This is a genomic window from Rhodanobacter ginsengisoli (genome assembly GCF_042657065.1).
In the GTDB taxonomy this organism is placed as follows: domain Bacteria; phylum Pseudomonadota; class Gammaproteobacteria; order Xanthomonadales; family Rhodanobacteraceae; genus Rhodanobacter; species Rhodanobacter ginsengisoli.
The window spans coordinates 168,848-224,890 of sequence record NZ_JBHSNF010000003.1; the positions used below are offsets into that span (position 1 = coordinate 168,848).

General features: G+C 67.4%; 54 protein-coding genes and 1 tRNA gene (2 of these 55 only partly in view). 42 read left to right on the forward strand and 13 right to left on the reverse strand.

Annotation, left to right across the window (positions count from 1 at the left end; translation table 11 throughout):
• The 12 genes from ACFPPA_RS14225 to ACFPPA_RS14280 all read left to right on the forward strand — a co-directional run.
• On the forward strand, window positions 1-900 hold the 3' portion of the coding sequence (locus ACFPPA_RS14225) for a biotin--[acetyl-CoA-carboxylase] ligase (protein ID WP_377321036.1). Its footprint begins 90 nt before the window's first position; the window shows 900 of its 990 coding nt (coding positions 91-990); its start codon lies off the left edge, out of view; its stop codon occupies window positions 898-900.
• The gene (locus tag ACFPPA_RS14230) at window positions 897-1,658 is read left to right on the forward strand and encodes a type III pantothenate kinase (protein ID WP_377321038.1); all 762 of its coding nucleotides are present in this window, start codon (window positions 897-899) and stop codon (window positions 1,656-1,658) included. Before ACFPPA_RS14225 ends, ACFPPA_RS14230 begins: the two co-directional genes overlap by 4 nt.
• A gap of 33 nt (window positions 1,659-1,691) precedes the next feature.
• Complete coding sequence (locus ACFPPA_RS14235; RefSeq protein ID WP_377321040.1) at window positions 1,692-2,363, forward strand: SPOR domain-containing protein; 672 nt, start codon at window positions 1,692-1,694, stop codon at window positions 2,361-2,363.
• 38 nt (window positions 2,364-2,401) lie between these two features.
• Window positions 2,402-2,477 (forward strand) — tRNA-Thr (locus tag ACFPPA_RS14240).
• A 621-nt stretch (window positions 2,478-3,098) separates the two neighbouring features.
• Window positions 3,099-3,242, forward strand: coding sequence for a hypothetical protein (locus tag ACFPPA_RS14245; protein WP_377321042.1), 144 nt, complete (start codon window positions 3,099-3,101; stop codon window positions 3,240-3,242).
• A gap of 275 nt (window positions 3,243-3,517) precedes the next feature.
• Window positions 3,518-3,769: a hypothetical protein gene (locus ACFPPA_RS14250; RefSeq protein WP_377321044.1), complete on the forward strand. Its 252-nt coding sequence runs from the start codon at window positions 3,518-3,520 to the stop codon at window positions 3,767-3,769.
• A gap of 192 nt (window positions 3,770-3,961) precedes the next feature.
• Window positions 3,962-4,204 carry a hypothetical protein gene (locus tag ACFPPA_RS14255; RefSeq protein ID WP_377321046.1) on the forward strand — a complete coding sequence of 81 codons (243 nt, stop codon included), beginning with the start codon at window positions 3,962-3,964 and terminating at the stop codon, window positions 4,202-4,204.
• 232 nt (window positions 4,205-4,436) lie between these two features.
• Entirely contained in the window at window positions 4,437-4,634 is a 198-nt protein-coding gene (locus ACFPPA_RS14260) for a hypothetical protein (RefSeq protein ID WP_377321048.1), read from the forward strand.
• A 542-nt stretch (window positions 4,635-5,176) separates the two neighbouring features.
• Window positions 5,177-6,094 (forward strand): arginase, encoded by a 918-nt coding sequence (gene rocF, locus ACFPPA_RS14265; protein WP_377321050.1) that lies wholly within the window; start codon window positions 5,177-5,179, stop codon window positions 6,092-6,094.
• A gap of 30 nt (window positions 6,095-6,124) precedes the next feature.
• Complete coding sequence (locus ACFPPA_RS14270) at window positions 6,125-7,489, forward strand: tryptophan--tRNA ligase (protein WP_377321052.1); 1,365 nt, start codon at window positions 6,125-6,127, stop codon at window positions 7,487-7,489.
• A 36-nt stretch (window positions 7,490-7,525) separates the two neighbouring features.
• Window positions 7,526-7,849 carry a hypothetical protein gene (locus ACFPPA_RS14275; RefSeq protein ID WP_377321054.1) on the forward strand — a complete coding sequence of 108 codons (324 nt, stop codon included), beginning with the start codon at window positions 7,526-7,528 and terminating at the stop codon, window positions 7,847-7,849.
• A 403-nt stretch (window positions 7,850-8,252) separates the two neighbouring features.
• Window positions 8,253-9,491, forward strand: coding sequence for an MgtC/SapB family protein (locus tag ACFPPA_RS14280; protein ID WP_377321056.1), 1,239 nt, complete (start codon window positions 8,253-8,255; stop codon window positions 9,489-9,491).
• A gap of 36 nt (window positions 9,492-9,527) precedes the next feature.
• On the opposite strand, the gene ACFPPA_RS14285 is transcribed toward ACFPPA_RS14280, so the two are convergent.
• Window positions 9,528-9,911, reverse strand: a complete 384-nt coding sequence (locus ACFPPA_RS14285; RefSeq protein WP_377321058.1) for a VOC family protein — start codon at window positions 9,909-9,911, stop codon at window positions 9,528-9,530.
• A gap of 58 nt (window positions 9,912-9,969) precedes the next feature.
• Here ACFPPA_RS14285 and ACFPPA_RS14290 point away from each other — a divergent pair, with 58 nt between their 5' ends.
• On the forward strand, window positions 9,970-10,488 hold the full coding sequence (locus ACFPPA_RS14290; protein ID WP_377321060.1) for a M48 metallopeptidase family protein: 519 nt from the start codon (window positions 9,970-9,972) through the stop codon (window positions 10,486-10,488).
• A gap of 2 nt (window positions 10,489-10,490) precedes the next feature.
• Window positions 10,491-11,144, forward strand: a complete 654-nt coding sequence (locus tag ACFPPA_RS14295; RefSeq protein WP_377321062.1) for a DUF6348 family protein — start codon at window positions 10,491-10,493, stop codon at window positions 11,142-11,144.
• Between the two features lie 16 nt (window positions 11,145-11,160).
• Here the strand turns inward: ACFPPA_RS14295 and ACFPPA_RS14300 are convergent, their stop codons facing one another.
• The 4 genes from ACFPPA_RS14300 to pdhA form a co-directional block, all read right to left on the reverse strand.
• Window positions 11,161-12,825 (reverse strand): tetratricopeptide repeat protein, encoded by a 1,665-nt coding sequence (locus ACFPPA_RS14300; protein WP_377321064.1) that lies wholly within the window; start codon window positions 12,823-12,825, stop codon window positions 11,161-11,163.
• Window positions 12,826-13,042: 217 nt separating this feature from the next.
• On the reverse strand, window positions 13,043-14,404 hold the full coding sequence (locus ACFPPA_RS14305; protein ID WP_377321066.1) for a dihydrolipoamide acetyltransferase family protein: 1,362 nt from the start codon (window positions 14,402-14,404) through the stop codon (window positions 13,043-13,045).
• 21 nt (window positions 14,405-14,425) lie between these two features.
• Window positions 14,426-15,406: an alpha-ketoacid dehydrogenase subunit beta gene (locus ACFPPA_RS14310; RefSeq protein ID WP_377321068.1), complete on the reverse strand. Its 981-nt coding sequence runs from the start codon at window positions 15,404-15,406 to the stop codon at window positions 14,426-14,428.
• A 3-nt stretch (window positions 15,407-15,409) separates the two neighbouring features.
• Window positions 15,410-16,495: a pyruvate dehydrogenase (acetyl-transferring) E1 component subunit alpha gene (pdhA, locus tag ACFPPA_RS14315; protein ID WP_377321070.1), complete on the reverse strand. Its 1,086-nt coding sequence runs from the start codon at window positions 16,493-16,495 to the stop codon at window positions 15,410-15,412.
• A gap of 313 nt (window positions 16,496-16,808) precedes the next feature.
• On the opposite strand from pdhA, the gene ACFPPA_RS14320 reads away from it, so the two are divergent.
• Together ACFPPA_RS14320 and ACFPPA_RS14325 are read left to right on the forward strand one after the other, a co-directional pair.
• Window positions 16,809-17,657 (forward strand): tryptophan 2,3-dioxygenase, encoded by an 849-nt coding sequence (locus ACFPPA_RS14320; RefSeq protein WP_377321072.1) that lies wholly within the window; start codon window positions 16,809-16,811, stop codon window positions 17,655-17,657.
• A 113-nt stretch (window positions 17,658-17,770) separates the two neighbouring features.
• Window positions 17,771-19,279 carry a peptide MFS transporter gene (locus tag ACFPPA_RS14325; protein WP_377321074.1) on the forward strand — a complete coding sequence of 503 codons (1,509 nt, stop codon included), beginning with the start codon at window positions 17,771-17,773 and terminating at the stop codon, window positions 19,277-19,279.
• 48 nt (window positions 19,280-19,327) lie between these two features.
• On the opposite strand, the gene ACFPPA_RS14330 is transcribed toward ACFPPA_RS14325, so the two are convergent.
• A complete protein-coding gene (locus ACFPPA_RS14330) occupies window positions 19,328-19,816 on the reverse strand; it encodes a MarR family winged helix-turn-helix transcriptional regulator (protein WP_377321076.1) in 489 nt (162 codons plus the stop codon).
• A gap of 136 nt (window positions 19,817-19,952) precedes the next feature.
• On the opposite strand from ACFPPA_RS14330, the gene hppD reads away from it, so the two are divergent.
• From hppD to ACFPPA_RS14395, 12 genes are all read left to right on the forward strand, one after another.
• The gene (gene hppD / locus ACFPPA_RS14335; protein ID WP_377321712.1) at window positions 19,953-21,023 is read left to right on the forward strand and encodes a 4-hydroxyphenylpyruvate dioxygenase; all 1,071 of its coding nucleotides are present in this window, start codon (window positions 19,953-19,955) and stop codon (window positions 21,021-21,023) included.
• Between the two features lie 12 nt (window positions 21,024-21,035).
• Window positions 21,036-22,343: a homogentisate 1,2-dioxygenase gene (hmgA, locus tag ACFPPA_RS14340; protein ID WP_377321078.1), complete on the forward strand. Its 1,308-nt coding sequence runs from the start codon at window positions 21,036-21,038 to the stop codon at window positions 22,341-22,343.
• Window positions 22,344-22,367: 24 nt separating this feature from the next.
• Complete coding sequence (locus ACFPPA_RS14345; RefSeq protein ID WP_377321080.1) at window positions 22,368-23,354, forward strand: fumarylacetoacetate hydrolase family protein; 987 nt, start codon at window positions 22,368-22,370, stop codon at window positions 23,352-23,354.
• A gap of 142 nt (window positions 23,355-23,496) precedes the next feature.
• Window positions 23,497-24,897, forward strand: coding sequence for an oxygen-independent coproporphyrinogen III oxidase (gene hemN, locus ACFPPA_RS14350; protein WP_377321082.1), 1,401 nt, complete (start codon window positions 23,497-23,499; stop codon window positions 24,895-24,897).
• A 50-nt stretch (window positions 24,898-24,947) separates the two neighbouring features.
• Window positions 24,948-25,709 (forward strand): helix-turn-helix domain-containing protein, encoded by a 762-nt coding sequence (locus ACFPPA_RS19065; RefSeq protein ID WP_417715082.1) that lies wholly within the window; start codon window positions 24,948-24,950, stop codon window positions 25,707-25,709.
• Window positions 25,710-25,749: 40 nt separating this feature from the next.
• Window positions 25,750-26,733, forward strand: coding sequence for an NAD-dependent epimerase/dehydratase family protein (locus tag ACFPPA_RS14365; RefSeq protein WP_377321084.1), 984 nt, complete (start codon window positions 25,750-25,752; stop codon window positions 26,731-26,733).
• Between the two features lie 101 nt (window positions 26,734-26,834).
• Window positions 26,835-28,082 carry an NnrS family protein gene (locus tag ACFPPA_RS14370; protein ID WP_377321086.1) on the forward strand — a complete coding sequence of 416 codons (1,248 nt, stop codon included), beginning with the start codon at window positions 26,835-26,837 and terminating at the stop codon, window positions 28,080-28,082.
• Between the two features lie 137 nt (window positions 28,083-28,219).
• Complete coding sequence (gene nirK, locus ACFPPA_RS14375; RefSeq protein WP_377321088.1) at window positions 28,220-29,677, forward strand: copper-containing nitrite reductase; 1,458 nt, start codon at window positions 28,220-28,222, stop codon at window positions 29,675-29,677.
• Window positions 29,678-29,740: 63 nt separating this feature from the next.
• The gene (locus ACFPPA_RS14380) at window positions 29,741-30,520 is read left to right on the forward strand and encodes a formylglycine-generating enzyme family protein (protein WP_377321090.1); all 780 of its coding nucleotides are present in this window, start codon (window positions 29,741-29,743) and stop codon (window positions 30,518-30,520) included.
• Window positions 30,517-31,107, forward strand: a complete 591-nt coding sequence (locus tag ACFPPA_RS14385; RefSeq protein ID WP_377321092.1) for an SCO family protein — start codon at window positions 30,517-30,519, stop codon at window positions 31,105-31,107. The genes ACFPPA_RS14380 and ACFPPA_RS14385 overlap by 4 nt, the downstream gene beginning before the upstream one ends.
• Before the next feature lie 188 nt (window positions 31,108-31,295).
• On the forward strand, window positions 31,296-32,054 hold the full coding sequence (locus ACFPPA_RS14390; RefSeq protein WP_377321094.1) for a cyclic nucleotide-binding domain-containing protein: 759 nt from the start codon (window positions 31,296-31,298) through the stop codon (window positions 32,052-32,054).
• A gap of 115 nt (window positions 32,055-32,169) precedes the next feature.
• Window positions 32,170-34,488, forward strand: coding sequence for a nitric-oxide reductase large subunit (locus ACFPPA_RS14395; RefSeq protein ID WP_377321096.1), 2,319 nt, complete (start codon window positions 32,170-32,172; stop codon window positions 34,486-34,488).
• A gap of 147 nt (window positions 34,489-34,635) precedes the next feature.
• Here the strand turns inward: ACFPPA_RS14395 and ACFPPA_RS14400 are convergent, their stop codons facing one another.
• The 4 genes from ACFPPA_RS14400 to ACFPPA_RS14410 all read right to left on the reverse strand — a co-directional run bounded on the left by ACFPPA_RS14400 (window position 34,636) and on the right by ACFPPA_RS14410 (window position 37,245).
• Window positions 34,636-35,130, reverse strand: a complete 495-nt coding sequence (locus tag ACFPPA_RS14400; RefSeq protein ID WP_377321098.1) for an Ohr family peroxiredoxin — start codon at window positions 35,128-35,130, stop codon at window positions 34,636-34,638.
• 43 nt (window positions 35,131-35,173) lie between these two features.
• The gene (locus tag ACFPPA_RS19070) at window positions 35,174-35,287 is read right to left on the reverse strand and encodes a thioredoxin domain-containing protein (protein ID WP_465269305.1); all 114 of its coding nucleotides are present in this window, start codon (window positions 35,285-35,287) and stop codon (window positions 35,174-35,176) included.
• Window positions 35,284-36,060 carry an SDR family oxidoreductase gene (locus tag ACFPPA_RS14405; RefSeq protein ID WP_377321100.1) on the reverse strand — a complete coding sequence of 259 codons (777 nt, stop codon included), beginning with the start codon at window positions 36,058-36,060 and terminating at the stop codon, window positions 35,284-35,286. The genes ACFPPA_RS19070 and ACFPPA_RS14405 overlap by 4 nt, the downstream gene beginning before the upstream one ends.
• A 126-nt stretch (window positions 36,061-36,186) precedes the next feature.
• A complete protein-coding gene (locus ACFPPA_RS14410) occupies window positions 36,187-37,245 on the reverse strand; it encodes a LysR family transcriptional regulator (protein ID WP_377321102.1) in 1,059 nt (352 codons plus the stop codon).
• Between the two features lie 272 nt (window positions 37,246-37,517).
• On the opposite strand from ACFPPA_RS14410, the gene ACFPPA_RS14415 reads away from it, so the two are divergent.
• The 13 genes from ACFPPA_RS14415 (at window position 37,518) to trhA (ending at window position 51,695) form a co-directional block, all read left to right on the forward strand.
• Window positions 37,518-37,997: a carboxymuconolactone decarboxylase family protein gene (locus tag ACFPPA_RS14415; protein ID WP_377321104.1), complete on the forward strand. Its 480-nt coding sequence runs from the start codon at window positions 37,518-37,520 to the stop codon at window positions 37,995-37,997.
• Between the two features lie 84 nt (window positions 37,998-38,081).
• Window positions 38,082-38,507, forward strand: a complete 426-nt coding sequence (locus ACFPPA_RS14420) for a cupin domain-containing protein (RefSeq protein WP_377321106.1) — start codon at window positions 38,082-38,084, stop codon at window positions 38,505-38,507.
• A gap of 131 nt (window positions 38,508-38,638) precedes the next feature.
• Window positions 38,639-39,538, forward strand: a complete 900-nt coding sequence (locus tag ACFPPA_RS14425; protein ID WP_377321108.1) for an RNA polymerase sigma-70 factor — start codon at window positions 38,639-38,641, stop codon at window positions 39,536-39,538.
• 258 nt (window positions 39,539-39,796) lie between these two features.
• Window positions 39,797-41,644, forward strand: coding sequence for a chloride channel protein (locus tag ACFPPA_RS14430; RefSeq protein WP_377321110.1), 1,848 nt, complete (start codon window positions 39,797-39,799; stop codon window positions 41,642-41,644).
• Window positions 41,645-42,744: 1,100 nt separating this feature from the next.
• A complete protein-coding gene (locus ACFPPA_RS14435; protein WP_377321112.1) occupies window positions 42,745-43,989 on the forward strand; it encodes an alginate export family protein in 1,245 nt (414 codons plus the stop codon).
• Window positions 43,990-44,086: 97 nt separating this feature from the next.
• Complete coding sequence (locus ACFPPA_RS14440; RefSeq protein WP_377321114.1) at window positions 44,087-44,359, forward strand: DUF2249 domain-containing protein; 273 nt, start codon at window positions 44,087-44,089, stop codon at window positions 44,357-44,359.
• Window positions 44,356-45,612: a hypothetical protein gene (locus ACFPPA_RS14445; protein WP_377321116.1), complete on the forward strand. Its 1,257-nt coding sequence runs from the start codon at window positions 44,356-44,358 to the stop codon at window positions 45,610-45,612. The genes ACFPPA_RS14440 and ACFPPA_RS14445 overlap by 4 nt, the downstream gene beginning before the upstream one ends.
• A gap of 72 nt (window positions 45,613-45,684) precedes the next feature.
• Entirely contained in the window at window positions 45,685-46,545 is an 861-nt protein-coding gene (gene ubiT / locus ACFPPA_RS14450; protein WP_377321118.1) for a ubiquinone anaerobic biosynthesis accessory factor UbiT, read from the forward strand.
• 45 nt (window positions 46,546-46,590) lie between these two features.
• Window positions 46,591-47,616 (forward strand): quinolinate synthase NadA, encoded by a 1,026-nt coding sequence (gene nadA / locus ACFPPA_RS14455; RefSeq protein WP_377321120.1) that lies wholly within the window; start codon window positions 46,591-46,593, stop codon window positions 47,614-47,616.
• A gap of 17 nt (window positions 47,617-47,633) precedes the next feature.
• A complete protein-coding gene (locus ACFPPA_RS14460; RefSeq protein WP_377321122.1) occupies window positions 47,634-49,055 on the forward strand; it encodes an L-aspartate oxidase in 1,422 nt (473 codons plus the stop codon).
• A 145-nt stretch (window positions 49,056-49,200) separates the two neighbouring features.
• Window positions 49,201-49,716, forward strand: a complete 516-nt coding sequence (gene fabA, locus ACFPPA_RS14465; protein ID WP_377321124.1) for a 3-hydroxyacyl-[acyl-carrier-protein] dehydratase FabA — start codon at window positions 49,201-49,203, stop codon at window positions 49,714-49,716.
• Window positions 49,716-50,924 carry a beta-ketoacyl-ACP synthase I gene (gene fabB, locus ACFPPA_RS14470; RefSeq protein WP_377321126.1) on the forward strand — a complete coding sequence of 403 codons (1,209 nt, stop codon included), beginning with the start codon at window positions 49,716-49,718 and terminating at the stop codon, window positions 50,922-50,924. Before fabA ends, fabB begins: the two co-directional genes overlap by 1 nt.
• A 114-nt stretch (window positions 50,925-51,038) precedes the next feature.
• Window positions 51,039-51,695: a PAQR family membrane homeostasis protein TrhA gene (gene trhA, locus ACFPPA_RS14475; RefSeq protein WP_377321128.1), complete on the forward strand. Its 657-nt coding sequence runs from the start codon at window positions 51,039-51,041 to the stop codon at window positions 51,693-51,695.
• A 33-nt stretch (window positions 51,696-51,728) separates the two neighbouring features.
• Here trhA and ACFPPA_RS14480 read toward each other — a convergent pair whose 3' ends face one another.
• Both ACFPPA_RS14480 and ubiU read right to left on the reverse strand, forming a co-directional pair.
• The gene (locus ACFPPA_RS14480; RefSeq protein ID WP_377321130.1) at window positions 51,729-52,622 is read right to left on the reverse strand and encodes a U32 family peptidase; all 894 of its coding nucleotides are present in this window, start codon (window positions 52,620-52,622) and stop codon (window positions 51,729-51,731) included.
• 4 nt (window positions 52,623-52,626) lie between these two features.
• The gene (ubiU, locus tag ACFPPA_RS14485; protein ID WP_377321132.1) at window positions 52,627-53,625 is read right to left on the reverse strand and encodes a ubiquinone anaerobic biosynthesis protein UbiU; all 999 of its coding nucleotides are present in this window, start codon (window positions 53,623-53,625) and stop codon (window positions 52,627-52,629) included.
• Between the two features lie 152 nt (window positions 53,626-53,777).
• Between ubiU and ACFPPA_RS14490 the strand changes: the two genes are divergently transcribed.
• Complete coding sequence (locus tag ACFPPA_RS14490) at window positions 53,778-54,263, forward strand: DnrO protein (protein WP_377321134.1); 486 nt, start codon at window positions 53,778-53,780, stop codon at window positions 54,261-54,263.
• Window positions 54,264-54,323: 60 nt separating this feature from the next.
• Here ACFPPA_RS14490 and ACFPPA_RS14495 read toward each other — a convergent pair whose 3' ends face one another.
• Window positions 54,324-56,043, reverse strand: the 3' portion of a protein-coding gene (locus ACFPPA_RS14495; RefSeq protein WP_377321716.1) for a TonB-dependent copper receptor. It continues 344 nt past the right edge of the window; the window shows 1,720 of its 2,064 coding nt (coding positions 345-2,064); its start codon lies beyond the right edge, outside the window; its stop codon occupies window positions 54,324-54,326.

Here is a 56,043-nt window from a genome sequence, read left to right on the forward strand (position 1 = left end):
GCGATCTGGAAACAGATCGAGATCCTGCGCGCGCGCGGTGTACCGATCGAGGCAAACGGCTCGGTCGGGTATCGGCTGCCGTGGCCGGTGCAGATGCTCGATGCCGAATTGATCCGTGCCGCCTTGCCGTCGGTGCCGGCCCATGCCCTGGGCGCGCTGGAGGTACACGGCGAGCTGGATTCCACTTCCAGCGAATTGCAGCGCCGCGGCAGCTCGGCCAGGGATTTCAGCGTGGTGCTGGCCGAAACCCAGACCGCCGGGCGCGGTCGGCGCGGCCGCGAGTGGTTGTCGCCGCCGGGGCTGAATTTGTACCTGTCCTGCCTCAAGCGCTTCGACTCCGGCTTTGCCGCGCTCAGCGGATTGTCGCTGGCGATCGGGGTGATCGTGTTGCGCACGCTGGAGTCCCTGGGCATCGCCGGGGCCGGGCTGAAATGGCCGAACGACGTACTGGCCATCGCGAGCCGGCCGTCGGGCGGCAAGCTGGCCGGCGTCCTGGTCGAACTCAGCGGCGAGTATCAGGGGCCGTGCGCGGCGATCGTCGGAATCGGTCTCAACTTGCGACTGACACCGGCGCTGCGCGAACAGGCCGGGCAGCCGACGTGCGACCTGGCCACGCTGGCCGGCGGCACGCCACCGGATCGCAACCGCGTCGCGGCGGCGTTGATCGCGGCGCTGGTCGAGGGCCTCGGGCAATTCGAGCGCGGCGGATTCAGTGGTTTCGTGGCGGACTATGCGCGGCACGACCTGCTGCGCGACCAGCCGCTGCAGCTGAGCGGCCCGCTCGGCACATTCGAGGGCACGGGTGCCGGCGTGGATGATCGTGGCGCGCTGCAGGTCCGCCTGGCCGATGGCAGCCTGCGCCGGATCGACAGTGCCGACGTCACGGTGCGTCGCACATGAGGCTGCTGCTCGACCTGGGCAACACGCGGCTGAAATGGGCGCTGCAGGAGCAGCCGTCCGGATGGCTGGCGCGCGGCGCCACGGAATGGCACGAGGACATGATCGCGGCGCTGGAAACGGCCTGGACAGGTCTGCCCCGCACGGTCGCGGTGGTGGCCGCCTCGGTGGTCGACGCCGGACGCGAGGCACAGGTGGCGACGGCGACGGAGCGGCTGTTCGCCGGTGCGCCGACCTGGGTGCGGACGCCGGCCAGTGCCTGCGGCGTGCGCAACGCCTATGCCGAACCGCAACGTCTGGGAGTGGACCGTTTTCTGGCGATGGTGGCTGCCTATGCCGATGGTCACGCTCCCTGCGTGCTGGCCGGTGCGGGCACGGCGCTCACGCTTGACGCCCTGGCGGCTGACGGCCGTCACCTGGGCGGACTGATCGCTCCCGGCGTGCAGCTGATGCAGCAATCGCTGCTGGACGCGACTGCGCGGGTACGACCGGAACGGCCGGGGCGGATCCTGGAACTCGCCGACAATACCGCCGATGCGATGACGTCCGGTTGCTGGCATGCCGCTGCCGCCCTGATCGAGCGTTTTGCCGCGCGCATGGCACCACGTCTCGGTGGCACACAGACGCTGATCCTGGACGGCGGCGATGCGGAGCGCCTGATGCCGATCCTGGAACTGCCCGTGCAACTGGGTCAGGACGGCGTGCTGCGCGGCCTGGCGTTGTGGGCCGACGCGCAGATGGCGTCCTCGCCGTCCGTCTAGAATGGTGGCCACTGGCTGGTTGTTGGGGGTTCGATGTTTCTGCGATTGCTGTTCGTCCTGTTGAGTGCGCTCAATATCGCGGTGGGTGCCTGGCTGCTGCTGGGCCAGCCGTATGCGCACGGTGGCAGTCCCAGCGATCCGGGCGTGGCGGAACTGCGCCTGCTGTCGGAGTTGCCGGAATCCAGCTCGGTCGCCGCGGCGTCGAGCGTGCCGGCGAGTCCGGCAAAGGACGGTTCGCAGCCCGGCGTCAGCTACAGCTGTCTCACCCTGGGGCCGTTCGCCACGCCGCAGGACTTGCGCAATGCCCGCCAGGCCCTCACCGCGCAGGTCGCGCGCATGCGTTCGCGCCAGGAGCAGGCCAGCCAGACCAGTGGCTGGTGGGTGTATCTGCCGGCCGCCGGCAGTCGGGCCCAGGCATTGGAGCAGGCCAGGCAGCTCGACGAACGCCATATCGACGACTATTTCGTGGTCAGTTCAGGCGATCAGTCGAACACCATTTCGCTGGGCCTGTTCAAGGATCCGGCGAATGCGCGCAAGCGGCGCGACGAGGTCGTCGCCGCCGGCTTTCCCGCCCGCATGATCGAACGCAGCGAAAGCGTGCCGGAATACTGGCTGGATCTGGTGGTCGCCGACAGCGCCCGCTTCGACTGGCGCAGCCTCGTCAACGCCAGCGGCGTCGGCTCCCACAGCGCCAGCTGCTTTTGAGCACGCACGGCGGCTGGCCTGCTAGAATCCACCGCCTCGCCGGCATAGCTCAGTTGGTAGAGCAACTGATTTGTAATCAGTAGGTCCCGGGTTCGACTCCTGGTGCCGGCACCAGAAATCAAAGGCTTGCAGCAATGCAGGCCTTTTTCTTTAGGTTGCTGGGGAAACGCATGCTTCAATTTCCCAAATCCTCCGCTGGTCTGGTGATCCACCGGCGGTCGGCATATGCCAGGTCTATGGCGCCGAGCCCGCACCGTCGATTTCACGTGGCGTTACGCGAGTGGCGCAGCAGTCCCCAGCGATCAGGCGCGCTCACCTGATGATTGACCGCGTGTGTCGGAAGATTCAGGCGCTCCGACATCAGTCTCGGGATGACGCGCCCATCGTCGGCCACTACAGAATGACGTTCTGCCAGGAGCCCCGGCACACGCCAGCACGATGCGACGGAATCCGGTCGATCGGTGCGGCTTATCCCCGCGAGCAGGCAACACTCCGGCAATGGCCGGGATCATTGCGCCAGCAAACCCCTACACACGCCACGCCTCTCGCTGATGCAACGTTCAGGCTGCACCTCGTAGGATGAAGCCGCCCCGCCAGTCCGGCCCGATCTGACTGCCTGTCAGGCGTAACCTGACATCGAACGCAGCCCGGATGGAGCAGACGAATCGAGGTACCCCCTCCCTCGCGAGAGTGCCGGCCATGCTCGAAGTTCACCCCGCACCCGATGGATTCACCGTGTATGACGCCGATGCCGGCGAGGCTGTGATCAAGTTCGCCAGCCGCGCCGAAGCAGACGAGCTGATTGCCGCGCTGCAGATCCAGGAAGCGCACGCGCAGCTCAGGCGCTGGTCACCTGATGCGGTGCCGGACACGTACTGAAAGCCACGACTTCCTGGCGGAGTCGTCTGCCGGTGGTGATTCGTCATCCCCCGGTTCTCTGGTCTGCTGTCCGTGAAAACGGAGTAGCCCCTCCCGAAGTTCCCCTGCCGTGCCTTACCCCGCCTGCCTTATGGATGGCGGTGTAACGCCCGGCAGCCGGTGTGCGGAACGGCTGCGTCCTGGCTGAACGCTCCACGGCGATTTGACACGGCCATCGCGGTTCTTGCACTTCCGCCGGTGCACGCTCGATCCCTTCGAAACGGAGAAGACAAATCATGGGAAAGATCTACGTGGTGCAAGGCTTCTTCGAGATGGATGGGCGACTCGTCACCGACAAACCGATTCTTCACGGCATGGAGCAACTGGCGCGGGTGCGCGGCGAGATGCTGGCCGGACAGCGCGATGGCGTGCTGGTGTATGCCCAGTGCGCGGATGCCGATCGCGGAGAGTATTCGGAGCCGGTCATTCTGGCGGAGTACGGCCGGGTGCCGCATCCGGAGCGGCAAAGCCTGTGCCACGTGGCATGAGGCGAGTGCAGGGACAGGTTCTGGCGCGCCCGGGCTCCCCGTGGCGGCCGCTTCGGACAGGCGCCGTAGGCAGGCGCCGACATACGCGCGGGGCTGCGATCAGCAGACTGGATCGATTCCGGACTCACCCGTCCCGCCATCCCATGGCGTGATGGAGCGGTCCGGGCGATTTCCCTGTCGGAGGCTGCGGCGATGCGCATTGTTTTGACGATCAAGGAGAGCAACCACGGCTTGTGGTGCATCTGCAGCGGGTCGGCGGTCCTGTACGACAAGCTTCGTTTCGCCCATGCCATTCGGCTGAGCCGCGGACTGGCCCGGGAAGAACATGAGAACTCGGGTCATGCGGTCGGTGTCGAGATGGTCTGTTCCGAATTCACCATTTCACTGGTGCAGTACGCGGGCTCGGACGTAACCCGGCAGGCCACCGCGGCCTGAGCGGGACGATCCTCCGCTTCGCGGGGAGGGTTCCAGAGGAATGGGTGCGCCGTATCAGTCAGATCGCCAACCCGGCGTGTCGCATCTGGCGGGCTGCGGGATGTGGATCGGGGCATCCCGCCGCGGTCGCGGGCAAATCCGGCACGGGCTGCCGTGGATGCAGTGTGCACGCGGTGTGAAACCTTGCTAGCATCAGTCGACGGTTGCACAGGGGCAGCCGGGAGTGATTGACATGCAAACGCTTTTTGCGCACCCCGCCGTCTGGCGCGGATTTGCGCTGTTTGCAGGGACGCTGATTGGCAAGGTCACAGGGGATGCAAAGTCCGACACCGAGTCGCCCGACGAGGGCAACCTGGTCTCGTGGTGCGCGGGTGCGCGATCACGCCGGGAAGATGAGCTGGCGCGCGCGCGTCAGGTGGAGCCCGGATAATCGTCCAGCCGATGGCGGATCGCTGCCATCGGCTGGATCGTCGACATCCCGAAGACGCGGACACCTGATGTGTGGGTCGTGCCGGCGTCGGCGATTTCCCGGCATGCGTGCGGCTCCCGTGTGAGCCGCGGGCACATTGCGGTGGCATGCCGGAAGATGCCGCCACGCCGTCGCCAGAGGCAAGCAGCCCGATCACTTCGTCAGTCGCCACAACGCTTGCACGGCGCCTTTTCGACGATGGCTGGAAACGCATGTTTCGAGCTGCTGCCCCACGCGGCATCGAAGCCATCGTGTGTGCGATCGATGGCTGCGCACGGCATGGCGTTGCTTGCGTTGCCGCATGCCGGCGCGGTCGCTGCCATTCCGGTAAACTTCATCGATCACGACAGCGCATGTCGTGAATGTCTTTTCCCACGCGAAAATGGCGATTCGCTCGGGAGCTGCGGCACATCGCCGTTGGCCACCGGGCGCCGCGCCGACATCGACGGCGCGCAAAGGCCCTGGCCTGCGCCTGCCCCGATGCCACTGCAGGTAACCAAGTCATGAGCAAGCAGACCATTTCATTGATAGGCGTGCCGACCGATATCGGCGCCGGGCATCGTGGTGCCTCGATGGGGCCGGAGGCGCTGCGGGTGGCCAACCTGGCCCTCAGGCTTGAGCGGCGCGGTTTGCAGGTGGTCGATCGAGGCAACCTGCACGGACCGATCAATCCGTGGCAGCCGCCGACCGATGGCTATCGCCACCTGGACGAGGTCGTCGCCTGGAATATGGCCGTCTATACGGCCTTTCATCAGGAGCTTTCGGCGGGCCACCTGCCGATCATGCTCGGTGGAGACCATTGCCTGGCGATCGGATCGATCACGGCCGTGGCCCGCCATTGCCGCGAGACCGGAAAGCAGCTTCGGGTGCTGTGGCTGGATGCCCACTCCGATTTCAATACGGCACAGGCAACCCCGTCCGGAAACATCCATGGCATGCCGGTGGCATGTCTGTGCGGCTACGGTCCGCAGGTGCTCACCGAGCTCGGTGGCAGTGCGCCGGCGACCACGCCGGACGTGTTCCGGCAGATCGGCATCCGTTCGGTCGATTACGGCGAGAAGCAGCTCGTGCGCGAGGCGAACGTGGGCATCTACGACATGCGCCACATCGACGAAGAAGGCATGAAGCGGGTGATGGAGCAGGCCCTGGCCGGGATCGACGAGAACACTCACCTGCATGTGAGCTTCGATGTCGATTTTCTCGATCCCAGCATTGCGCCGGGCGTGGGTACCACGGTGCGCGGGGGGCCGACCTACCGCGAGGCGCAGCTGTGCATGGAGATGATCGCCGATACCGGGCACATGGCCTCGCTGGATATCGTCGAATTGAATCCGGCCTTCGACAAGCGCAATCAGACCGCCAAGCTGGCGGTGGACCTGGTCGAGTCGCTGTTCGGCAAGTCCACCCTGATCCGCCGCTAACCCGGCCCGACGACAGCACAAGCGAAGATCATGCAGACCCGTGTACTGACCGGCATCACCACGACCGGTACGCCGCATCTCGGCAACTATGTGGGCGCCATCCGCCCGGCGATCGAGGCCAGCCGACGCAACGACGTCGATGCGTTCTTTTTCATGGCCGACTATCACGCGTTGATCAAGAGCGGCGATGCCGCGCGGATCGAGCGTTCGCGGCTGGAGATTGCCGCGAGCTGGCTGGCCGCCGGCCTCGATCCGGCGCGGGTCACGTTTTACCGGCAGTCGGATATTCCGGAAATCCCCGAGCTGACCTGGTTTCTCACCTGCATCGCCGCCAAGGGCATGCTCAATCGCGCGCATGCCTACAAGGCGGCGGTGGACCGGAATACCGAGGCGGGCGAGGACGCCGATGCCGGCATCACCGCGGGCCTGTACATGTACCCGGTGCTGATGGCCGCGGACATCCTGGCGTTCGACGCGCACAAGGTGCCGGTGGGGCGCGACCAGATCCAGCACATCGAGATGGCGCGCGACCTGGCCCAGCGCTTCAACCATATCCACGGCCGCGAATTCTTCGTGTTGCCCGAGGCCCTGATCGAGGAACAGGTGGCCACCCTGCCGGGTCTCGACGGTCGCAAGATGTCGAAGAGCTACGACAACACGATCCCGCTGTTTGCCGGCGGCAGCAAGCAGTTGCGCGAGGCGATCATGCGCATCGTCACCGACTCGCGGCTGCCGGGGGAGCCGAAGGATCCGGACAGCTGTGCACTGTTCACCATCTTCCGTGCATTTGCCAGCGAGCTCGAGACGGCAGCGTTCCGCCAGGCTCTGCTGGATGGCATGGGTTGGGGCGATGCCAAGCAGGCGCTGTACGAGCGCATCGAGTCCGATGTGGCGCCGATGCGCGAGCACTACGAGGCGCTGATGGCCGACCCGGCCGGAATCGAGCTCATCCTGCAGCAGGGGGCGCTGAAGGCGCGGGCGGTCGCCACGCCGAAGATCGCCGCGTTGCGCGATGCCCTGGGGTTGCGCTCGGCTGCCGCGGCGACGGTGCCTGCCAGCCAGCCGAAGCCGGCATCGAAGCTTGGCAAGGCGCCACGCTTTGCCAGCTTCCGCGATGCCGATGGCAGCTTTCGTTTCCGGCTGCTCTCGGCCGAAGGCGAGCAACTGCTGCTGTCGATTCCGTTCACCGATCCCAAGGCGGCCGGCCTGCTGCAGAAACGGATCAGGAGCCTGGGCGCTGCCGGCGCCGCGCTGCAGCTGCAGCCCTCGGGCATGTTCCTGGAGCTGGACGGCCAGCCGGTTGCCAGCACGCCGGACTACCCCGACGAGACGTCCCGCGACGAGGCGCTGGAGCAATTGCGCGAGGCGCTCGACCAGCTGGCCGCGCAGGATTGATGCGCGGCGGCGAAAACCGACGGAGTGATTGGAACGATGCGTTACCTGGCCATCCTGCTGCTTGCCCCGTGGCTGCTGATCCTGTGCTGGGCCTATTGGGCCTATCCGAAGAACATGCCGCGGACGTCCGGACGGCGCCTCTTCGATGTGGTGGCGTTGGTGCTGGCGGCGAGTGCCGCGGTACAGGGCGCGCTGTTTGCCTTCGACCGGGCCGAGCTGCCGGTGATCGGTCAGTTCGGTCGGGCCAGTGGCGCGATCTGGCAACAGGTGTTACCTGCTCTTTACGGCTACGGAGCGTTCACTGCGGTCCTGCTGCTGGCGATGCTGCTGCGTCATTGGTGCTGGGGAAGACTGCGTTGAGTTCGGTCGTCTCCAGGCTCCCTTGAACGCGTGATTCGAACGCCTCCGATGGTGACAGATGGCCTCACGTGCAGGCGTCGGTGACGGTCGATCCCCGCGAGCGGCCCGCCCATCCGTCCGGCCGATAGCCCGGTTCGTGGCCCGCGCGACTTCCTGTCGCCGCTGCGGCATGATTGAAAAATGCGGTGCAGGCTCTGGCTGACTGAGCCTCAAGCATCGGGTTGTGCGGCACAGGCGGCCCGAACCGATTCCGGAGAAGTGCCATGGTGGCCCATGGTTCGAGCGGGTGTCCAGGCATGCGTGGCCGTGACCGGCGGGGTCGTGGCCAAAGTGACTGCGTCGGAGTCCCCCAGGGTGCGCGGGACGGGCGGCTTCCCTGGATTCCTGCTTGGAGCGGGCGGCCATGAACGCGCTGGCAATCGCCTGGACCGGCTACGCAACCGCGCTGGGCATCGGCCTGCTGATCGGTGCCGAGCGCGAGCGGCGCAAGGGCTCGGATGGTGGGCCAGGCGTGGCTGGCATCCGCACGTTCGCCGTGGTGGCGCTGCTGGGTGCGGCGAGCATCAGTTTCGGGATGCTGCAGTTGGCGATGGCGATGGCGGCGGTGACGACTTTTCTGGCGATTGCCTACGCACGCGACACCGCCGGTGACCGTGGCCTCACCACCGAGATCAGTCTGTTGCTTTGCCTGTTGCTGGGGGCGATCGCCATGCGCGAGCCGCCGATGGCGGCGGCCCTGGCTGTCGCGGTCACGGTGCTGCTGGCTGCGCGCGAGTCGATCCACCATTTCGTGCGCGGGGTGCTGACCAAGGCGGAGTTGGACAACCTGCTGGTATTGGCGGCCGCCACGCTGATGGTGCTGCCGCTGTTGCCCGACCGGGCCGTCGGACCGTTCGACGCGATCAACCCCCGCTCGTTGTGGCTGATCGTGATCCTGATCATGTCGATCGGAGCGGCCGCGCATGCGCTGCTGCGGATCGTGGGCAGCCGCATCGGCTTGCCTCTGGCGGGGCTGCTGTCCGGCTTCGTTTCCAGCCTGGCGACTGTCGGCGTGATGGGCACGCGGGCACGCAGCCAACCCGAACAGACCGGCTCGGCGACCGCTGCGGCGGTATTGTCGACCGTGGCCACATTCGTGCAGATGGCCGCCGTACTCGCGGTGACGCACCTGGGGACGCTGCGCGTGCTCGCCGTTCCGCTGATCTGCGGTGGCACCGGCGCGGCGTTGTACGGTGCACTGTGGACATGGAAAAGCCTGCAGCGCAGTTCGCCCGATCCGATCGAGGGCCGTGTCGCCTTCAGCGTCAGGAACTCGCTGCTGCTGGGGTTGACGATCGCCACGGTACAACTGGTGTCCGCCGCGATGCGCGCGAAGCTCGGCGAGCGTGGGCTGGACATGGCGGCAGGCATCGCGGGCCTGGCCGATACGCATGCGCCGGCCATCTCGGTCGCCTCGCTGGCAGCGACAGGAACGATCGACACGGCGGCTACCGCGGTGCCGATCCTGATCGCGCTCAGCGCCAATACGCTGTCGAAGGCGGTGCTGGCCGGCGTGAGCGGGGGTCGCCGCTACGCCCGCTCGGTGGTGCTCGGCCTGGCCGTGGTGCTGGCGGCGACCTGGCTGGGTTGGTGGTTGGGCTGAGCCGCTCGCCCCGCGAACAGGCGGCGCCGGCGACGTTCAGTCCCAGCGGTTGAGGTGCGGCCCGAACGTCTCCCGCTGCGGCTGTATCACGCAGAAGCGATGGCCGCTGGGTGCCTGCATCACCCACCAGCGTCCGCGCACCAGCGCGACGCGCTGGGCGCCGAGCTGCTCCAGTCGCGCCGTTTCCGCCTCCAGGTCGTCGGTCTCGATGTCCAGGTGCACGCGGCTGGCATGTTCCACCTTCTGCAGCAGGATGATCGGCTCGTCCGCGGCCGTGCGCAATTCGGCGTAGCGGCCGTCGCCGTCCTGGTCGGCGCTGGCGACCGGTTTGCCCAGGGCCTGACTCCAGAACAGCGTGGCTGCGTCGAGATCGTCGACGTCGCAGTCGATGACGATGGTACTGAGTCGGCTGTGATGCATGGGGCACCTCCGCTGGAAATCGAAGCGCATGAACCGCTGCAATGCGAGAATACGCCGCATGCTCCCGCTCAAGTACCTCCAGGCCTACCCCGCCACCTTGCAGGACAAGGTGCGCGAGCTGATAGCGCAGGAACGCCTGGGCGAGCATCTCGCCACGCGTTACCCGCTGCGCCACGAGGTGCAGAGCGACAAGGCGCTGTATGCCTACACCATGGCGTTGAAGCAGCAACACCTCAGGAACGCGCCGGGCATCGACAAGGTGCTGTACGACAGCAAGCTCGACGTGGTGCAACGCGCGCTGGGCCTGCATACCGCGATCTCGCGCGTGCAGGGCGGCAAACTCAAGGCGAAGAAGGAAATTCGCGTGGCCGCCGTGTTCAAGGCCGCCCCGCCGGAATTCCTGCAGATGATCGTGGTGCACGAGCTGGCGCACCTGAAGGAAATCGAACACAACAAGCCGTTCTACCAGCTGTGCCGGTACATGCTGCCGGACTACCATCAACTGGAGTTCGACCTGCGCGTATTCCTGACCTGGCGCGAGTTGCCGCCGCCGGTCGGTACCGACCACCGAGGATGACCATGGATAGTGCGACGCTACAGAAATACCTGCTGCAGCTGTTCGAGCGACACGATGTCGAGCTGGAGGCGGACGAGGACGGCTGGCTGGTCACCGATGACGATTTTCCGGCCATCCGCGCCGAGTGGCATGAAGGCAGTGCCGGCGAGCCGGGTCGTCTCGATGTCGACGTGGTGCTGGGCGAGGAGCGCCGCATCGAGGAGAGCTTCGCCGGTGCCGGCGGGGGCGAAGCGGGGTGCCGCGATGCGCTGAAGGCATTCGAGCAGAATGCATTTCATGTCCTGCTGGCCGCCTGCTGGTACGTCACCGACGACCGCAAGATGCAGATTGCCGCATGGGACATCGGTGTACGCAGCTGGGACGTGTTCATCGGCCCGTTCAGCGTGCGCGGCGCGAACAGCGATGCCGTGAGGGTGCCGGGCGAAGCCCTGGTGGCGATCGAGGCGGCGGTGAAGCGCGAGGCGCTGACCCCCGAGCTGCACTGGTTGCGGCTGGTGCACAGTCATTCCGCCGCGGGCGATTCGCGCAGCGAGGCCTTGTTCGACAACGAGCCGTGGACGGCGGGAACCCTGGCGCTGGCTTCGGTCGCGTGGCCGCAGACCGGGCGCGACTACAGCATGCGCTGCTTCATGCTGCTGGACGTGCGCGATTACTGATCCCGTGGTTGGCGGATCATGCCGGCAGCAAATCGAATGCCATCGTCAGGCGACGATCCAGGGGTGATCCGTAAAACGGAACCGTGCCATGCCACATCCATGACGGGAACAGCGCCAGCAAACCCGGTTCGGGTCGGATGAAGTATTCCGCTGGCAGTGCAGGGGTGGTGGGCATCGCCGGCTCGCCGAACTTCAGCCAGCCCTGGCCGGCTTGCTCGCCCATGGTTTCGGGCAGCTCGATATAGCAGGCGGACGAGATCCAGCCCTTGCCATGGAAATGATTGAGATGGTGACCATTGGGCCGCAGCCGCACCGACCAGATGCCGTTGAGCCTGCAAGCACCGGTATGGCGTCGACGCAGCAAGTCCGTGCCTCCGCCCAGCGCTTCCAGATAGCGACGGATCGGGCCGGCGATGGCTTCGGGAAATGCCTGGATCGCACGATCCCCTGATTGCTCCGGATGCAGTTCGACCTGCGTGCCGAACCGCAGCGTCTGATCGATCGGGTGCTCACGCATTGAATGCAGCTGGTGCAGGCTGCGTGCCAGATCGCCCAGGTAGCTGGCCAGATCCGACCAGCCGACCGGCGTGTCGATGAGCGACGTCCGGACAACGCGGGAGTAGTCGCCGAGCTCGCGATGGCGCGGGTCATCCAGCATGCGCCAGGCGCACAGCAGCAAGGCGATGGCATGACTGTCGTCGGGGTTGAATTCGTGCAGGCGGGCAGCGACCGTGGCGAGCTCCCTTGCTCGGCCCATGGCCAGCAGGGTGTCGGCATAGGCGCCAACCGCGGCGGCATTTCCGGGGCCAAGCTGCAGGGCGTGCCGGGCATGCAGCATGGCGCGTGCGGGGTCGATGTGGACCGCGGTTTTCGTGGCAGCGAGGCGCAAGGCGAGGGAGCCCGCCGGGTGCGTCAGTCCAGCCTCCAGCGCGGCAAGCGCGCCCAGGCGATCGCCAGACGATTCCAGAAGTCTGGCCTTCATGATGCGCAGTTCGAACAAGTTCGGCTCATCGCGCAAGGCGTCGTCGAGTCTTTCCATGGCCGCATCGACGTTGCCGCTGCGCATCCAGATCAATTCGGTCAGGCTGCAGTGCGCAGCCACGTGATCGGGCTGCAGCGTCAGTACCTGACGAAGCTGGGCCTCGGCCTCATCAGGGCGGTTGGCGGCCAGCAAGGCGCGACCAAGAACATAGCGAGCGCCCGGACTGTCCGCGCCCTTGGCGATCGCCCGGCGGGCCGCCGTCGCGGTGGTCTCGATCTGGCCGGACTCGCCCAGGGCCACGGCAAGGCCGAGTTCTGCGATGCCGTTGTCGGGCGCCGCGTCGATGGCGTAACGAAACGCCACGATCGCCTCTGACCAGGCGCGCAGGGCGAGCAGGATCTGGGCCCGCAGCAGCAGGAGTTCAGGCGGTGCCGACAGCACGGTCGAACACAGGAAATCGTCCACCAGACGCGAGGCATCATCGGTACGACCGAGTCCGAGCAGAATTCGCGCCAGGTGGGCTGTGGCGGTCGCGTCGTGCGGCTTCCGCATCAGAGCCTGGCGCAAGATCGCCTCGGCCGCGTCGAGCTGCCCGGCGCGGGCCAGCGTATCGCCCCTCAGTACCAGTTCGCATTGCTCATCGTCGGACGCCGAAACAGATGCAGGCGTCTGCCAGTCCGTGGAATTCGTGTAGGCCACTTTGCTATCTCTATGCCAATCAACGTCGATAGAAGGCCTTTGAGATGCTCAGCGCGCGGGCCCGCTGCAGGAACAGCGGCCGCTACGATATCCACGATGCGTTTGAGCGGCCATATGACCAACGACACTGTCGGATCATCTGGCGTGGGGGGCGAATACTCCCCCAAAAAAAAGACGCCCTCAGGCGCCTTTTTTTTTTCGTACGGCGGAACTTGCTTCAGTTCGGCAACGACAAATCGTCCAGCATCGCCTTGAGGAATCGGGCCGCCTCGCCGCCGGTGGCCGCGCGGTGGTCGAAGGTCAGCGACAGCGGCATGCGACGGTGCACTTCGATGCCGCCGATCACCGCGACCACGTCGTGGCTGAGCTTGCCGGCGCCGATGATCGCCACGGTCGGCGGCACCACCACCGGGGTGGCGTAGCGACCGGCGAACATGCCGAAGTTGGACAGGCTGATGGTGTAGCCGGACAGCTCCGAGGCGGGAATGCTGCGGTCCTCGACCTGGCTGCGCAGGCGCTTGATCGCGCCGCGGATACCGGCGCCGTCGAGCATGTCGGCATTGCGCAGGGCCGGCACGAACAGGCCGTCGTCGGTATCCACCGCGATGCCGATGTCCACGTGCGGGTGCAGCGTGCGGGTCAGGTTCTTGCCGTCGAACCAGGCGTTCAGCGCCGGCACCGTCTTGCAGGCGAAAACGATCGCGCGGATCAGGCGGCCGGTGATGTCCTGCTTGCCGATCCAGGCATGCAGGTCGGCGTCGTCGACCAGGGTGGTGGGTACCACTTGCGCGTGCGCGTCGGCCATCACGCGGGCCATGTTGCGACGCACGCCCTTGAGTTGCTCGGGCTGGCCGCTGGCGCTCTGCGACGGTGGCGCGGTGCGCACCGGCTTGCCGGCCAGCGAGGTGGTCGTGCGGGACGGTTCGCCCTGCGGCAGCTCGGGCGCCAGGTGGCGACCGGCAGACGCCGGGACGGCGCGCGCGGGCGTGGCGCCGAGCGCGGCCGAGCCGTTCGCCGCGGCGTCCTTGACGTCCTTCATCGTCACCACGCCGTCGGCCCCACTGGGGCGCACGCGGGCGAGGTCGACCTTGAGCTTTTTCGCCAGTGCGCGCACGGCCGGCACCGCCTTCACGCCGCCGATGCTGGCGGCCTGTTCGACGTGCACGTGGCTGCCGCTGACCATCGCGCCGACCACGGTGCCTTCGTCTTCGCGATCGCCACCGGCCGCTGCCGGGGCAGGCGCGGGTGCGGGTGCCGGTGCCGGTGCGGCCTCGGTCTTCTTCGGGCCGTGATGGTGGCCGGTGGATTCGGATTCCGCGCGCTGCTTGGCGTTCGGATCCGGTTCGAATTCGGCCAGCGCGGCGCCGGTCTCGATGATGTCGCCGGGCGCGCCATGCAGCTTGGTCACCTTGCCGGTGTAGGGCGAGGGCACGTCGACGACCGCCTTGGCGGTTTCCATCGAGCACAGCGGAGCATCGAGCTTGATGCTGTCGCCCACTTTCACATGCCATTCGACCACGGTGGCGTCGGGCAGGCCTTCGCCGAGGTCGGGGAGGTAGAACGTCTTGATATCAGCCATGGGGTCGGGTCCGTTGAATGATCAGCTGGCGGCCAGCGTACGCTTCGCCGCGTCGACGACGCGTTCCACGCTCGGCATGTATTTCATTTCCAGGCGGAACAGCGGGATGTGCGTGTCGAAACCGGTGACGCGCTCGACCGGCGCGAGCAGGTCGTACATGCACTCCTCGGCCAGCCGCGCGGCGATCTCGGCGCCGAAGCCGGCGGTCTTCGGGGCTTCGTGCACGATCACGCAGCGGCCGGTCTTCTGCACCGATTCGGCGATGGTGTCGAAGTCCAGCGGGGTCAGCGTGGCGACGTCGATCACCTCGGCGCTGATGCCCTGGGTGGCCAGTTCGTCGGCGGCCTCGAGCGCTTCCTTCACCTGCGCGCCCCAGCTCACCAGGGTCACGTCGGTGCCGTCGCGCAGCACGAAGCACACGTCCAGCGGCAGCGCCTCGCCGTCGTCCGGTACCTCTTCCTTGTACTGGCGGTAGATCCGCTTCGGTTCGAAGAACATCACCGGATCGGGATCGCGGATCGCGGCCAGCAGCAGGCCGTAGGCACGCGCCGGCGAGGACGGCATCACCACGCGCAGGCCGGCGATGTTGGTGAACAGGTGCTCGTTCGCTTCCGAATGATGTTCCGGCGCGCGGATGCCGCCGCCCCACGGCGCGCGGAACACCGCCGGCACGGTCAGCCGGCCGCGGGTGCGGTTGCGCATGCGTGCGGCGTGGCAGGCGATCTGCTCCATCATCGGATAGATGAAGCCTTCGAACTGCGCCTCGGCCACCGGCTTCATGCCCTGCACGGCGAGGCCGACGGTGACGCCGGCGATGGTGGTTTCGTCCAGCGGCGTGTCGAGCACGCGCAGCTCGCCGAACTTTTCCTGCAGCCCCTGGGTGGCGCGGAACACACCGCCGTTGAGGCCGACGTCTTCGCCCAGAACCATGACGCTGTCGTCGTGGGCCATCTCGTAGGCCAGTGCCTGGGTGACCGCTTCGATAAGATAGATTTGTGCCATGACTCAGTGGCCCTTGTTTTCAAGCGAGAGGACGTAATCGCGCTGCTTGGCGAGATCGGCGGGGACTTCGGCGAAGATGTAGTCGAACATCGCCGTGACCGGTTGGGTCTTGGTCTCGAGGTAGGCGTTGACCTCATTGTCCATCCACTCGTCGCACTCGGCTTTCCAGGCTTCTTCCTTCGCGTCGTCCCACACTTTCTTCGCCACCAGCCAGTTGCGCAGGCGCTTCATCGGCTCCTTCGACCAGCCTTCCTTCACCTCCGCCTCGCCACGATAGCGGCGGGCATCGTCGGCGGTGGTGTGGTCGCCCAGGCGATAGGTGACCGCTTCGATCACGCTGCCGCCCTCGCCGTTGCGGGCGCGCTCGAGTGCGTCCTCCATCGCCTTGCGCACGGCGATGATGTCGTTGCCGTCGACCTGGATGCAGAACAGGCCCGCGGCGATCCCCTTCTGCGCCAGCGTCGGCGCGCCGGACTGGATCTTGCGCGGTACCGAGATCGCCCACTGGTTGTTGACGATCACCGCCACCAGCGGCAGGTTCTGCGCGCCGGCGATGTTGATCGCGCCGTAGAAGTCGCCCTTGGACGAGCCGCCGTCGCCGATCGTGCATACCGCCACGCGTTTCTCGCCGCGGATCTTGAACGCCAGCGCGGAACCGGCCGCGTGCAGGCACTGCGTCGCGATCGGCACGGACCAGGCGAAATCGTGCCGTGCGGGTTCCTTCTGGTAGTCGTTGCCGCGCTCGTCGCCGCCCCAGTACATGTAGACCTCGCGCGGCTGCACGCCCCGGTACAACTGGGCGCCGTACTCGCGGTAGCTGACCGCCAGCACGTCTTCCGGCTTCATCGCGCTGCCGATGCCGACGTGCGCGGCTTCGTGGCCGAGGCAGCTGGCATAGGTGCCGAGCTTGCCGGTACGCTGCAGCGCGATCGACTTCGCGTCGAACACGCGGGTCGACAGCATCAGCTTGTACAGCTCGACCATGTGGTCGAGGTCCTTGGCGAAGGCGGGCAGGTCCTTGCGGACCTCGTTGCCCTCGGCATCGAGGTACTGCAGGTATTCGATTTCAAACTTGGCGGCGATGGTCACAACTCGCTCCGGGTTGAGGATGGATAGAGTGAAAGCGGGGACGGCGGCGCGCGTTCCATGCAGGCGGACGCGCGCAAACGATCGAACAAGACCTCTCTTGATAACAGGCGGGCATGTTGCGCTGCAAGGTACGGCGCAGCATTCGCGGGCGTACGGGAGGGCGTTGCAGGACCGTGCCCGATCGCCGGAAATGGCCGCGCGGCGCGCCTCGCGCGCTGTGGCGTCGGCGACCACGAACCTTTTTCTTCCACCGAGCCGGACCCTCGCAGCGCCCAGCCGTTACCATGCCCTTTTCGAAAACCTGCGGACCACCATGAGCGAGAACCAGCGCGATATCGAAGCGGGCATCCAGACCGACCTCAACGGACAGATGACGTATGGCGGCTATCTGCATCTGGAAACCCTGCTGTCCGCACAGCAGCCGTTGAGCCAGCCGCCGCACCATGACGAGATGCTGTTCATCGTGCAGCACCACGTATCCGAATTGTGGATGAAGCTGCTGATCCACGAACTGAAGGCGGCCGTGGCGCATCTGCAGCGCGACGACGTCGATGCCTGCCTGAAGATCCTGGCGCGGGTGAAGCAGGTGCAGCGGCAACTGTTCGAGCAATGGGCCGTGCTGGAGACGCTGACCCCGTCGGAGTATCTGGAGTTCCGCGGCGTGCTCGGGCCGTCGTCCGGTTTCCAGTCGCTGCAGTACCGGCAGATCGAGTTCCTGCTGGGCAACAAGAACGCAGACATGCTCAAGGTCTTCGCCCACGATCCGGCCGCCCAGGCCGCGCTGCGCGAGGTGCTGGAAGCGCCCGGCCTGTACGATGAGTTCCTGTGCTACCTGGCCCGCCGCGGCCATGCGGTGCCGGCCGAACTGCAGCAGCGCGACTGGACCCAGCCGTACCGGCGCCACCCGGCGCTGCTGCCGGTACTCAAGCGCATCTACGAGGGCCGTGCTGATTTCTGGCCGGAATACCATCTGTGCGAACAGCTGGTGGACGTGGAGGAGAGTTTCCAGCTGTGGCGTTTCCGCCACATGAAGACGGTCGAGCGGATCATCGGCCACCGCCGTGGCACCGGCGGATCGTCCGGCGTGAGTTTCCTGAAGAAGGCGCTGGATCTGGAGTTCTTCCCCGAGTTGCTGGATGTGCGCACGGTGCTGGGCACCTGATCGACCGCGTCGCATCCGGCCGGTTCGTGTTGCGGCGCATTTGACGGCGACGGGTCCTGCGGTTACATCTGACGGATCGCAAGATATTGCGGCCACTCATCCAGGGGACACGCATGGGCCAGACCACCACCGGCGAAGCGGCGCCGATACCCGACTATCCACAACTGCTCGGTCATCCGAAGCCGCTGTGGATGCTGTTCATGTCCGAGTTCTGGGAACGCTTCGCGTTCTACGGCATGCGCTGGGCGCTGACCCTGTACATCGTGTCGCAATTCTTCGGGGGCGACGAGGCGGGACAGGCATCGGCCAGTCGCACCTACGGCGCCTACCTGGCGCTGGTCTATGCCACCGCGGTGTTCGGCGGCTACGTGGCCGACAAGGTGATCGGCTACCAGCGCTCGATCCTGCTCGGTGCGGTGGTGATGGCCAGCGGGCTGTTCATGGTGATGGTGCCGAACCACGCGATCTTCATGCTCGGGCTGGCCACGATCATCGTCGGCAACGGCCTGTTCAAACCGAACATCTCCTCGATGGTCGGGCAACTTTATGCGCCGGGCGACTCGCGCCGCGACCGCGGCTTCACCCTGTTCTACATGGGCATCAACGCCGGCGCGCTGATCGCGCCGGTGCTCACCAGCTACCTGGCCGAGAAGGTATTCGGCACGCCGCAGCACGACAACTACCACGTGGTGTTCGCCGCCTCGGGCGTGGGCATGCTGATCAGCCTGCTGTGGTTCTGGTTCGGCCGTCGCCAGCTCGGCGACATCGGTCGCCCGGCACCGGAAATCGCCAGCCGGATGCGCGTGCTGTACGTGGCGATCGGCGTGCTGGTGGCGATCCCGCTGGTCTACCTGCTGATGGACCGCGCCGGTGCGGTGGTGTTGCAGTGGCTGCTGACGGCATTGTTCCTCGGCGTCGGCGTGATGCTGGTGATCGAGGCGATCCGCAACGGCCGGGTACAGATCCAGCGGGTGATCGCGATGCTGATCATCTTCGTCTTCAACGTACTGTTCTGGATGTTCTTCGAACAGGCGGGCAGCTCGTTCAACTTCCTGGCACAGAACATCGTCGACCGTCAGTTGCTCGCCGGCTGGGCCTTCCCCGTGGGCTGGTTCCAGTCGGTCAATCCGGTCGCGATCGTGCTGCTGGCGCCGCTGGTCAGCCTGAGCTGGGCGTGGCTGGACAAGCGCCGCATCGAGCCGTCGATTCCGCGCAAGTTCGGCCTGGGCCTGATCGGCAACGCGCTGGGTTTCGCGGTGCTGATGTATGCGCTGTCCCACCTGGTCGATGGCAGTGGCATGATTCCGCTGTGGACGCTGGTGCTGTGCTACGTGCTGCAGACCGCCGGCGAGCTGTGCCTGTCGCCGATCGGCCTGTCGATGGTGACCAAGCTGGCGCCGGTGCGCCTGGTCGGGCTGGGCATGGGCGGCTGGTTCCTGTCCACCGCGATCGGCAACAACCTGGCCGGGTTGTTCGCCGGCCACGTAAGCGGCGAGAGCGGCATGACGGTCGCCTCGGCGCTGAGCGGCTACGCCTTCGGCTTCTGGATCCTGCTGGGCTGCGGCGTGCTGCTGTTCCTGATCGCGCCGCTGATCAACAAGCTGATGCACGGCGTGCGCTGAAAGCAGTGGCGAGTCGATCGGCGAGGAGTCGGAAACGAGTGCAATCACTCATTTCCCACTCCTTTTCACCGACTTCTCGTCCAGCAGCTTGTCCAGTATCCGCGTCAGCCAACGCTGCTCCTCGGCATCGAGCCGGGCCAGCACCTCGCGCTCGCGTGCCCGCGCCATCGGCGCCACCTCGTCATGCATGGCCCAGCCTGTTTCGGTGAGGCTGAGCACCGAGCGGCGTTTGTCGTTGTCATGGGTGTCGCGGTTGACCCGCCCGGCCTCGACCAGCCGCGACAGCGCCCGGCTTACCGCCACCTTGTCCATCGCGGTGCGCTCGGCTACCTCGCGCGCGGACAGGCCGGCGAAGCGCGCCAGCACGGCCATCACCCGCCACTCGGTCACCGAGATGTCGTAGCGGCGCTGGTAGTCGTCCGCGATCGCCTGACTGATCGTGTTGGACAGGATCGACAGCCGGTACGGCAGGAAGTGCTCCAGCTGCAGCGGGGCATGCTCGGCGTTGGCGGGGGCTGGCGTGCGCTTGGAGGGCATGACGGCGGGGTTCCTTGCAAATGGTTACATTTGTAACTATAACGTGAGGATCATTTCGACGGTGGCACGCTGTCGCATCAGGTCATCGTGCACCGACATACAGGAGAGCGCCATGAACGCCCAGCCCAATCTTGGCATGCAGGTCACCACATTCGAGAACCCGATGGGTATCGACGGTTTCGAATTCGTCGAGTTCGCCGCCCCCGCAGGTCGCGCCGATGAGCTGCACGACCTGTTCAGGCGGATGGGCTTCAGCGCGGTGCTGAAGCACAAGTCCCGCCCGATCACGATCTACCGGCAGAACGGGGTGAATTTCCTGCTCAACGAGGATCCGGATTCGTTCGCCGCCGATTTCGCCGACAAGCATGGCCCCAGTGCCTGCGGCTTCGCGATCCGCTTCAAGAAGCCGGCGGCCGAGGTGCTGGCCACCGTGCTCGGCAACGGCGGCGAGGCGGTCGAGCACAAGCCACAGAGCAAGGCGGTGGACGCGCCGGTGGTCAAGGGCATCGGCGACTGCATGCTGTACCTGGTCGACCGCTACGGCAGCGCCGGCAGCATCTACGACGGCGACTACGTGGCCATCCCGGGCGCCGAGCAGGATCCGAAGGGCTTCGGACTCACCTTCATCGACCACCTGACCCACAACCTGTATTTCGGCAACATGCAGAAGTGGTCGGACTACTACGAGCGGCTGTTCAACTTCCGCGAGATCCGCTACTTCGACATCAAGGGTGCCAAGACCGGCCTCGTCTCCAAGGCAATGACCGCGCCGGACGGCGTCGTGCGCATCCCGCTGAACGAATCGAGCGACCCGAAGAGCCAGATCAACGAATACCTCGACGCCTACCACGGCGAAGGCATCCAGCACATCGCCTGCTTCACCGACGACATCTACACCACGGTGGAGAAGATGCGTGCTGCCGGGGTGGAATTCCTCGACACGCCGGACGCGTACTTCGAGGTGATCGACGAGCGCGTGCCGAACCATGGCGAGGACGTGCCGCGCCTGCGCCGGAACAAGATCCTGATCGACGCCGACCTGGAGACGAAGCAGCGCAAGCTGCTGCAGATCTTCACCCAGAACGCGATCGGGCCGATCTTCTTCGAGATCATCCAGCGCAAGGGCAACGAGGGTTTCGGCGAAGGCAACTTCCAGGCGCTGTTCGAGTCGATCGAGCGCGACCAGATCAAACGCGGCTTCCTGTAAGGAACGGCTCCCATGGCGACGATCGTCAGCAACGGCTACCAGTCCGGCTTCGGCAACGAATTCGCCAGCGAGGCGATTCCCGGGACCTTGCCGCAGGGGCAGAACTCGCCGCAGCGGGCGGCGCACGGCCTGTACGCCGAGCAGCTGTCCGGCACCGCGTTCACCGCGCCACGGCACGGCAACCGGCGCAGCTGGTTGTACCGGATCCGCCCGGCCGCGGTGCACGCGCCGTTCCGGCCACTGGCGCACGCCGGCCTCCACAACCGCTTCGACGAGGCACCGGCCACGCCGAACCCGTTGCGCTGGGATCCGCTGCCGCTGGCCGACGCGCCCACCGATTTCGTCGACGGCCTGGTGACCCTGGCCGGCAATGGCGGCGCGGGCGAGCAGGCCGGCATCGGCATCCACGTCTACACGGCCAATCGCTCGATGCAGGGCCGCTTCTTCTACGACGCCGACGGCGAGCTGCTGATCCTGCCGCAGCTGGGTCGCCTGCGGATCGCCACCGAGCTGGGCGTGCTGGACGTGGAGCCGCAGGAGATCGCACTGATCCCCCGCGGCGTGCGCTTCCGGGTCGAGCTGCTGGACGATGCCGCACGCGGCTATGTCTGCGAGAACTTCGGTGCGTTGCTGAACCTGCCCGAGCTGGGGCCGATCGGCTCGAACGGCCTGGCCAACGCGCGCGACTTCCTCACCCCGCACGCGGCGTACGAAGATGTCGAGGGCGACTTCGAGCTGATCGCGAAATTCCAGGGCACGTTGTGGTCGGCGAAGATCGGCCACTCCCCGCTGGACGTGGTCGGCTGGCACGGCAACTACGCGCCGTACAAATACGACCTGCGCCGGTTCAACACGATCGGCTCGATCAGCTACGACCATCCCGACCCGTCGATCTTCACCGTGCTGACCTCGCCCAGCGACACCCCGGGCACGGCGAACCTCGACTTCGCGATCTTTCCGCCGCGCTGGCTGGTCGCGCAGCACACGTTCCGTCCGCCGTGGTTCCATCGCAACGTGGCCAGCGAGTTCATGGGCCTGATCACCGGCGTCTACGACGCCAAGGCCGAGGGCTTCGTGCCCGGCGGCGCGTCGCTGCACAACTGCATGAGCGGGCACGGCCCGGATGCGGCCACGTTCGAGAAGGCCTCCGCCGCGGATCTGGCGAAGCCCGACGTGATCGGCGGCACCATGGCCTTCATGTTCGAGACGCGCAAGGTGATCCGCCCCACGCAACAGGCGCTTGCCTCGCCGCAGCTGCAGGCCAATTATCACGAATGCTGGCAAGGTATCGCGAAGCATTTCCATCCGCCGCAGGCCTAGGCGCTGCTCTGTCGGGAGAATCGAATGAAGTTGGGAAGTCTCAAGGAAGGTGGCCGCGACGGCACGTTGATCGTGGTCAGCCGCGACCTCACGCAAGCGGTGAGGGCCAGCGCGATCGCGGCCACGCTGCAGGCGGCGCTGGACGACTGGTCGAACGCGGCGCCGCGGTTGAATGCACTGTCGGACGAATTGAACGCGGGCAAGGCGGCCGGCGCCTTTGCGCTGGACATGGCCGCGCTGGCCGCGCCGTTGCCGCGGGCCTACGAGTTCGTCGATGGCTCGGCCTACCTGCCGCACGTGGAGCGCGTGCGCCGGGCGCGCGGCGCCGAGGTGCCGGCCAGTTTCTACACCGATCCGCTGATGTACCAGGCCACCAGCGCCGGCTTTCTCGGCCCGCGCGATCCGGTCGTGGTGCCCAGCGAGGATTACGGCATCGACCTGGAGGCCGAAGTCATCGTGGTGACCGACGACGTGCCGATGGCCGTCACGCCGGCCCAGGCGTCTGGGCACATCCAGCTGATCGGCCTGGTCAACGATGTCAGCCTGCGCGGGCTGATTCCGGGCGAGCTGGCCAAGGGTTTCGGCTTCCTGCAATCCAAGCCGCGCTCGGCGCTGTCGCCGGTGCTGGTGACCCCGGACGAGCTCGGCGAGGCGTGGCAGGGCGACAAGCTGCACCTGCCGATGCGCACCTGGCTGAACGGTGCCTGGTTCGGTGAGGCGGAATGCGGTGTCGACATGCAGTTCAGTTTTGCCGAGCTGGTCGCCCACGTGGCGAAGACCCGCCCGCTGGCCGCCGGCACCATCGTCGGCTCCGGCACGATCGCCAACCAGGACACCGGCAAGGGCGCCTCGTGCCTGGCCGAGCAGCGCACGGTGGAAACCCTGCGCGACGGCCAGCCCAGCACGCCGTTCATGAAGTTCGGCGACCGCCTGCGCATCGACATCACCGATGCCGGCGGCGCCTCGATCTTCGGCACGATCGAGCAGCAGATCGAGCCACTGAAGCGCTGAGTGCGATAGCGCAGTGGTCGGCGTGCGCCATGGCACGCCGACCGCCGGTTCGACGCCATGCGCCTGCGGCAGGATCGCGCGACAGCCACGCAAATTGATCCTGATCAAGGCATGGGGCAGGCGCTGCCAACACACTGCGCCCATGATCAGTCCTGTCACCACCCCAGAATTCGACCCCGCGTTGATCGCCCGTTACGACGTCGCCGGCCCGCGTTACACCAGCTATCCGACGGCACCGCAGTTCACCGCCGATTTCAACGAGACGGCGTTGCGTACGGTGATCCGGGCCTCCAACGAGGAGCCGATCCCGCGGCCATTGTCGCTGTACGTGCACGTGCCGTTCTGCATGAGCCCGTGCTTCTACTGCGGCTGCAACCGGGTGATCACCCACGACACGACGAAGGCCGATCGCTACCTCGAGCGGCTGTATCGCGAGATCGAGCTGATCGCGCCGCAGTTCGACCGCGATCGGCCGGTGCGCCAACTGCATTTCGGCGGTGGCACGCCGAATTTCCTCGACATCGCCCGCATGCGCGAGCTGATGGAATCGCTGGCGCGGCATTTCAGCTTCAGCCATGAGTCCGCGCGCGAGTACGGCATCGAGATAGATCCGCGCTTCGCCGACGGCGCCTACGTGCGCGAACTCGGCGAGCTCGGCTTCAACCGGATTTCGGTCGGCATCCAGGATTTCGACCCGGCGGTGCAGCAGGCGGTCAACCGGATCCAGAGCTTCGAGCAGACCCGCGAGGTGCTCGAGGCGGCGCGTGCCGCCTCGTTCGGCTCGGCCAGCGTCGACCTGATCTATGGCCTGCCCCTGCAGAGCGTGGCCGGCTTCAGCCGCACGCTGGACCAGGTGGTGGCGCTGGCACCCGACCGCGTTGCCGTCTACGGCTACGCGCACCTGCCGCAGATGTTCAAGGCGCAGCGGCAGATCGAAGCCGCCGATCTGCCCGATCCGGCGACCCGGCTGGCCCTCTTCGGTTGCGCGCTGGAAAAGCTCAGCGCGGCCGGCTATGTCTACATCGGCATGGATCACTTCGCCCGCGCCGACGACGAGCTGGCGACGGCCCAGCGCGCCGGCACGCTGCAGCGCAACTTCCAGGGCTATTCGACGCATGGCGACTGCGATATCGTGGGCCTGGGAGTCAGTGCGATCGGCCGGGTCGGCGACAGCTACAGCCAGAACGCACGCGACCTGATCGGCTATTACGCGGCGCTGGATGCCGGCCGCCTGCCGGTGGTGCGCGGCCTGCAACTGGACGAGGACGACCTGATCCGGCGCGAGCTGATCGGCGAGCTGATGTGCCACGGCATGCTCGACAAGCAGGCGTTCGGTGCACGTCATCTGCTGCTGTTCGACGACTATTTCATGCGCGAACGGGAGCGGCTGCTGCCGCTGCTGGCCGATGGTCTGGTGCAGGAGGATGCGCGCGTGTTGCGGGTGACCTCGCGGGGCCGCCTGCTGTTGCGTATCATCGCGATGTGCTTCGATGCCTATCTGGACGACGAAGCGCAGGCCGCGCGCTATTCGCGTGTGATCTGAGCGTGACCGAGCTGATCGACGCGGCCCCCACCCGGCCCCTCAACACGAACATGCGATCCAGGTACCCGGCAGGTCGCCTGCCCGAGCCGCCCAGCCCGATGGCCGACGATGGCAGGGAGGCGAGTTTCTGCGACACGTGCGCGTTCTCCAGCGTCTGTGTCGCGGCCGGTTACGACAAGCCCGAGCTGGTGGAGTTGCAGTGCCTGGTCGAACATGCCGGGCCGTTCCGCACCGGCGAGCATGTCTTCCGCACGGGTGATCCGTTCCGGGCGATCTATGCGGTGCGGCGCGGCACCGTGAAGACCCGCACGATCGACCGCGAGGGCCGCGAGCAGGTGCTGGGGTTCTATCTGCCCGGCGAGGTGATCGGACTCAACGCGATCTATCCCGAGCAGTTCCCGTGCGATGCGGTGGCGCTGGACACCACGTCCTTCTGCCGCTTCTCGTTCCCCGCGATGAGCGCACTGGCCTCGCGCGTCCCGGCCGTGCAGCGGCACCTGTTCCGCATGCTCAGCAAGGAGCTCGGCAACGCCAGCCTGCTGGCCGGCGACTACAGCGCCGATGAGCGGGTCGCCGCGTTCCTGCTGGATCTGGCCGGTCGCTTCGCGGCGCGCGGATTCTCCGCCACCCGGTTCCATCTCAGCATGTCGCGCGGCGACATCGCCAACTACCTGCGCCTCGCCGCCGAGACGGTGAGCCGGGTGCTCAGTCGCTTCCGCACACAGCAGCTGATCCAGATCGAAGGGCGCGATCTCGACATACTGAATCCGTCGGGCCTCAAGGCGATCGGGCAGGCGTTGTTGCCGGAGTGATCGGGTACCCTGCGGGTGCCCTTTCCAGCCAGGTGAGTCCATGACGACTGTGTTGCTGACCGGTGCCAGCGGATTTCTCGGCGGCCACCTGCTGCGCGAGCTGCGCGCCACGGGCTGCGAGGTCAGGGCGCTGTCGCGCCGGTCCGAATCCGACGCCGTCATCGCCGCTGCCGGCGCCATGCCGGTGCGCGCGGCGCTGGCCGATCAGGCCGCGCTGGCTGCGGCGCTGGAGGGCTGCGCGGCGGTGTTCCATGCGGCGGCCGATACCAGCATGTGGCGGCCGCGGGCGGTCGCGCAAACCGCCACCAACGTGCAGGGCACCGCGAACCTGCTGCGCGCGGCCGGACACGCCGGCGTGCAGGCGTTCATGCATACCTCCTCGGTCTCGGCCTGGTCGCATCGGGTGCACGGCATCATCGACGAGTCGGCGCCGCAGCAGGGCGGCGGCAGCTGGATCAACTACGAGCGCAGCAAGTTCCTCGGCGAGCAGCTCGTGCGTGGCTCCCCGTTGCCGTGGATCGTGTTCAACCCGTCGCACATCCTCGGTCCGGGCGATCGCCACAACTGGGCGCGGCTGATCATGCTGATCGATCGCGAGAAGTTGCCCGGCATCCCGCCGGGCGTCGGCGCGTTCGCGGACGTGCGCGAGATCGCCCGCGCCCAGGTGCGGGCATGGCAGCGGCAGCGCTTCGGGCAGACCTACCTGCTCGGCGGCGAGCAGGCCAGCTTCGTCGATTTCGTGCATCGCGTCGGCGCCGCGCTGGGCCGGCGCACGCCCCGGCGTGCCACCCCGGCATGGGCGCTGATGGGATTTGCCCGGGTGGTCGACGCGTGGTCGCGGCTCAGCGGACGGGAGCCCGACGTCACGCCCGAGGCCGCGGCGCTGACCAGTCATGTGCTGCGGGTCGATTCGGGCAAGGCCCGGCGCGAGCTGGACTATGTCGAGCCGCCGCTGGACGTGCTGCTGGCCGACATGCTGGACTGGATGCGAGGGGAAGGCATGATCGGGCGCACGACGCACTGAGCGAAGGCCCGGCGCAAGCATGGGCCCTGATGCAGATCAGGGCCGCCGGCCGCACGGCCATGCCAGTATGGCGAATCATTCGCATTCGAGCCGCCGGCGCCATGTCCGAACCCCAAGCTACCCGCGAGAAATCCGCCACGTTTGCCGAACTGCCGCACCTGCTGGCCTCGGCGCCGCATCGACTGCTGTTTCTGGCGGGCGCCGTCGCGGTGCTGCTGAGCATGGCGTGGTGGGCGGTGGAGCTGACCTGGATGCGCTTCGGACTGGGCGGCTGGCCTCAGCCGACGATCCCGCCGGCGTATGCGCACGGCATGCTGATCCAGTACGGCATGTTCCCGCTTTTCATCTTCGGCTTCCTGCTGACGGTATTCCCGCGCTGGCTGAACCGGCCGTCGCTGCCGCGGGCGCGCTACGTGCCGGTGGCTGGCTGCGTATTTGGCGGTTACGTGCTGGCGAACCTGGGCCTGCTCGACCTGCCGTGGCTGCTGCGGCTCGGCATGATGGTTATGCTGCTGGGCTATCTGATCGGTCTGGTCACGCTGGCCTCGGTGCTGCGTGCATCGCGCGATCGCAACGATCACGCGCGCTCGTGCGTGCTGGCGCTGGGACTGGGCGCGCTGGGGCTGATCGCGTTCCTGGCCTGGCTGTTCGGCGCGCCGCAGGCGTGCGCGGAACTGGCGATGCGCATCGGCACGTTCGGCCTGCTGCTGCCGATCTTCTTCACGGTGACCCACCGCATGCTGCCGTTCTTCAGCGGCAACGTGGCGAAGGGCTACCGGGTGATCCGTCCGCGCTGGAGCCTGCCGCTGGTATGGACGCTGCTGCTGGCGCACCTGCTGCTGGACTGGCGCGGTGCGCTGGGCTGGCTGTGGCTGACCGACCTGCCGCTGGCGCTGGTGTTCGCCTGGCATGCGCTGGCCTGGCAGCCGTGGAAGGCGATGCGGCCGGGCGTGCTGGCCGTGCTGCACCTGGCGTATGCGTGGTTGCCGCTGGCGTTCGTGCTGTATGCGGTGCAGGACGTGATCTATGCGACCCGCGGCGAATTGCTGTTCCTGCGCGCGCCGCTGCATGCGCTGGCGATCGGCTACTTCGGCTCGATGCTGGTGGCGATGGTGACTCGGGTGACCCAGGGCCACTCGGGCCGGCCGATGCAGATGGGCGCGGTGGCGTGGATCTGCTTCGCCCTGCTGCAGGCGGTGGTGCTGCTGCGTATCCGTGCCGAGTTCGGTGGCGACGTCTACCTGTGGCTGGTGATCGCCGCGTATGGCTGGCTGCTGGCGTTCCTGCCGTGGGTGCTGCGTTCGGCGTGGATCTACCTGACCCCGCGCGCGGACGGCCAACCCGGCTGAGGGCGCGACCCCGGGCGCGTCGCTGCGGCGACTTGTCACAGCCGGCCGCCACGGTTCCGCGGTCTGATGTAGATCATGACTTGACGTGCCGCAGGGCCTACTCTCCGTGACAGGTGTCAACACAAGGGAGAGCACCGATGTCACGCATGTTACCGATCGTCCTGTCAGCGAGCTTGCTGGCGGCTGCACTGTATGCGACACCCACGCTGGCAGCGAAAGCCGCGAGTCATGCGGGCCAGGCCCAGGTCATGGCGGGCGATTTCGGTCCTCCCCAGGGCGCGCCCATCGAGGAGAAGCTGGTGGACCCGCCGGGCGTGCCGGCACCGATCCATCGCAACTATCCGGCGCGGGTGATCGTGCGCCTGGAGACCCGGGAAGTCGTCAAGGAAATCGCCGACGGCGTGCGCTACGACTTCTGGACCTTCAACGGCTCCACGCCCGGTCCGCTGATCCGCGTGCGCGAGGGCGACACGGTCGAGCTGCACCTGCGCAACGACCCCAACTCGCACATGACCCACAACATCGACCTGCATGCGGTGATGGGGCCGGGCGGCGGTGCGGTCTCGACCGCCACGGCGCCGGGGCACGAGAGCGTGTTCACGTTCAAGGCACTGCGTTCGGGCGTGTTCGTCTATCACTGCGCGACCCCGCCGGTGCCGATGCACATCGCCAACGGCATGTACGGGATGATCGTGGTCGAGCCGCCGCAGGGCCTGCCGAAGGTCGATCACGAGTACTACGTGATGCAGGGCGATTTCTACACCACCGGCACCTATCATGAGCCGGGCCTGCAGTCGTTCGACATGCAGAAGCTGCTGCTCGAACAGCCGACCTATGTGCTGTTCAATGGCCGCGAAGGTTCGCTGGCCGGAGACAACGCGCTCAAGTCCAGCGTGGGCGACAAGGTCCGCCTGTTCGTCGGCAACGGCGGCCCCAACCTGGTCTCGAGCTTCCATGTCATCGGCGCCATCTTCGACGACGCCAATGTCGAGGGCGGCACCCTGGTCAACCACAACGTGCAGACCACCCTGGTTCCCGCCGGCGGCGCGACCATGGTCGAGCTGAGCACGCCGGTGCCGGGGACCCTGCTGCTGGTCGATCATTCGATCACCCGTGCCTTCATGAAGGGAGCGCTGGGCCAGATCAGCGTCAGCGGTCCGCCGCAGCCGGCGATCTACGAGAAGGGGCCGAGCACCGCGTTTGTCAGCAAGACCGCGCAGCCCGCGCAGCAGAGCGTGGCGCTGAGCGTCGGCGACAAGGCGGCCGATGGCAAACGGGTCTTCACACAGATCTGCTCGGCCTGCCACCAGGGCAATGCGATGGGCTTGCCGGGTGCGTTCCCGCCGCTGGCGATGTCCGACTACCTCAACTCCGATCCGAAGCGGGCGATCGGCATCGTGCTGCATGGCCTCAGCGGCAAGATCACCGTGAACAGCACGGGTTACGAGTCGGTGATGCCGGCGCTGGGGCCACAGCTCAGCGACGACGAGATCGCCAACGTGCTGACCTACGTGTTGAACAACTTCAACAACAAGGGCGGCACGATCAGCGCGAGCGAAGTCAAGGCCGTGCGCAAGGCCGGGCCGGCGAAGTAGGGAGCAGTCGGTGGCGATGCCCGCGGGTGTCGCCACCGGCATGAACCTGCCGGAACCTCTCGAATGATTTCCCGCCAGCTCGCCCTCGTCCTGATGCTGCTGCTGCCGTTCGCGGCGAAGGCGGCAGACTATGTCCGGATACCCGCCGGGCAGTTCGAGAGTGCCCTGGCGATTGCCGGCCACGCCGCGAAGCCGCGACTGGCCGCGTTTTCCATGCGCAGCGAGCCGGTGACGAATGCCGAATTCCTGGCTTTCGTCCGGCAGCATCCGGAGTGGCGGCGCGGACAGGTGCCGTCGCTGCTGGCCGGTGCCGGTTATCTGAGCCAGTGGCAGGGGCCGCTGGAACCGGGCGAATCGATCCTGCCCGATCAGCCGGTCACCCAGGTGAGCTGGTTCGCCGCCCGCGCCTACTGCGGCAGCGAGCACGCACGCCTGCCGAACTGGTACGAGTGGGAGCTCGTCAGCGCCGCCGACGTCGCGCGAGCCGATGCCCGGCGCGATCCGGCACGCAACCAGGATCTGCTGTCGGCCATCCAGGGAGCCTCCGGGCATCTGCCGGGCGTGATCGGCACGCGGCCGGCCAACGTCTACGGGGTGCGCGATCTGAACCGGTTGTTGTGGGAATGGACCGGCGACTACGCGGCGATGTTTCCCAATGCCGATGCCAGGGTGCCGGGCAGCGTCACCGACCTCGCCCTGTGTGGCGGGTCGGCGCTGGCCTTCGCCGACAAGAATCAGTACGCGCTGATGATGCGCGTGGCCGCGCTCACCGCGCTCAGTCCCGCCGACACGGCGCCGCGCGTCGGCTTTCGATGTGTCAGGGATACCCAAGGAGATCGATGATGCTGCAACGCAGGCCGATGGCCCTTTTCGCACTCATGCTGGTTTCGCTCGCTGTCGTCGCCGCGCCGCCATCGCCCGCCCGCGTGGTGGCCGACTCGGTGTATGCGATCCCCACGCTGGCCCTGCGCGACCAGCAGGGGCAGCGGTTCGACTTCGCCTCCCTGCGCGGCGAGCCGCGACTGGTGGGCATGTTCTACGGCTCGTGCCAGATGGCCTGTCCGCTGGAGATCGAATACCTCAAGCATCTGCAGAAGGCGGTGGCGGCGCGCTCCGGCCAGTCGATTCCGGTGCTGCTGGTGAGCTTCGATCCGGCCCGCGATGACCTGGCGATGCTGCGGAAGGTGGCGGGCGAACACCGCGTGCGGCCGCCGGCATTTCGGCTGGCGCGCGCCGAACGCGGCGACGAAGGCATGCTGGCCGGGGTCCTGGGTATTGCCTACCGACAGCTGCCCGGTGGCGGCTTCAGCCACAACGTCAGGGTCTCCCTGCTCGATGCGCAGGGGCGGATCGTGGCGACGACCGATGCCTCGGGCCGGCCCGAGCCCGCGTTCGTGCAGGCGATCGACCGGGCACTGGCAAAGCCCTGAGCGACAGCGCATCGGCGCATGTCACGTCACGCCAAGTGATGCAGGCGGCCAGGCCATATCGCGCACGGCTCCGATGATTCCGATGGCCGGGGCGATGGTCGTGGATGCCGCAGCCTGCGCTGCTGGCCGGGCGGGCTTGGTATGATGCGCGGCACCTGAGTCTGCGCCCTGTGGCGCCAGCGGATGCCATGCCCCGTAAAATTCCACTCATCATCGATCCACGGCGCGATCCGATGGTCGATGACGGCGACAGAGTGCGGTTCTGCAGCACCTGTGCCTTTTCCGGCGTGTGCATCGAAGCCGGCTACGACAAGTCCGCGCTGGCCGAGCTGCACGTGCTGGTCGAGCATGTCGGACCTTTCCGCGCCGGCGAACATGTGTTCCGCGCGCACGATCCGTTCAAGGCGATCTACGCGGTGCGCGCCGGCATGGTCAAGACGGTCAGCGTCGATCCCGATGGCAAGGAGCAGGTGCTCGGCTTCTATGTACCCGGCGAGGTGATCGGGCTCAGCGGGATCTATCCGGAACACTATCCGTGCAATGCGGTGGCGCTGGAGACCTCGCACTTCTGCCGTTTCTCCTTTCCGGCGATCAGCTCGCTGGCGACGCGCATGCCGGGACTGCAGCAGCAGTTGTTCCGCCTGCTGTCCAAGGAATTGGGCATGACCGCGATGCTGGCCGGCGACAACACCGCCGAGGCCCGCATGGCGGCCTTCCTGGTGGATCTGTCCGAGCGCTTCGCGCAGCGGGGCTTCTCGGGGACGCTGCTGCGCATGAGCATGTCGCGCATCGACATCGGCAACTACCTGCGGCTGGCCGCGGAAACGGTGAGCCGGCTGCTCACCCGCATGCGCGACCAGGGGCTGATCCGGATCGAGGGTCGCCAGCTGGAAATCATCGACAGCGACGGCTTGCGCAAGCTCGCGCGGAACGCGATCGACCGCTGAGCCCGCTCCGCGCTGCGACAGTCTGTCGCAGCGAATCCTGATCCACATCAGTGGCTGGCCCCCTGCCAGGCAACAGCATGCGTGCCATGCATTGATGCTCATCAGGAGGTAGCTAATGAACGCGACGTTGCCCAGCACGGGGCAAGCCGGCCCGCAGGACCGGACCAGCAAGGTATTGATCTGGATTCTGCTGTTTGTCATCGTGGCCTGTTTCCTGGGCATGGCCGCCGCGACCCGAAGCACCTACCGGCAGGTCGCGCCGTTGCCTCAGCAGATGGTCACCGCCGACGGTACCCCGGTGATGAGCTACGCCGATATCGTGGGTGGCAAGTCCGGCTTCCAGAAGGCCGACCTGATGGACTACGGCAGCCTGTACGGCATGGGCTCTGCGTTCGGTGAGGACTACACCGCCGAATATCTCGTGCAGCTGGCGAGGGAGGTCCGGAACGACCTCGCGCTGGCGCGCTACGGCAAGCCGTTCGATGCCATCGATGCCGACCGGCAGTCGGGCATCACCAACAGCATGCGCGAGCAACTGCGCGGAATCGACCTCAGCCAGTCGCAGGTCGTACTGCCCGACGCCGTCGCCAAGGCGATCGAAGCGCTGCGCCCGCGCATTGCCACGGCGCTGCTCACCGATGACTTCGGCAAGGGCTATACGGGCGCACGGGCGCTGAACCCGACCAGCGCCAGCCAGACGGCGAACTTCCTGCTCTATTCGTCGTTGACCACGGTGGCGCGGCGTCCCGGCAAGGACTACTCGTGGACCAGCAACTGGCCGGCCGAACCGCTGGTCGGCAACGCGCCCACCAAGGCGACCTTCGTGTGGACATGGGCCTCGTTCACCATGGTGTTCTTCGCCATCGGCGCGGTGCTGGTGATCTTCCGCCTGTGGATCGAGCCGAAGGCAGCGAACGAAACCTTCGAGCCGGCGTTGCTGGGCTTCAAGGCGGCGACGCCGAGCCAGAAGGCGTTGTGGAAATATTTCCTGGTGGTCGCCGGCGTGTTGCTGGTGCAGATTCTGGCCGGCTCGATCATGGCGCACTACTACACCGACCGGGTCAGCTTCTACGGCATCGACGTGGGCAAGTGGCTGCCGTTCGCGTTCCTGCGCAGCGTGCATCTGCAGGCGCCGATCATCTGGATCGGCGTCAGCTGGATCGCCGCGGGACTGTTCCTGGCGCCGCTGATCGGCGGACGCGAGCCGGCGCGCCAGAAACTGCTGGTCGACCTGATTTTCTGGGTGCTGGTGACGATCGTGGCCGGTGCGCTGATCGGCGACTATCTCGGCGTGATGGGCATGGTCGACGAGCACTGGTTCTGGTTCGGCAACCAGGGACTGTCGTACCTGGAGCTGGGCCGCTTCTGGCAGATCGGCTTCTTCGTCGGCCTGACCGTGTGGTGCCTGGTCCTGCTGCGCGCGTTCGGGCCAACGCTCAAGTCGCTGTTCAAGCAGGGCGGCGGATCGATCTACGGCCTGTTCCGCATCGAGCACCTGCTGTGGATCAGCACGCTCACGGTGGCGCTGTTCTACGTGTTCGGCATGATCCCGCTGGGTTCGCCCAATCCCTCGTTCTCGATCACCGACTTCTGGCGCTGGTGGGTGGTGCATCTGTGGGTGGAGCTGGCGTTCGAGTTGTTCACCGCGGCGGTGACCGGCTACTTCCTGATGGCGCTGGGTCTGGTGTCGCGGCAGATGGTCGAGCGCGCGGTGCTGTTCGAATGGGTGCTGATCTTCATCGGCGGCGTGCTCGGCACCGGGCATCACCTGTACTGGGCGGGCGAGCCCGGGCTGTGGGTCGGCGTGGGCAGCATGTTCTCCTTCGTCGAGGTGCTGCCGCTGGTGCTGCTGGTGCTGGAAGCGATCGACCAGCAGCTGCATATCCGCGCGAAGAAGGAGTTTCCGTACAAGCTCGCCTACCTCTACATCCTCGGCGCGGCATTCTGGAACTTCGTCGGCGCCGGCGTGTTCGGCGGCGGCACGCTGAACGCACCGCTGGTGAACTACTACGAGCACGGCACCTTCCTCACCCTCAACCATGCGCACACGTCGATGTTCGGTGCGTTCGGCCTGCTGGCGATCGGCCTGCTGTACATGGTGCTGCGTTATCTCAACGGCGAGCGGCCGTGGAGCGACCGCATCGGCGTGTGGGCGTTCTGGCTCTACAACACCGGCCTGGTGATGTGGATCGTGCTGAACTTCTACCCGATCGGCTGGCCGCAGCTGGAGGCGGTCTACACCCACGGCTACGCCTACGCGCGCAGCATGGCGTTCTACGACACCACCACGTTCTGGCAGTGGATGCGCATGCCGGGCGACATCGTGTTCGCGGTCGCGGCCTTGATGATGGCCTGGGACTTCGTGGCCAAGCTGTGGGCGCAACGGGTCGCGGTGCCGGGCATCGCGGTGTTGGCGGCGGAGCCGGTGGGCTAGGCCTCCGGCGTCAGCGGTCGGCTTGAACCAGGAAGGGCCCGCCGGTGCGGGCCCTTCCTTCGTTCGTTCTGTGTGCTCTTGTGCTGCGGGTGCCGCCGGTCGGGCGCGTCGCATGGGCGTCGGCCGCCTTTTTCGGGCGCGGTGCGATCACGGGTCGAGCGAAACCACGCAGTCGATCCCTGTCCTGGCCATCTTCGCGTAGGGGCAGATGCGCTCGGTATTGCGCACGAGTTCCTCGGCGATCGCGCGATCGACACCCGGCAGGCAGATGCGGATGTCCGCGCTGAGGGTAAACAGGCCATCGACCGGGTCGCGGCCGAAGGTGACCGAGGCGACGACCTCGGCGTCCGGGATCGCCACGTTCGCGCGCTTCGCCAGCAGGCTCAACGCGCCATGGAAGCAGGCGGCGTAGCCGGCGGCGAACAGCTGCTCCGGATTGGTCCCGCCGCCCGGCCCGCCCAGTTGCTCGGGCATGCGCAGTCGCAGGTCGAGCGCGCCATCGTCGGAATGGGCCACGCCGGAGGCGCGGCCATGCCGGGACTCCCCGCCGCTGACGCGCACGGTGGCCGTGTAGAGCGGCAGGAAGTCCGTTCCCTGATGCTTGTCGAGAAGGGAGATGGGTGGTGGTCGCAGGTCGGTCATGATGGACTCGCAGCGCTTCGATCGTGGACGGTCGTCGGCGGCCTCAGGCGAGTGCGCCCTCACGGCTCGTCCGCACGGTTTCGTGCGACGCGCCGATCCATTCCAGCACGATTCGTCCGGCCAGCGGACTGGCGCCCGGCAGGAAGAAGGGCTTCACGCCGCTGCACCCTGCCGGGCGAACGCCGAGCGGGCGAACCAGTCGTGGAAGTCCTGCTTGCCCAGCCGCGCGCCGTCGCCCGGGAGCAGGGTGTCCGGCTCCAGCACGGCGCCGAAGTAGGGCGCCTTCGGGTCCGCGACGACCTTGCGCGAATCCCCGGTCGCGGTGAGGAAGCGTTGCACCCATTCCGCCAACGGCGCCTTCTCGGGACCGGCGATTTCCACCGTGCCGTCGACCGCGGTGCCGAGCGCGTAATCGGCGACCGCATCGGCGACGTCGTCCGAAGCGATCGGCTGCATCAGCCCGCTCGAAAGGCGAATCTCCTGCCCCTGGCCGCCGTCTCCGGCGATGCCGCCGAGGAACTCGAAGAACTGGGTGGAATGGACGATCGTGTATGGGATGCCGGCGCTGCGTATCAGCTTTTCCTGCGCCATCTTGGCGCGGATATACCCGCTCGTCGCGAACGCGGGACGACCGGTGCCCACCACCGAAAGCGCCACGTGATGCTTCACCCCGGCCTTCTTCTCCGCGGCGACCAGGTGGCGCCCCGACGTTTCGAAGAAATCCATCACGGCCTTGTCCTCGAACGACGGCGAGTTGGCCACATCCACCACGATGTCCGCGCCCGCCATCGCCGCGTCCAGGCCTTCGCCGGTGACGGCGTCGATGCCCTGTGAGGGCGCCGCGGCAACCACCTCGTGGCCGCGCCTGCGCAGGCGCTCGACGACTTTGCTGCCGATGAGTCCGGTACCACCGATGACAACGATTTTCATGGCCAACCTCCGCTTTGCACTGGCGCCAGGGGCGCGTGGTAAGGGGATGCTAGGCGTGACCGTCGACGGCCGGTAGGGCCGCGGGCGGGCTCACGGTGTTGCCTGCGACGCACCAATCGCTGCGCCTCAGGACGAGCGGCGACGCCAGGCAATGCTTGCCGCGGAGGCGTCCCCCGCCTCGTCCGGCACGGCCGACCGCACCGGGGTCAGCCCGGTCGCGCACTGCAGGTCCAGTGCGCGCACTCCGGCGGTCATGTGGTCGATGAATACGCGGATCCGCGCCGGCAGCTGCTGCCGGCTCAGGTAGCAGATGTAGTGCCCGCGATCATCGGGCGCGTACTGCGCAAGGCACGCCACCAGCCGGCCGGCGCGCAGGTGTTCGCTGATCTGGTAGCCCGCCATCTGCGCGATGCCCTGGCCGTCGAGCACCGCCTGCAGCACCAGTTCGTCGTCGTTGAACGTGCAGGTCGACGTCGGCTGGAACTTCCGGATGCGACCGCCGACCTTGAATTCCCATTCGAAGATCCGGCCCGACGCCGTACGGAAGTTGATGCAGGTATGCCCGGCCAGGTCCTCCACCTGCCGCGGCAGCCCATGCGTGCGCATATACGCCGGCGACGCGCAGACCAGCATCGGCATCGGGATCAGCTGCCTGGCGATCACCTGGCTGTCTTCCATGCGACCGTCGCGAAAGGCCACGTCGACCCGGTCCGCGGTGAAGTCCATCGGACGATCGTCCAGCAGCAGGTCGACGGCGATTTCCGGATAACGCGTGCGAAAGCGGTTGAGCAGCGGCGCCACGATGCGACGCCCGAAACCCGTCGTGGCGCTGATGCGCAACTGCCCGCGCGGCGGACCTTCACGCAGGTCGCGCATGTCCTCCAGCGCCTGCACGATCCGCTCCACCCCCGGATGGCAGTTGCGGTAGAACAGCTCGCCTTCGCGGGTCAGCGAGGTGCTTCGGGTGGTCCGCAGGAACAGTCGCGTGTCGAGCTGGGCTTCGAGCTTCTGCACGCTGCGGCTCACGGCCGAGCGGCCGATGCCGAGGCGGTCGGCGGCACGGGCGAAACTGCCCTCGGTCGCGACCGCGATGAACGCCACCACGCCGGCGAAACTTGCGGAAAAGGTCGCGGCGAGAGGGTCGCTGTTCTCGCAATGGGGTGGCTCGGGATGATCGATGGTCATTTGTCGGGTACCGGGGAGATGACGGCTTCGCGTGTCGTCACGAAGCGATGCGAACGCCGGCGTCGGCCGGCCCATACCCGATAGACGTTTCGGTGCCGGCGCCTGTGACAGCCTCCGCCGATTGGTGCGCGAAGGGCAACACGGTGAGCCCGTTGACGCGTCTACCGGACGCGCCGCCTCGAACCTACGCTGGGCCCCGCCACGCCATCGAGCGCGCTCGGATACCTCAGCCGATCTGGGGCACGACCACACGCCTACGGAGGATTCCCACCATGACTCAACGAGTCGACTATCAGCAGCAATCACCCGAACTCTTCAAGAAGCTCGTCGCCCTCAGCATGGCGGTGGCGCAGGGCGGTATCGAGGCGACCATCGGTCATCTCGTCGAAATCCGTGCCTCGCAGATCAACGGCTGCGCCTTCTGCGTGGACATGCATATCAAGCAGGCACTGATAGGTGGCGAGCGTCCGCTGCGCATCCATCACCTGCCGGTCTGGCGCGAATCCCCGCTGTTCTCCGAGCGCGAGCGTGCGGCACTGGCCTGGACCGAGGTGCTGACCCAGCTGCCGCCCCACGGCGTGCCGGACGACATCTACACGCTCGCGCGCGAGCAGTTCTCCGAGAAGGAGCTCACCGAGCTCACCTACGCGGTGATGTCGATCAATGCCTGGAACCGCATCAACGTCGCCTTCACCCCCGTTCCCGGCAGCGCCGACAAGGCGTACGGGCTCGACAAGGCCGGGCTGGCCTGAATCCCGGCCGACGCGGTGCCGCCGCGTCTGCCCTGTTGCGACGGCCCGGCCCCGCTGGCGCGGGCCATTCATGAGGACACACCCATGCGCATGTTCAAGACCTTCGGACTGCTGCTCCTGCTCGCCTGTGGCGCGGCGGTCGCCCACCCGACCGGCAAGACCACCCCCGCATCGACCGCGCCGATGGCCAGGGTCGCGGAGCTGATGACCAAAGCCCTCAAGGACTATCCCGGCAAGGAAGGCAAGATGATCCTGGTCACCTACCCGCCCGGTTCGGTCGATCCGGTCCATCGCCACTACGCCCATGCCTTCGTCTACGTGCTCGAAGGCCATATCGTGATGGGCCTGAATGGCGACAAGCCGGTGACGCTGGGGCCGGGACAGACCTTCTACGAAGGGCCGGACGACGTGCACACCGTCGGCCGTAACGCCAGCAAGACCCGGCCGGCGAAATTCGTGGTGTTCCTGCTGAAGGACCAGAACAGGCCGGTGCTGATCCCGGAGCATTGAGCGCTTCGCCTGTCCGCTTCCGTTCGTCGGGGCGACGGACGGAAGCGCGCGCCCGGACCGGTGCCGGGTGGGGCAATCCGGTGCGGGTCGGCGTACGCTGTGACACCCGCCACGGCATCATTGTTTTCCCGATGGACGCCGCCACCGCCATCTTTCACGACCTGCACCGGAGGTTGCTGGGCATCGCCTACCGCATGCTCGGCTCGGTCTCGGAATCCGAGGACATCGTGCAGGACGTCTGGCTGCGCTGGCACGAGGCGGACAAGCAAAACGTCAACAGCGCCGAGGCATGGCTGGTGAGCACCACCACCCGCATCTCGATCGACCGCCTGCGCTCGGCCAAGGCCCGGCGCGAGCATTACGTGGGCATCTGGCTGCCCGAGCCGGTGCTGACCGAGTGGCCCGCCACGCCCGAGGAGATCGAGGAGCTCTCCAACGAGGTCTCCGTCGCCTTCCTCACCGTGCTCGAACGTCTGACCCCGGAGGGGCGTGCGGCCTTCCTGTTGCGCGAGGTGTTCGACGTCGACTACGCCGAGGTGGCCGAGGCGCTGGGCAAGAGCAAGGCCGCCTGTCGCCAGATCGTGCATCGGGCCAGGGCCCGGCTTCGCCAGGAAAGCCCACCACAAACAGCGCCGAGCGAGGCCCACCAGAAGCTGATGCGGCGCTTCGCCGAAGCCCTTGCGGAAGGCGACTTCGCCGGCATGAAGTCGATGCTGGCCGATACCGCGGTACTGGTCGGCGACGGCGGCGGTCATGTCCCCAGCTTTCCCGCGCCGATGGTCGGCGGGCCACGCATCGCCCAGCTCCTGCTCGCCGCCACCCTGCGCTACAAGGACCTGCTGCGCATCGAGCTGGCGATGATCAACGGCCAGTACGCCGTGCTGCGCTACATCAACGGCGAGCTGGAATCCGCGCAGTCCTGCGAGATCGACGGCGAACGCGTCACCCACATCCACATGCAGCGCAACCCCGAGAAACTGGCCCGGCTGGTGATGTCCCTCGCGCAGCGGCGTGGCCCGCCGGCAACCTGAGGCACCGAGCGAGGGAGCGCCCTGGTCGCGTGATCGGTACCGACGCGCCCGGGCACCTGCACACCGCCGCGCCATGGGCACGAAGAGGCGCCGTGCATGGGCGCCCGGGATGACGCATGGGAAAGCGGGCGACGCGCGGCGTTCCGCGTTTGACGAACATCATCCTGCGATGTAGTCGGAACCCCGTTCATTTTCCAGCCAGCTACGGCGGCAAATTTCGCGTAGCCTTCGTGGGCTGACCAGGCGAGCGGGTGGCGAATGCAAAAGAATGTTTCCGGGCACCGCTCGCGGGCTGCCCTGCCGTTGTCGCCGTCCCTCGATACCACGCTGGTCGCGGCGCACCTGCCGCGCGTCTTCCGGCCGCTGGATCGTCGCGTGCTGCGGATCACCGCCATGGCCCTGTTGCTGGGGGTGGTGGTCGGCCTGGTGGCGAAGATCCTCACTGCGCTGATCGGCCTCATCACCAACCTGGCTTTCCACGGCCGCTGGAGTTTCGGTTTCGCCAGTCCAGCCGGAAACCACCTCGGTCTGTGGGTCATCCTCGTACCGGTCGTCGGTGGCCTCGTCGTCGGCATGATGGCTCGTTGGGGCTCGCGTGCGATCCGTGGCCACGGCATCCCGGAGGCGATGGAGCAGGTGCTGCTCAACGAGAGCCGCATTCCGCCGATGATCACCTGGCTGAAGCCGCTCTCGTCCGCCATTGCCATCGGCACGGGCGGGCCGTTCGGCGCGGAAGGCCCGATCATCGCGACGGGCGGCGCGCTGGGTTCGCTCATCGGCCAGGTGGCGCATGTGACGGCTGACGAGCGCAAGACCCTGCTGGCGGCCGGTGCCGCGGCCGGCATGGCGGCGGTGTTTGCAGCACCGGTCTCCGCCGTGCTGCTGGCGATCGAGCTGTTGCTGTTCGAGCGTCGCGCCCGCTCGCTGATTCCCGTGGCTCTGGCCGCGGTGGTCGGCGCCGGCATGCACTTCGTTTTCGAAGGCAGCGCGCCGATGTTCCCCATGCCGTCGGTCGCCGCACCCGACATGGTCGCACTGGCGAGCTACATCCTGCTCGGCGCCCTGGTGGGCGTGGTGGGTGTCGGCGTCACCCGCCTGACCTATGCCATTGAAGACACTTTCGAGAAGCTTCCGATTCACTGGATGTGGTGGCCTGCACTGGGTGGCCTCGTCGTGGGCATGGTCGGCTACATCATGCCCACGACGCTGGGCGTCGGCTACACCAACATCACCGCCGTCGTCTCGGGCCAGATCGGCCTGGTCGGCCTGATCGGGCTGTGCCTGCTGAAGCTGCTGTCCTGGTCGGTGGCGCTGGGCAGCGGCACCTCCGGCGGCACGCTGGCGCCGCTGTTCACCATCGGTGGCGCATTGGGTGGCGCATTGGGTATCGCGGCCGTCTCGCTCGCACCGTGGCTGCATGTCGATCCACGCCTCGCCGCGCTGGTCAGCATGGCCGCGATTTTTTCCGGCGCGTCGCGCGCCTTCCTGACCTCGGTGGTGTTCGCCTTCGAGACCACCCAGCAGCCGCACGGCTTGCTGCCCCTGCTGGGCGCCTGCGCGTCGGCCTACCTGGTGTCGGGCTTGATGATGCGCAATACGATCATGACCGAGAAGATCGTCCGCCGCGGCGTACGCGTGCCTTCCGAATACAGCGCCGACTATCTCGATCAGGTGCTGGTGCGCGACGCGTGCAGCCGCGAAGTCGTCAGCCTGCAGGCAAACCGGCGGATATCCGATGTGCGCGACTGGATGGCCGCCGATGTGACGGACGCGAAGCACCAGGGTTTTCCCGTGCTCGACGAAAATGGTCGGTTGGCCGGCGTGGTGACGCGTCGCGACCTGTTGAATGGCAAGGTCTCCGGTGATGCGTCGGTGGGATCCTTGATCACTCGTCCACCGCTGGTGGTCGAAGAGAGCCATTCCCTTCGGGAAGCGGCCGATCACATGGTGGAATCGGGTGTCGGCAGGCTGGTGGTGGTGAGCGGAGAAGACTCGGGTCGCCCGGTCGGCATCGTCACCCGCGGCGACCTGCTCGCTGCCCATGCGCAACGCCTGCGCGAGGCGCGCCACTCCTCGCGGCATTTCGGCGGGAAGAAGCCGGATTGAAACAGCGCCCGAAAGAAGGAAGAAGGAGGCGTGGCCAATGAAGCCGCGCCACCCGGCCCCGATGCCCGCCAGGAGCATGCGCTCAGCCACGGGCGCTTCCGGCACATGGTGGCCCCCGGGCTGCCGGGCCACCTGTCGTCCGCGCGGGCGACCAGGGCTGACCCGCGTGAGGAACGAGGCCTGATCAGCCACGTCCCCTTTGATTCTCTTCAATTCCTCGTATGGGCGTCGGGTCGTTGAGTCCGCAGCCAACAGCGGGCGGCGAAGTGGTGACCCGGTTTTCCTGCACCCTCTCCCCAGCGGGGAGAGGGTTGGGGTGAGGGGGCGGGTGCTCGCGGGGATCCTTCCCATCCGTCACCCCAGCGGAGGCTGGGGCCCAGTGCCTGTCGCTCGCACTGGTTACTCGTGCTGCGGAACACCGAAGCAAGAGCTTTCGCACGCCGGGCTCTCGGCGCCGAGCCTACAGGGCTAGCAAGAGATAAAGAGAAAACGACGCCCCACTCGGCGCTTGCCGCCCATCGGGCAACCGCTCCTGCGTCGCCTCAACTCGAGCATCCATGCCTTCGCCATGGCCCGCACTCGGTGCGCCACCGCTGCGCGGTGGCGAAGGCGGAAGAGCCGAAAACAAAAAATCCCGCTTCGAGCGGGATTTTCCCAGGTTGCGAATGTCTCGGTTCGGCCAGGAGCAGACGGTCTCCATCTCAAGCGTCGGCGAGCCGACACCGTTATCTGGATGGGCACTGATTGCCGGAACGAATAAAGCCGTGGTCGCAGGGCCAGTCATGACGTGTGCAATCGAGCGATCCATTGGCGGGCACTGCTACAACAACCCACTATCTACCAGATCGGTCATGACCGCGGCTGCATGTCCAATCGTGCCCGGTATGACCGATCCCAACGGCGACCCGGATCATCAACGTGCATGGTGGGGCAATGAAGATCCGGGGTGCAGGTGCGGAGGTGCGCGCGGATCCTCGCGGCACACGACGCGCGCGGCAAGTTGTCACGGCGGCGACGCTTCGCATGACGCCCTGATGTACATCAGGAGTGCGACCCCTGTTGCGCCGGAGACTGCGCGGCAATCAACAGGGAGAACCGCAATGAAGACGTTCCAGAGAAACCTGCTTGTCGCGGCGATGGCTGCGGTGCTGGCGGCGCCGGCGTGGGCCGATGCGCCGGGTGGTGCCGCTGCCGGTGGGACCTCGCGGGCGGCGCCGGTGCAGTTGCTGTGGAATGCGCGGTTGCGCGACGAGTCGGTGGACGATGCGGCCTTCGCCAGGAACGCACGGGCCGATACGCTGCGGTTGCGGCTGGGTGTGCAGGCGCGCTTCAGCGAGGCGTGGAGCGGGTTGCTCGAAGGGGCCGGGACGGCCAGTGCGGGGAATAATTACAACAGCGGCGCGAATCGGCAGACCCGGTATCCGGGGATCACCGACCCGCGCGGTGGGGAGTTGAACCAGGCGTGGGTGCATTTCCAGGGCGGCGAGTTCGGCGCCACGGTGGGGCGGCAGGAGTTGCTGCTGGACAACCAGCGCTGGGTGGGCAATGTGGGCTGGCGTCAGTTCGAGCAGACCTATGACGGCGTCGCGTTGAAGTGGAAGCCGGCCGCGGACTGGACGATCAACTACGCCTGGCTCGATCGCGTGCATCGCGTGTCCGGGCCGGATGCGGTCAATCCGCTGGCGCGCGAACGCAAGCTCGATACCCACCTGCTCAACGTGGCCCGTGTGCATGGCGCGCAGACGTGGGTGGGCTATGCCTACCTGCACGAAGACCGCGACGTGCCGACCGCGTCGACGGCGACGTACGGGGTGCGCTGGCTCGGCAATTACGTGGCGCAGGGCAACGGTCCGGGCTGGGCCGCCGAATATGCGCGCCAGTCCGACTACCGCAACAACCCGGCCAGCTACCGCGCGAACTACTGGCTGCTCGAGCCGAGCTGGACCGTGCGCGGCATCACCGCCAGGCTTGGCTGGGAGCATCTGGGCGGCGATGGCGTGCATGCGCTGCAGACGCCGCTGGCCACGCTGCATGCATTCAACGGCTGGGACGACCAGTTCCTCGCCACGCCGGCGGGTGGGCTGGACGATCGCTACCTTGCGCTCGGCGGCAAGTTCGCTGGCGGCGGCCTCGTCAAACAGTTCAAGTGGAACGTGGCCTATCACGACTTCCACGCCGACACGGGCGGTCGCTACGGCAGCGAGTGGGATGCCTCACTGGGCTTTCCGCTGGGCGGCGGCGTACACGCACTGGTCAAGCTGGCCGACTACCGTGCGGACGGCTTCGGCCACAACGACACCAAGATCTGGCTCCAGCTCGAATGGAGCGGCAAGCGGGATCTGTGACCGGCATCGGCGTCTTGTGGAAAGCAGGTTCCCGTCGGTCGGCCCGGACTGATCCAGGTCAGCTGGCGCCGGTGGGGCGCGTGATTCAATACATGTCATGCATGCACCCCCGACACCCGCCGCGGCGTCCCGCGAAGACGGCACCGATCTGCCTGAACACGACCTGCGCCAGCTGCCGTGTCCGTTGCCGCTGGAGCTTGCACTGGAGCTGGCCGACGCGCTGGCTCCGGGGCAGGCGGTGCAGGTGCTGACGCCGCAGCGACCGATACCGCTGCTCGATCTGCTGGGTGCCCGCGGGCTGCAGGTCAGCACGGCGTCGCTGACCGACGGTGGCGTCCGACTCCTCATCTCCCGCCCCGCGCACGCATGACCAGGCTGGCGCTCGAGCAGGGGCCGCAGGTGTCGCTGCCGCGCCGCTTCCTGCTCAGCGCACCACCGTGGGGTATGGCCGGTGGTGTGCTGTTGTGCGTCGACGGCGAATCGCTGCTGCTGACGCGCTGGCATCCGGCCACGCTGGCGCTGGTGCACATCTACACGCTGGGCGTGCTCGGCAACGTCATGTTCGGCAGTCTGCTGCAGTTCCTGCCGGTCGCTGCCGGCGTGCGGGTCCACGCGCTGGCGCGGCTGGGGCCGCTGCTGCATGTCCTGCTCAATCTCGGCGTGCTGTTGCTGGTGTCCGGACTGTATGCCGGTTGGACCGCAGCGCTCATCGCCGCCGCTGTGGTGCTGCCGCTCACGTTTGCGTTGCTGTGCGTGATGACCCTGCCTGGCCTCGTCGCGGCCGTCGGCCAGCGTATGCAGCGGGTCGGATTCGGCGTGGCGCTGGGCAGCACCCTTTTGACGGCCCTGCTCGGCGGTGGCCTGGCGCTCCACCTCGGCGGCGGGCCCGCCATGCCGGTGCCGGCGCTGGTCGACGTGCACGCCAGCTGGGGCATCCTGGGCTGGGTGATCGTGCTGCTCGGCACGGTGACTCCGGTGGTGATGCCGATGTTCCAGGGCACGGCCACCGTGCCGGCGCCGATCCATGCGGCCTGGCTCGGCGGCCTGCTGCTGGCGTTGCTGGCCGGCGCATGGTGGCGGCTGGGCGCCGGCGACGGGGCGGTCCCGCGTCTCGCCTTCACCGTTTGCGTGCTGCTGTTTGCGAGTGCCGGATTGTGGCTGCAATGGCGTGCGCCGCGACCACGGCGCGGTCCGCTGTGGTGGAGCTGGCGGGCGGGACTGGTCGTCCTGTTGCTGGCGGCGTCGGCTCTGTCGGCGCCCGTGCGCGAAGGTCGGCTGGCGGCGGCGCTGGGCCTGGGCATCGCGCTGCCGCTGCTGGTCAACGGCATGCTGCTGGAGATCGTGGCCTTCCTCGGCTGGATCGAACTGCATCGCCGGATCGGACGCGGAGTGCAACTGCCCGGCGTGCAGCGCCTGCTGCCGGAGCGCGAGAAGTACCGTGCGCTGCTGCTGCAACTGCCGCTGGCCGTGCTGCTGCCGGCGGCCGTGCTGTGGCCCGCGTCGTGGCTGGCGCGCAGTGCGGGGCTGGCCATGTTGCTGGCGTGGCTGGGCGTCGGGCTGGCCTGCCTCGGCGTGCGGCATCGCGTGATGCATTTCCAGACGATGCACGAGGGCGCGAGATGAGCATCGACCGGACAGCTCACGCGATCCCTGCCTGGCAGGCGTCACCCACCACACCCATGACGGAGAAGAGCCATGTCCAGGCATCTGCCTGAGCGTTTTGCCCTGGCGCGGGCGCGCGCCGTGATCGACGGCATCGACGACGGGCTGCTGGTGCTGCTGGCGGCGCGCCGCCGGCTGGTGCGCACAGTGGCCCGGCTCAAGCCCGCTGCCGGCGTGCCACCGCGGGACCTGGGCCGCGAGCAGCGGGTGCGCGAGCGGGCGCGGGCGTTCGCGGCACGGCTCGATCTGCCGCCGTCGACGGCGCAAGGTCTGCTGGATCTGGCGATCGGCGATGCCTGCCGCCAGCAAGGGCTGGTATTTGACCAGGGTCAGGGCGCGGCGACCGGCAACGCGCTGATAATCGATTCCATCATGCCCACGCCCTCCCTGCTCTCCCCCATGACGCCGCAGCTGTTGCGGCTGTTGCCGCCACCGCGCCGGATCGCGCCCTTGCTGCGGGTCATGCCCCTGCGCTGGCAGCGCCGCCTGCTCGAGACGGGCATGGCGCGGGTGCTCGCCGCGCCGCTGCTCGAGGGCGAGCTGGACTTCATGCACGGGCGTCGGCTGGCGATCGAGGTCACCGACCTGCGCCTGCGCTGGGTGCTGGAGTTGCAGCAGGGGCGACTGCGCGTCACCGATGCCGAGCCCGAGGCCAGCGTGCGTGGCAGCGTCACCGATCTGCTGTTGCTGGCCGGCCGGCTGGAGGATGCCGACACGCTGTTCTTCCAGCGCAGACTGGTGCTGACCGGCGATACCGAACTGGGCCTCACCGCGCGCAACATGCTCGAGCGGCTGCCGTGGGAGTCGGTCCCGCTGGGCCTGCGCATCGCGCTGAACCGCGGTGCCCGTTTCGCCCGCGCCGCACGCACGGCACACCGGCGCGAGAACAGCTGAACCCGTCGCTGCGACGGATTCCCCGAATGTCATCTGCGGAGTGCCATGAACGATCCCGACACCTTGCCCCTGCCGGTCTGGCGCGACGAGCTCGAGCTGGAATACGCCGCGTTGGCCGAGCGCCTGGAACCGCTGGTGCCCTGCCTGGAGATACCGCTGCACCTGCCGTGGATCGACGCCATCAACAAGCTGAAGAAGCAGCGTGGCGCGGTGATCATGGCGCACAGCTACCAGTCGCCGGAGATCTTCCACGGCGTCGCCGACATCACCGGCGACTCGCTGGCGCTGGCGCAGGCGGCGGCCGCGTGCGACGCCGACCTGATCGTGCTGTGCGGGGTCCACTTCATGGCCGAAAGCGCGAAGATCCTGGCGCCGGGCAAGACCGTGCTGATTCCGGACGTCGAGGCGGGCTGCTCGCTCGCCGCATCGATCACCGCCGCCGATGTGCGCGCCTTGCGCGCCCGCCATCCCGGGGTGCCGGTGGTCAGCTACGTCAACACCACGGCCGAGGTGAAAGCCGAATCCGATGCCTGCTGCACCTCGGCCAATGCGGTCGAGGTGGTCGAGGCGATGGGCACGGCGCAGGTCATCTTCCTGCCCGATCGCTTCCTCGGGAACTACGTGGCCAGCAAGACCGCGGTCGAGCTGATTCTGTGGAGCGGCAGCTGTGAAGTGCACGAGCAGTTCACCGGGCAGCAGGCGCGGCATGCGCGCGAGCAATTCAACGCCAGGCTGCTGGCCCATCCCGAATGTCCGCCGGACGTCTGGGCCGAGGCCGACTTCGTCGGTTCCACCACCGCGATGGGCAAGTGGCTGGAGCGCGAACGACCGGCGCGCGTCGCACTGATCACCGAGTGCTCGATGGCCGACAACCTGCGCGCACGGTTTCCGGATACCGAATTCATCAAGCCGTGCAATCTGTGCCCGCACATGCAGCGGATCACCCTGCCGAAGATCCACGCCTGCCTGCGCGACCTGCGGCCGGCGGTCGAGGTGCCCGAGGCCGTCGCCACCCGCGCCTGCATGGCCCTGCAGCGCATGCTCGCGGTGGGTCGGCGCGAAGCGGTGTGAGGCGCGCGAGACGGCCCGTGGTGGTAGTAGGTGGCGGCGTCGCCGGACTGGCCACCGCGCTGGCGCTGGCGCCGACGCCGGTGCGCCTGCTGTGCCTGAGCCATGACGGCAGCGGCAGCGCCAGTGCACTGGCACAGGGTGGCATCGCCGCCGCGCTCGGACCCGCCGACAGCCCGGCCGGGCATGCCCGCGACACGCTGATCGCCGGTGCGCGGCACAACGACACGGCGATGGTGCATTGGCTTTGCGGGCAGGCGCCGGCGACGATCGACTGGCTGCGGGCGCAGGGCGTCGCGTTCGACCGCGATGAGCAGGGGCAGCTCCAGCTCGGTCGCGAGGGCGGCCACCGTGCCGCGCGCATCGTGCATGCCGGTGGCGATGCCAGCGGCGCGGCGCTGGTGCGCGCCTTGCGCCAGCGGGTGCAGCAGGCCACGCATGTCCAGTGGCGCGGTGGCGTCGCGGTGGACGCGCTGTTGCAGCGCGGCGGTGCCGTCTGCGGCGTGCGGGTGCGCGATGCCGGCGGGCATCCGCAGGAGATGCCCGCCGCCGCCGTGGTGCTGGCGACCGGCGGGATCGGTGCGCTGTTCGCCCGCACCAGCAATCCGGCGGGCGCGGATGGCAATGGCCTGGCGCTGGGCATGGCCGCCGGCGCCTCCCCGCGCGACCTGGAATTCGTGCAGTTTCATCCCACCGCGCTGGATATCGCCGGTGCGCACTGCCTGCCGCTGGTGACCGAAGCGCTGCGGGGTGCCGGTGCGCGCCTGCTCGATGCGGATGGGCGGGCCCTGATGGCGGGCGTGCACCCGCTCGGCGATCTGGCGCCACGCGACATCGTGGCGCGCAGGGTGTGGCAATCGGGTCGCGATCATGCCCCGGTGTGGCTGGACGCCCGCGAGCTGGAGCTCGACTGGGGGCGGAGTTTCCCCACCGTGCTGGGGGCCTGTCTTGCGCACGGCATCGATCCGCGACACCAGTTGATCCCGGTCACGCCGGCGGCGCATTTCCACATGGGCGGGCTGGCGGTGGACGTCGATGGCCGCACCGGCATCCCCGGCCTGCATGCAGTCGGCGAGGTCGCCTGCAACGGCGTGCATGGGGCGAATCGGCTGGCCAGCAATTCCTTGCTGGAAGGCGTGAGCTGTGGTCGGCGCCTCGGCGCCATGCTGGCGGCCATGCCTCCACCGGCGACGGCCGGGGCTTTCCACTGGGCCGAACGCGGCCAGGCGATGGCGCCGGAACGGTTGCCCGCGTTGCGCGAGCTGCTGTGGCAGTCGGCCGGACCGGTGCGTAGCGAGGCGCGGCTGCGGCGAGCCGCGCAGACATGCTCGGACTGGCAGTGCGAAGGCTGGCAGGCGCGGCTGGGCCTGGCCTTGCTGATGGCCGCATCGGCTCGCGGCCAGAGCCTGGGCGCGCACCATTGCAACGCGAGCGCCGGCTAGATCGGGGCGTCCCCCATAGCGGCCTGCGCGGTTTCTTCATCTCGTCAAAACAGACGCTTGCGTATGTTCGGCGACATTGACCTGTGTCAGTGTGGTCTCATACTGAACTCATCAAAATCACTTGTATCCCCACTGTTGACCAACTATGACCCGACCTTCCTCGCTTGATTACGATCAGCTGCTGGCCTGCGCCCGCGGTGAAATGTTTGGCCCCGGCGGCGCGCGTCTGCCACTGCCGCCGATGCTGATGTTCGACCGCATCACCCATATCGCCGACGAGGGTGGCGCCTACGGCAAGGGCGTGATTCGCGCCGAGCTGGATATCCGTCCCGACCTGTGGTTTTTCGGCTGTCATTTCGAGGGCGATCCGGTGATGCCCGGTTGCCTCGGTCTGGATGCGATGTGGCAGTTGAGCGGCTTCTTCCTGCCGTGGATGGGCGAGCCGGGTCGTGGCCGCGCACTGGGCGTGGGCAAGGTGAAGTTCTCCGGCCAGGTGCTGCCGAGCGCGAAACTGGTGAGCTACGAGATCGACATCCGCCGGGTGATGCGCGGCAAGCTGGCACTGGTGATCGCGAACGGCAAGATGTCCGTCGATGGCCGGCCGATCTACGAAGCCGATGACATGCGGGTCGGCCTGTTCCAGTCGACGGAGGGTTTCTGATGCGGCGGGTGGTAGTGACCGGCATGGGCATCGTGTCCTGTCTCGGCAACGCGGCCGATACCGTCTCCGACGCTCTGCGCAAGCTGCGCAGCGGCATCACCGCGATACCCGGTTACGCCGAGCGTGGCTTGCGCAGCCATGTCGCCGGCGTGCCGCAGATCGACCTGGTGGCGGAGATCGACCGCAAGCTGAAGCGTTTCATGGGCGATGCCGCGGCCTATGCCTATGTGTCGATGCGCGATGCGATTGCCGACGCGGGCCTCGCGATCGAGCAGGTATGCCATCCGCGCACCGGCGTGATCGCCGGCTCCGGCGGTGGGTCGGCGCAGTGGCAGATCGAGGCGGCGGACCTGTTGCGCGAGAAGGGCGTGCGCAAGGTCGGTCCCTACATGGTGCCGCGCACGATGTGCTCCACCGTGTCGGCCGCGTTGGCGACGGGGTTCGGCATTCGCGGCCTCAGCTATTCGATTTCCGCGGCCTGCGCCACGTCGGCGCACTGCATCGGCGCGGCCGCCGACCTGATTCGCCATGGCGCGCAGGACGTGATGTTCGCCGGCGGCGGCGAGGAAGAACACTGGGGCATGACCGTCGAGTTCGATGCGATGGGCGCGCTGTCCAGCCAGCACAACGACACACCGCAAAGCGCGTCGAGGCCGTACGACACCAGTCGCGACGGCTTCGTGATCGCCGGCGGTGGCGGCATGCTGGTGCTGGAGGAATACGAGCACGCGAAAGCGCGCGGCGCGCACATCCACGCCGAACTGGTCGGTTACGGCGTGACCTCGGACGGTGCCGACATGGTGTCGCCTTCCGGCGAAGGCGCGGTGCGTTGCATGCGCATGGCGATGCAGGACGTGAAGGCGCCGATCGACTACCTCAACACCCACGGCACCGCCACACCGGTGGGCGACATCGTGGAATTGCAGTCGGTGCGCGAGGTGTTCGGCGAGGCGGTGCCGCCGCTGTCGTCGACCAAGGCATTGACCGGCCATTCGCTCGGTGCAGCCAGCGTGCATGAGGCGATCTACAGCCTGCTGATGATGCGCGACGGCTTCATGGCCGGTTCGGCACATATCACCGAACTGGATCCGCGCGCCGAGGGCTTTCCGATCCTGCGCGAGAGCCGCGAGGCGAAGTTGAACACGGTCATGTCGAACAGCTTCGGCTTCGGCGGCACCAACGGCAGCCTGGTGTTCGCCCGGGTGTAACGGCCACGATCCGCGGCGCTGCGTGCAGCGCCGCGGATCGCGCGGAGCAGGTCCGGCAAGGAGTCCGCCCGGCAGCCACTTGGTTCCCGTCATTTCCGGAAACACCCACACCCGATGTCAGTTACTCCAGCCAGCACCATGACGCCGCAGACGCCGGGCGAGGAAATCGCCAACAGCGTCAGCCACGGCCTGGGCCTGTTGCTGGCGACTGCCGGCCTGCCGGTGCTGATCATGCACGCCGTGCGCACCGGCGGCGTGTCGGCGGTGGTCGGGGCGACGATCTTCGGCAGCACGGCGATCCTGCTGTACCTGGCGTCCACGCTGTACCACGCGATCGCGCACCAGCGGATCAAGGCGATCTTCCGGGCGCTGGATCATGCGGCGATCTACCTGCTGATCGCGGGAACCTACACGCCGATCGCGTTGGGCGTGCTGCACGGTGGCGTGGGCTGGACCCTGCTGGGGGTGATCTGGAGCCTGGCCCTGGCCGGGCTGCTGTTCAAGGCGGCGGTCGGCATGCGCTTTCCGCGGGTGTCCACCGTGCTGTATGTCGGCATGGGCTGGGTGGCGCTGATCGCGATCCGGCCGCTGTGGATGCACATGGCGGCCGGCGGCCTGATCTGGTTGTTCGCCGGTGGTCTGGCCTACAGCCTGGGCGTGGTGTTCTTCGTGCTCGATGACAAGCTGCGCTATGGCCATTTCATCTGGCATCTGTTCGTGCTCGCCGGCACCACCTGCCACTTCTTCGCGGTGCTGCTTTACGCATACTGACCGGCGCACGCGCAGCAGCCGACGGCGCCGTTGTCAGCCCGGCCAGGCCGTCGCCATGGGCATGCCCGGCTCGCCGTGCCAGTAGCCGTTGCGCCTGGCGATGCGCGGCGGGGCGGCCAGTGAGCGACGCGCGAGATCGAAATGGCTCACCACGTCGGCCATGCCGTCGACCTGCGGATACAGCCGCAACACGTCCACGCCCAGCTCGCGCAAGACGGGCAGTTCGGGTCCCAGGTCGGTGACTTCCTCGCCCTGCACCTGGATGCCGTTGATGCGCAGGAACGGCTTGCCCTCGCGCGTGGCCAGCGGCATGCCGTCGGGATATTCGATGCAACGGAATTCGCACTGGTCCTTGGCCACGTCCAGCGCGCGTGCGGTGAAGCAGCGCGCCGAATAGGACAGCGGCAGCCGGCCGAACGCGACCACCTCCAGCTCGGGCATCGCATGGCCTTCGGCGAGCATCGCCGCGCGCAGCTCGCGCAGCAGGGTTTCGCCCTGTTCCACGCCGGGCACCCAGCGCCGCAGGCCGTCCTCGATCAGCAGCGCCAGCGCCCGATGGTTGTAGATATTGAGCGAGGGGCCGGCCACGAAGGGTACCTTGCGCTCGCGGCACAACTGCACCGCGGAAAGGTCGTTGGCCTCGACCCAGCCGCCACCTTCGCCGACCAGTCGCTTCAGTGCACCCAGTTCGGATTCGGCCTCGATCAGGGCCAGCGTCGAGAGCACCACCTGCTTGCCGCTGGCGCGCAGTTCCTCCGCCAACGCGATCCAGTCGCGCGTGCCCAGCTCGCGTCGCTTGCTGCACACGGTCTCGCCCAGATAGATGATGTCGAGCGGCCACTGCGCAGCCTCGCGATAGAACGCCAGCGCGCGCTCGCGCGGCCAGAAATACTGCAGCGGACCCAGACTCAGTTTCAGCGTGTTCATCGGTTCAGTGCCAGCGACGGTGATAGGGGCCGAGCGTGGTCTGGTGACCCTCGGCATGCGCCGACAGCGAACGCTGCCAGTCGGCCTGCAGTTGCCAGTCCGCGGGGGATGCGCGGTAACGGTCCAGTGCCTCGCGCCAGGTGCGGGTGACCGAGCCGACGTAGGCGACGCCGCGCTGGCGGCCTTCGATCTTCAAGGCGGCCACGCCGGCACTGGCCAGCTGCGGCAGCAACTCCAGCGTGTTGAGGCTGGTCGGTTCCTCCAGCGCGTGGAAGGTCTCGCCGCCGACGTCGAAGCGACCCTTGCACACGGTCGGGTAGCCGGCGGGTTCCTGCGGCTGGAAACGGTCGATCAGCACGTCGTTCAGGCGCACGCTGCGACCGCCATCGTCATGTTCCTCCCAGCGCACGAACTTCGCCGGCGAGCACACGCCGTGGCGGTTCGGCGACGCACCGGTGACGTAGCTGGAGAGCTGGCATCGGCCCTCGACCATGATGCACAGGCTGCCGAACGCGAATACCTCCAGCGGCACCGGCGAGTTCTCGCACAAGCGCTGCACCTGCTGGATCGACAGGACCCGCGGCAGCACCGCGCGGCTGATGCCGAAGCGCTCGTGCATGTAGCGCAGCGCCGGCGCCGTGGTCGCCGAACCCTGCACCGACAGGTGCCGCGCCATCGCCGGGTGGGTTCGCGTGGCGTAGTCGAGCACCGCCATCTCGGCGGCGATGATCGCGTCACAACCGAACTCGGCCGCCTTGTCGACCGCGGCGTACCACTGCGCCATCCGGGTGCTGTCCGGGTAGGTGTTCAGCGCCAGGTAGACCTTGCGCCCGCGGGCATGGGCATAGGCGATGCCCGCATGCAGTTCCGCGTCGCTGAAGTTGAGCCCGGGGAACGCGCGCGCGTTGGTCTGATCGCGCAAACCCGCATAGACCGCATCCGCACCGGCGTCGATCGCCGCCTGCAGTGCCGGCAGGTTGCCGGCGGGACAGACCAGTTGCATGGAAACCTCGGAGGCAGGAATTCGGCGTGAATCGTGGCGGTTTTTGCCGGGCGCCGCACTGACGTGGATCAGCTGGAGCCGGATTGCCTGACGTTACGATGGGGTGCACGTATCAACCGCATGATGTTGCTTCCCGCCGAGGAGTCGATCCAATGAAATGCAGGTATGCCTTCACCAAAGCCCTGCTGTGCATGGTTTCGCTGGCGCCGATGGCGCAGGCGACCGCACAGGAGCATGACCATCACCACGCGGCGGCTGCCGTCGCGGCACCGGCGCAGCGCTGGACGCCCGACGCGCCCTTGCGCGAAGGCATGCGCCGCGCCCATGTCGCGGTGGAGCAGTTGCACCGCGACGAAACGGGTCGCATGAGTGCAGCGAAGGTGGTCGAGCACGCCGTGCGCATCGAGCAGGCCGTGACTTTCATGTATGCCAACTGCAGATTGTCCGAGCAGCCCGATGCCGCGCTGCACGGCATTCTGGTGCCGCTGCTCCGCGCGGCGCAGGTGCTCAAGCAGGATCCGCACAATCGCCGGGCGGTGGCGGACATGCGCGAGGCGATCGCGCACTATCCGCAATACTTCAACGATCCGGACTGGGATGCCGCATCGGCGACGCCCGGGATCCACGACGGGCAGTGATGCGGGACGGGGCCGGCGGGTTGCGCGAAGCGCGCCGCCGGCTTCCGTTGAGTCGAATCTTCAGAGTTTCATGTCGAGCTTCAGCCAGCCGGTGCGACCGGGCTCGTTGATGCGGGTAGTGCCGAAGTAGCCGGCGAGTGCCGGCGGACCCGCATTGATGTGCTCGGCGTAGGTCTTGTCCAGCAGGTTGTCGATGCCCGCGGTCAGCGTGATCTTCTTGCCGAAGCGGTAGCCGCCATTGATGGACAGCACACCGAATCCGCCACTGGGCCCGAGATCCTGTCCGACGATGTTGCCTTCACCCACGGATACGCGACGCTGCGCGGCGACGAGGCGCCAGAGTCCCGCGACCGACCAGTCATGGTGGTCATAGGCAAGCCCCAGTCGCATCTCCAGCGGTGGCATCTGCGGCAACGGGCGCTGCTCGGTGCGGTTGTCTCCCCACGCCGCGGCCAGCGCGGCATCACCTTTCCAGCGGGCGGTGAAGGCATAGGTGATGCCCGCTTCGCCGCCCGCGATGCGTGCCCGCACATTGGTTGCGTCTCCCGTGTCCATGGGTGTCGTCGGGTAGTGGATCAGGATGAAGTCATCGACCACGCCGGCGTAGCCGGAAACCCATGCCTTCAGTTTCCTTGCGTGGTATTGCAGGCCGATGTCCAGCTGAGTGGTCCTTTCCGGGGCGAGCGACTTGAAGCTGGCCAGCGAGGTATCCGCATGGCGACCGAGCAGCTCCCAGTAATCGGGGAAGCGCTCCACGTAGCCCAGCCCGGCGTAGAACGTGGCCGGCGCACTGCTCAGGTCACGCTCGTAGCGCGCGAAGCCGGCAGGCAGGATGGATGAGCGGCCGGCGCTGACGATTGCCGCGGCAGGCATGCTGCCCATGCCGCCGGGGGCCATTCCGCTCAGGCCCCTACTCATGTTGCCGGTGGCCAGCTCGTAGCCTCGGGTGCCGGCATGGTCGAGGCGTGCACCCGTGATCAACCGTTGGCGTGGCGCAAAGCTCCAGCGCAGCTCGCCGAACGCACCCACCGCCTGTATCCGCGCATCGCGTGTGCGCGGAATGTCGAGGTAGTAACCGAGCATGCTTCCGGCTGGGCCGCCGGTTCGGCTGTCGTGGATGCTGGTCGAGCCGTCAAGACCGGCGTCGAGTTGAACGACGTCGTCCCAGCGCCAGGTGCCGCTGACGCGGCCGCCGCGTGCGTGGTGGTCGACATCGCTGGCCATGGCCAGCGGCATCATGCCCGCGGGATCCGGATGGCGCAGCGTGTAGTTGTCCATCACGTGATCGGTGTAGTTGCTGTAGAGCTGCACTTTCAGCTCGTCCCAGTGCGCGCTCAGGTTTTGCTGCACGACCTTCAGTCCCAGGCTTTCACGCAGAAAACGCACGCCATCCATGCCGCTGAAGGCGTAGGCCGCCTGACCATTGCCCTTGCCCACGGACACTTCCACGCGCGTGTTGTCGTCGGGCGTCCAGCCGGCGGTGATGTCCGTGTTCCAGCGGTCGTAGCTGGAGTGCACACGGTGACCGTTGCCGTCCTCGTAGTCTTGCGAGTGCGTGTGATTGGCGGCTACGCCAAGGTAGCCGACGGGCGAGCCGGCGCGCAGATCCGCGTTGACGTCGTTGCGACCCCATGAGCCGGCCAGCACGCTGGCATCGGCCGAGTACGCTGGTTCGGCATAGCGGGTGATTTCACGCTCGAACAGGACCACGCCGGCGGAGTTGCCGGGGCCGTACAGGACGGTCTCGGGCCCCTTGATCACGGTGACGCGGTCATACAGC

Coding starts and splice junctions, on each gene's coding strand:
- ACFPPA_RS14480 (WP_377321130.1), bottom strand. CDS start 52,622: ATGAACACGCTGAAACTGAGTCTGGGTCCGCTGCAGTATTTCTGGCCG.
- ACFPPA_RS14425 (WP_377321108.1), top strand. CDS start 38,639: ATGGACGCCGCCACCGCCATCTTTCACGACCTGCACCGGAGGTTGCTG.
- ACFPPA_RS14270 (WP_377321052.1), top strand. CDS start 6,125: ATGCAGACCCGTGTACTGACCGGCATCACCACGACCGGTACGCCGCAT.
- fabA (WP_377321124.1), top strand. CDS start 49,201: ATGACCCGACCTTCCTCGCTTGATTACGATCAGCTGCTGGCCTGCGCC.
- ubiU (WP_377321132.1), bottom strand. CDS start 53,625: ATGCAACTGGTCTGTCCCGCCGGCAACCTGCCGGCACTGCAGGCGGCG.
- ACFPPA_RS14285 (WP_377321058.1), bottom strand. CDS start 9,911: ATGCATCACAGCCGACTCAGTACCATCGTCATCGACTGCGACGTCGAC.
- ACFPPA_RS14305 (WP_377321066.1), bottom strand. CDS start 14,404: ATGGCTGATATCAAGACGTTCTACCTCCCCGACCTCGGCGAAGGCCTG.
- ACFPPA_RS14385 (WP_377321092.1), top strand. CDS start 30,517: ATGATGCTGCAACGCAGGCCGATGGCCCTTTTCGCACTCATGCTGGTT.
- ACFPPA_RS14415 (WP_377321104.1), top strand. CDS start 37,518: ATGACTCAACGAGTCGACTATCAGCAGCAATCACCCGAACTCTTCAAG.
- ACFPPA_RS14395 (WP_377321096.1), top strand. CDS start 32,170: ATGAACGCGACGTTGCCCAGCACGGGGCAAGCCGGCCCGCAGGACCGG.
- ACFPPA_RS14380 (WP_377321090.1), top strand. CDS start 29,741: ATGATTTCCCGCCAGCTCGCCCTCGTCCTGATGCTGCTGCTGCCGTTC.
- ubiT (WP_377321118.1), top strand. CDS start 45,685: ATGTCCAGGCATCTGCCTGAGCGTTTTGCCCTGGCGCGGGCGCGCGCC.
- ACFPPA_RS14490 (WP_377321134.1), top strand. CDS start 53,778: ATGAAATGCAGGTATGCCTTCACCAAAGCCCTGCTGTGCATGGTTTCG.
- nadA (WP_377321120.1), top strand. CDS start 46,591: ATGAACGATCCCGACACCTTGCCCCTGCCGGTCTGGCGCGACGAGCTC.
- ACFPPA_RS14430 (WP_377321110.1), top strand. CDS start 39,797: ATGCAAAAGAATGTTTCCGGGCACCGCTCGCGGGCTGCCCTGCCGTTG.
- ACFPPA_RS14310 (WP_377321068.1), bottom strand. CDS start 15,406: ATGGCACAAATCTATCTTATCGAAGCGGTCACCCAGGCACTGGCCTAC.
- ACFPPA_RS14230 (WP_377321038.1), top strand. CDS start 897: ATGAGGCTGCTGCTCGACCTGGGCAACACGCGGCTGAAATGGGCGCTG.
- ACFPPA_RS14400 (WP_377321098.1), bottom strand. CDS start 35,130: ATGACCGACCTGCGACCACCACCCATCTCCCTTCTCGACAAGCATCAG.
- ACFPPA_RS14440 (WP_377321114.1), top strand. CDS start 44,087: ATGCATGCACCCCCGACACCCGCCGCGGCGTCCCGCGAAGACGGCACC.
- ACFPPA_RS14255 (WP_377321046.1), top strand. CDS start 3,962: ATGCGCATTGTTTTGACGATCAAGGAGAGCAACCACGGCTTGTGGTGC.
- ACFPPA_RS14295 (WP_377321062.1), top strand. CDS start 10,491: ATGGATAGTGCGACGCTACAGAAATACCTGCTGCAGCTGTTCGAGCGA.
- fabB (WP_377321126.1), top strand. CDS start 49,716: ATGCGGCGGGTGGTAGTGACCGGCATGGGCATCGTGTCCTGTCTCGGC.
- ACFPPA_RS14390 (WP_377321094.1), top strand. CDS start 31,296: ATGCCCCGTAAAATTCCACTCATCATCGATCCACGGCGCGATCCGATG.
- hppD (WP_377321712.1), top strand. CDS start 19,953: ATGCAGGTCACCACATTCGAGAACCCGATGGGTATCGACGGTTTCGAA.
- ACFPPA_RS14280 (WP_377321056.1), top strand. CDS start 8,253: ATGAACGCGCTGGCAATCGCCTGGACCGGCTACGCAACCGCGCTGGGC.
- ACFPPA_RS14290 (WP_377321060.1), top strand. CDS start 9,970: ATGCTCCCGCTCAAGTACCTCCAGGCCTACCCCGCCACCTTGCAGGAC.
- ACFPPA_RS14345 (WP_377321080.1), top strand. CDS start 22,368: ATGAAGTTGGGAAGTCTCAAGGAAGGTGGCCGCGACGGCACGTTGATC.
- ACFPPA_RS19065 (WP_417715082.1), top strand. CDS start 24,948: ATGCGATCCAGGTACCCGGCAGGTCGCCTGCCCGAGCCGCCCAGCCCG.
- ACFPPA_RS14325 (WP_377321074.1), top strand. CDS start 17,771: ATGGGCCAGACCACCACCGGCGAAGCGGCGCCGATACCCGACTATCCA.
- ACFPPA_RS14320 (WP_377321072.1), top strand. CDS start 16,809: ATGAGCGAGAACCAGCGCGATATCGAAGCGGGCATCCAGACCGACCTC.
- ACFPPA_RS14435 (WP_377321112.1), top strand. CDS start 42,745: ATGAAGACGTTCCAGAGAAACCTGCTTGTCGCGGCGATGGCTGCGGTG.
- ACFPPA_RS14235 (WP_377321040.1), top strand. CDS start 1,692: ATGTTTCTGCGATTGCTGTTCGTCCTGTTGAGTGCGCTCAATATCGCG.
- ACFPPA_RS14445 (WP_377321116.1), top strand. CDS start 44,356: ATGACCAGGCTGGCGCTCGAGCAGGGGCCGCAGGTGTCGCTGCCGCGC.
- ACFPPA_RS14260 (WP_377321048.1), top strand. CDS start 4,437: ATGCAAACGCTTTTTGCGCACCCCGCCGTCTGGCGCGGATTTGCGCTG.
- ACFPPA_RS14370 (WP_377321086.1), top strand. CDS start 26,835: ATGTCCGAACCCCAAGCTACCCGCGAGAAATCCGCCACGTTTGCCGAA.
- rocF (WP_377321050.1), top strand. CDS start 5,177: ATGAGCAAGCAGACCATTTCATTGATAGGCGTGCCGACCGATATCGGC.
- ACFPPA_RS14250 (WP_377321044.1), top strand. CDS start 3,518: ATGGGAAAGATCTACGTGGTGCAAGGCTTCTTCGAGATGGATGGGCGA.
- ACFPPA_RS14275 (WP_377321054.1), top strand. CDS start 7,526: ATGCGTTACCTGGCCATCCTGCTGCTTGCCCCGTGGCTGCTGATCCTG.
- hmgA (WP_377321078.1), top strand. CDS start 21,036: ATGGCGACGATCGTCAGCAACGGCTACCAGTCCGGCTTCGGCAACGAA.
- ACFPPA_RS14420 (WP_377321106.1), top strand. CDS start 38,082: ATGCGCATGTTCAAGACCTTCGGACTGCTGCTCCTGCTCGCCTGTGGC.
- trhA (WP_377321128.1), top strand. CDS start 51,039: ATGTCAGTTACTCCAGCCAGCACCATGACGCCGCAGACGCCGGGCGAG.
- nirK (WP_377321088.1), top strand. CDS start 28,220: ATGTCACGCATGTTACCGATCGTCCTGTCAGCGAGCTTGCTGGCGGCT.
- ACFPPA_RS14330 (WP_377321076.1), bottom strand. CDS start 19,816: ATGCCCTCCAAGCGCACGCCAGCCCCCGCCAACGCCGAGCATGCCCCG.
- ACFPPA_RS14405 (WP_377321100.1), bottom strand. CDS start 36,060: ATGAAAATCGTTGTCATCGGTGGTACCGGACTCATCGGCAGCAAAGTC.
- hemN (WP_377321082.1), top strand. CDS start 23,497: ATGATCAGTCCTGTCACCACCCCAGAATTCGACCCCGCGTTGATCGCC.
- ACFPPA_RS14410 (WP_377321102.1), bottom strand. CDS start 37,245: ATGACCATCGATCATCCCGAGCCACCCCATTGCGAGAACAGCGACCCT.
- ACFPPA_RS14365 (WP_377321084.1), top strand. CDS start 25,750: ATGACGACTGTGTTGCTGACCGGTGCCAGCGGATTTCTCGGCGGCCAC.